Origin of the sequence: Paenibacillus sp. NPDC093718, assembly GCF_050279985.1 — a bacterium.
Lineage (GTDB): Bacteria > Bacillota > Bacilli > Paenibacillales > Paenibacillaceae > Paenibacillus_AQ.
On sequence record NZ_JBNNUS010000011.1, the window covers coordinates 55,555 to 111,693 of the forward strand.

A 56,139-nucleotide genomic window follows, 5' to 3' on the forward strand; every position below is an offset into this window, starting at 1 on the left:
GCATGCTCTCGATAAGTTTTACCGAAGCTTGGCGCATTCCGCCGTAAAAAGCAGCAAACATACCTGCAGGTCCGCCACCGATAATCAAAAGATCCGTCATATTGCTGTCTTGTGGCATCGTTGTCATGCGGTAAGCACCTCCATAAAATGAGTTTATATTCGAATCAGACAGACGTTCTTGTCCGGATAAAGCTGATTCACGAATTCCTTACCTATTATAATCGTCCCGAAGCGGCATGAAAAGACGAGAAATGAGTTAAAATACCTAACATTGGAATGGATGCGCTTACTTAGTAAGTGAGGGGATAAATGGCGGAATGATTTGCACATTATATGGCAAAAAATTTCTTGATATTTGCATAGTTTATGCATATGATTAACGTGATAACTTGTGTTCATTACAGGGTAGTCCTATATATTGTCAACTGTAGCCGCAGTAAGGAAACCTTAGTGTTACAGCTGTTTTTGAACCTTAATGAACCATCAGGTCAAATGATGAAACGGGCTCTGATTAGGGCTCTTCTCTTTTTTTGGATGCAATTTCACAGAATGTTAACATGTGTACCATACTGTATATATAAAGAGTAAGCTGGAAGGAGCAATAGAATGAGCAGCATACCGAAGATCGTAATCCTTGGCGCGGGTTACGGAGGCATATTGACAGCGCAGCGGCTGCAAAAAGAGCTGAATTATAATGAGGCCGATGTTACATTGGTAAATCGCCATGATTATCATTATATTACAACGCATTTGCATATGCCGGCAGCAGGAACAGACAGCATTGAGAACACCCGGGTATCCATTTCCAAGTTGATAGACGAATTCAAAATCGACCTGGTCAAATCCTCGGTTCAGGAAATCCGCCTTCACGATAAGAAGGTTATTCTTGAAGATGGAACATTATCCTATGACTATCTTGTCATTGGACTCGGCGGAGAGCCTGAAACCTTTGGCATTCCAGGACTCGCAGAGCATGCGATGACGATCCGAAGCATTAACTCGGTACGATTGATACGTGAACATATTGAGTATCAATTTGCTTTATATAAAAATGAGCGCAGACCGCAAGAGCGCATTAACTTTGTGGTTGGCGGAGCCGGATTCAGCGGCATCGAGTTTGTAGCCGAGCTGGCAGACCGCATTCCGAGACTGTGCAAGGAATATGACGTCGATCCGACGCTGGTGAACATCTATAATGTCGAAGCCGCGCCAGCCGCGTTACCGGGGTTTGCACCGGAACTGGTGGAGTACGCCATGAACGTTCTTGAGAAGAAAGGCGTTACCTTCAAGATGGGCATTGCAATCAAGGAATGCCTGCCAGGCGGAGTCGTTCTGAACAATGGCGAAGAAATCCGGGCGGCAACGGTCGTATGGACCGGCGGCATCCGCGGGAACCGTCTGGTGGAAGCAGCAGGTTTCGAAACGATGCGAGGCCGCGTCAAGGTGGATGAATATTTGCGTGCTCCCGGATACGAGAACATTTATATTATCGGCGATAACTCCCTGATTTTTAATGAGGAAGGCAGACCTTATCCGCCGACCGCCCAAATGGCGATGCAGCAGGGCGTGTGCTGTGCCCAAAATATCGTTGCGGCGATTCGGGACAAGTCGATGCGCAAATTCGAGTTCCATAACAAAGGCACGGTAGCTTCTCTTGGACGGGGCGAAGGCATTGCGGTTGTCGGGGATAAGAAATATCAGGGTTGGAAAGCGGCCCAACTGAAAAAGTTGGTTGATCTGCGCTACCTCTTCATTATTGGAGGGATTCCGCTCGTCCTGAAAAAAGGCAGGTTTCTATAATGAGACACTGCAGCGTTCAAGTACGTGGGCTGCTCACAAGAGATGAGCTGGATCGTTATAACGCCCTGATGGAGGTAGGCACCTATCTGGAGTCGCAGGAGCGGTACGATCTGGCTTACACCATTCAGCAGGAGGTCGACATTCTCATACTTCCTGCTATTGAGCGGCTCAAGGATAAGGGACGTGCCCGGGATCGGGCGACGGCTGAATATCTTGAAACCTTGCGCAAGCAAGAGCAAGATGAGGACGACGGTGAGGAATAGAAGAAGGGATGCTCTCGTGTAGAGAGCATCCCTTTTTTGACATTATAAGTTTTTGGGGTCCCCGCAAAGTATTTGGAATAAACATCGTAGCATAGGCTCCACTTTGTGGGGATATTTTGTACATGCTGTTTATGTGCAGAAGGAATTATACCTTCATTAATTCTGTAAATGAAGCCTGATCGAGCAGGTTGCCGACATAGAACGGACCAAACTCGCCGAAACGCGCACTTACTTCGTCAAATCTCATTTCGTACACGAGCTTCTTGAACTGAAGCGCGTCGTCGCTGAACAGGGTTACGCCCCATTCCCAATCGTCGAATCCAACGGAACCGGTAATGATCTGTTTGACCTTGCCGGCATAACCGCGGCCAATCATCCCGTGGCTCTTCATCATGGATTTGCGTTCGTCCATGCTGAGCATGTACCAGTTGTCCGACAAATCCCGCTTTTTGTTCATCGGATAGAAGCAGATATGCTTCGATTTTGGCAGGGCCGGCTTCAGACGGGCAATGACATGCGGATTCTGCATCGGATCCTCATCGGAGGAGCCTGCCAGGTAGTTGCTCAGCTCGACAATGCTTACATAAGAATAAGCCTTGGTGGTAAACTGCGCGAACGTTGTTTTGTTAAAGGCATTCTCGATCGCGTTCAGCTCTTCCAGCGTCTCGCGCAAAAGCATGAATACAAAATCGGCTTTCTGACCGACGATGGTATATACAGCGGTACTGCCTTTTTGGGCAGCTTCGACGGCATTCCATTCCTCGAGGAACGCATTCAGCTCGTCCAGCGCAAAAGCACGTACTTCTTCATCTGCAGCTTTCCAGGCCGGCCAATTGATGGTGCGGAAATCGTGCAGCGCATACCAGCCCTCAAGCGTCATTGCAGCTTCGTTCATGTGATCACTCCTAAACGTTATGTTCGTTATAATTGAAGCGGATGGCCGCTTGCATTAACTTCCTATATTGTACTGTAAGCGCAGTCGGAAGGGCAAACGCCGACACAATGTATTCACGATTGTTCGTTGATCTGTGACATTATTTTTAGTAAACTAGCTATTAGCTAAAGCTTGGTGTGCTGTTTCTTGCTGCAATAGAGTAGAATAGCTGCTACGCGTAGGTGATAAAGAAGAGGTGAAAACAGCGATCATGCTTCAATTTATTCCTGTGCTCGTGCTGATGATTTTGTTTTTTGTCATGATGTTCGGTATCGGTTTTATCCTAAATATGTTGATGAAGACGACCTGGTTTCCTTGCTTTCTGTTCGTGATTGTCATTTTGCCGGTCGTTGTATACAGCTTGTGGGATCGGGGCCAAATGTCGTTCTGGACTCACGTGGGATCCTTCCAACTGGTGGATTACTTAACGGGAGTTGCAGGTCTGATTGGTGCCTACATGAGCGGATGGACCATTAAGACATTGCGTATTAAAGGCTTTAGAATGTTTTAACGCGCTTGGCGCAAATTGAATGTAGTATTGATGGCGGCTCTGCAATATCTGGGGGCCGTCATTTATTATTTGTGGAAGCATGCAAATGGTGGGCGCAAGAATTCCAGAATTTTTGATGCGAAAGAACCGACTTCGAAACGACGGATTTATGATAGAATAGAGGAAGTCTATTTTTGGGCGACGGGGGGAGCATAAACGATGCGCATGACTAATTTTTTACATTTTACCGAGAACCACCGTTACTGCGTATACCGTGACTTCTGCTTAAGCGGCCTGGATGACAAAATGCTTGGTTCGATTTATCAACCGATGGTTGGCGCGTTTGCTGTCAGTTTGTACCGTCTTCTCGTATCGCATGTGCCGGTGGAGAAGGTGGGTTACTCGGCCATTGAACAGCAGCGAAGATTATTTTTGACATTAGGGCTTGAGCCTAGTGAAAAAGGACGCCGCTTTCTCATTGAGCAAACCTCAAAGCTGGAAGCGGTAGGTTTACTGCAGACAAGCCGGATGTTTGTCCCGGAGACGGATGACCATATCTATGAATATGAGCTGCAAGCACCGCTCAGTCCAGCGGAGTTCTTTAACACTCAGCATCTGACGCTGCTGCTTCGCGACAAGGTGGGGAAATTCGCCGTTCTGTCGTTAAGAGAAGAGCTTTGGAGCAAGGAACCCCTTGAATGGTCCGGTATTTCCTTCAACAAGGAGAACATTTCGGTTCCCTTTTATGATATTTTTGAGCTGAACACGCATGTCATTGATTATGAACTGGAGCAAGCGCTGGAAGAGGTCGCGGTGTCACGGAAGTCCATGGCGCCGCCAAATCCGGAAGGAGAAGGTCTGAACTATGCGGACATTATTCTCCGTTTTCCGCGTGAATCCCGTAATCGGGTCTTTGTGGAGCGTCTTCGCTACGACCACGAGCAGATGGGCATAGTGAATTACGTGGTGCGGAAATACGATCTCAGCACGCAGGATCTCTGCCGCCTGTTGGACGAGGACGGCATATTTACCGAGCATGGCGAGGTCGTGCTGGATGATCTTCAGCACAAGGCCAGTCTTCACTTTAGGCAGGGAATGAAGATGCAGGAGAAGCGGCAGATTACGGCAGGCAAGGTTGTTGCCTTGCGGCAGGAGATGACGGCCGATCCGGAAGAGCCGGCACAGGAGCATGCGGTAGAGATGGAATACTATGTGGAGGTTCCCGCTCAGTTCCAATCGAAGTGCGATATTCACCAATATAATATGATGCTTCGCAATGAGCCTTATACCCGGCTCCTGCAGACCTTCTTCCCGGGCTCGGTTCCAGCGCAGTTCCTGGACATCTTCGAAAAGATCGACCTGAGCTACAAGCTGCCGGGTGAAGTCATCAACGTGCTCATTCATTATTTAATGTCACTCATGGCCGCAGGCGGCGAGCAGCGCATCAACCGTAATTTCGTGGAGGCCATTGCTTCCAATATGCTGCTGAAGCAGGTGAACAGCTATGAGAAAGCTGTTCAGTATATACGTGATCAAGCCAAGATGAAAGGCAAGCAGAAGGCAACCACACAACGTACGCGTACATACGCTAAAGGCGGAAAGGTGAAGCCGGAAATTCCTGTAGCTCTGGAGACCGATCAGGCGGAGGCCGTATCGGATGAGGAATTCGAGGAAATGATGCGATTTGCGGCAGAAATGCAGGCTGGCAACAAGAAGGGCGGATAAAGTAATTCTGCTGAAGAGAGGAGGGAACAAGAGATGGAGTCCCTTGGTGAACTGCTGGATAGCATGAAAAGTCCTGCGCTCCGGCGCAGAACCGAGCAGATTATGGAGGATTTGCTCAGGAATTCTCTGATTCAAGCATTGCGGAGCGAATACCCTGAGATCGATGACCGGGTCATTCGTTTGAATTTAAGCAAACTGTATCAATATGCGGGAGATCAGGCCCACTGCAAGGCATGTCCGGGTCTGGACCGGTGTCCGAATGATTTCCAGGGACATTACAGCAAGCTGGATATCCAGCGAATGAACGGAACCGTGGAGATCTATGAGCGAAAGGCGCCGTGTTCCCTGCAGATTGCGAAGACCAATGAGGATCAGATCAAGAAGCGGATTCGCAGCTTTTATGTCGATGAGCATGCCTTGAACGAAGGTTATGACAATATGGAGATTATGGCGAAGGACCGTCTGCGGGCACCTGCGGTGCACCAGGTGTTTAAGTACATCCGGGATACGAAGGAGAATGGCTTGTCTCCGCGCGGCTTGTATCTCACCGGTTCGTTTGGTACCGGGAAAACATACCTGATGGGCTACCTGATGCATGAGCTCGCAAAAGCGGGTCATTCGGGCGTGATCGTCTATATGCCTGATTTCGTGGAAGATCTGAAGACCATGATGCAGGACGGCCAGAAGCTGAAGGACATGGTGGAGACGATGAAGCATTGCGATCTGCTGATCTTTGACGATATCGGAGCGGAGAATTTGAATCCGTGGGTTCGGGATCATGTCCTCGGTTCCATCCTGAATTTCCGGATGAACCGGCTGCCGACCTTCTATACGTCGAACTATCCGCTCGACGGGCTTGAACAGCATCTGAGCTTCACGAGCAAGGATGGCGAGGAGCTTCACAAAGGGCAGCGGTTGATGAACCGGATTGCGCCTTTTGTGGATGTCGTTCATTTATTCGGGGAGAACCAGAGAGGGAAGTTCTAGACGTTTGCAACGACGCACATGAGCACAGTGGACAAACGTCCCTTGAATCGTAAAAAGTCTGATCCCGTTAGCGTATGGAACGCGGCAGGGATCAGACTTTTTATTTAACGCACAAGGAGTCATCAAGTATTAGCCGACCAAGAACTTGATAATGACGAATCCGAAAAAGATGATGGTCATGAAACCAAACATCCCCACGAAGCCCATCATCAAATCGCCAAAGTCATTGCGTGGTTCTTCATTGATGTGCTCCCGTGGATCGTTAACGCGTACGTTTACATCCATGGTGCTTGCCTCCTCAAAAGGTGAACATGCCGTGCCAACACGAAAAACTTGACAGTCACCCGACTTGTTACTAGTAGTATACCCAATGCGCAAATCATTTGTAAAGATTGCATAAAAATCCCGTGAAATCCTCTTTCTTTAGGTGAGTATATTTCACTTTTTCCGGCCGATTGTGGTATACTAAATTCGTCGACCCATTCGACAATTAAGTTCGTACTATATGTAAAATTATCCGTGAGGAGGAGAATATAATGGCTATCGTAAACGTTACCGATCAATCCTTTGTAAGTGAAGTGGAAGGTCAAGGAACGGTTGTAGTTGATTTCTGGGCGCCATGGTGCGGTCCTTGTAAAATGCTTGCTCCGATTTTGGAAGAGCTGTCAACAGATCTTGGTGATGCTGTGAAAATTGCAAAGGTGAACGTGGATGAGAATCCGGAATCTGCTGCACGCTTTGGCGTAATGAGCATTCCGACCATGATTTTCTTTAAAGACGGCCAGCCTGTCGATAAAGTGGTAGGTCTGAACTCCAAAGAAGCCTTGAAGGGCATCATTGCAAAACATCAATAAGCAGGATTGGCCATAAACTGCAATCTGCTTTCATACAGCGCCTTCGGTGAAACCCGGAGGCGCTTTGTGTGGTTACTCATAGTGTTTTATATTTAGGGTTAATACTATATAATCTCCTTGGAGAGGAGGGACAGCATGGACGATTTTTCCAATCAGCTGCAGGAGCAGGAGAAGGCGCTGGAGAATATTCGCCACAAGTTAGCATTGCTGCCGGACCAACCCGGCTGTTACTTGATGAAGAATCATGAAGGCACGATTATTTATGTTGGCAAGGCCAAAGTGCTGAAGAACCGGGTACGCTCTTATTTTACCGGAAGCCATAACGGGAAGACCCAGATGCTGGTTTCGGAAATCCGCGATTTCGAGTACATTGTAACCGGCAGCAACATGGAAGCGTTGATTCTGGAGTGCAACCTGATCAAAACCCATCAGCCGAGATTTAACGTACTGCTGAAGGATGATAAAACCTATCCGTATCTTAAAATAACGAATGAAGAGCATCCCCGTCTGGAAGTGACCAGAAGGGTGCTTAAAGATAAAGCCAAATATTTTGGTCCCTACCCGAATGCTTATGCGGCACAGCAGACCAAGAAGCTCCTGGACCGGATGTATCCTTTGCGCAAATGCGGCGTCATGCCAAAAGAAGTATGCTTGTATTATCATATGGGGCAATGCTTGGCTCCATGTGTGAAGGAGATTCCAAAGTCTGCATATGAACAGATCACCGGGGAGATCACTTCATTTCTGAGCGGCGGGCATGAGGAGATCAAGAAGGAACTGCAGCGCAAGATGCAGGAGGCCGCGGAGGATTTGTATTTCGAGCGTGCCAAAGAGCTGCGGGATCAGATCATCCATATCGATACGCTAATGGAGAAGCAGAAGATTACGACGACGGATACGCGGGACCGCGACGTATTCGGTTACGCTGTCGATAAAGGCTGGATGTGCGTACAGATTCTGTACATGCGCCAAGGGAAAATGGTGCAGCGCAACAAATCCGTTTTTCCGTTCTACGGCGATGCGCACAGTGACTTTATGTCTTTTATAGCCCAGTATTACAGTGATAATCCTGCATTGCCGCAGGAAATTCTGCTGCCTGAGCCTCTGTTGATAGACGAGGCTGACCCGGAGTCGGTTACGGGAACGGGTGCGGACCAAGGTGTACGAAGCGCCGAGGCAGCCGTGGATTCGGCGAATCCGCTTTCCGCAGGGACATCCGATGAGCAGCAGGCAGCCCTTGCCGAGGCACAGGAAAAGCAGGCGGAAGCTGCGGGCATCGTGGATGCAGCCGGAGGGGCTGCCGCCCTGCAGGAATGGCTCGGCGTGAAGGTGCATGTCCCGCAGCGCGGCTTGAAGAAACAGATGGTGGGCATGGCGTCGGATAATGCAAAGGTGTCCTTAGACGAGAAATTCCGCTTGATTGAACGCGATGAAGAACGCACCTCGGTTGCAGCGGCGAATCTGGGCGAAGTGATCGGCCTCCAGTCGCTGAACCGGATCGAGGCATTTGATAACTCGAACATTCAGGGTACCAATCCGGTATCGGCCATGGTTGTATTCACCAACGGAAAACCGGACAAGAAGGAATACCGCAAATACAAGATCCGTACCGTGCTGGGACCGGACGATTATGATACAATGCGTGAAGTGATCCGGCGGCGGTACGAGCGTGTCTTGAAGGAGAACTTGCCGCTTCCTGATCTGATTGTGGTCGATGGAGGGAAGGGACAGATTTCTGCCGCCGTCGATGTATTGGAGAATGAGCTGGGGCTGTTTATCCCGGTCTGCGGGCTTGTGAAGGATGCCAAGCATAAAACAGCGCAGCTCATGGTCGGAGACCCGCCGGAGCCGGTTACGCTGCCCCGGGACAGCCAGGAGTTCTACTTGCTGCAGCGCATTCAGGATGAGGTTCACCGTTTTGCGATTTCCTTCCACCGCGAACAGCGCGGCAAATCGATGGTATCCTCCAAGCTGGATTCCATCCCGGGCATTGGAGAGAAGCGTCGCAAGCTGCTGTTGAAGCATTTTGGCTCAGTCAAAAAAATAAAAGAGGCTTCAGTCGAAGACTTCAAGCCCCTTTCAATCGGTGAGAAATTAGCAATGGAGATTCTTAAGGTACTTCGTGAGGAGGAGTCGTGAAATACGGCTTCTCTTTTTTTGTTGGATTGAAACGGTAAATCGCATACGCGACGATCGCCGGAAGCACCATGTAGAAAGCACCGATCAGCATGTTGCTGGTGTCCTTGAGCAGGATCAGGCTAATGCCCATCAAGATGCTGTTAAAGATGACATGGGAGAACATGGCCGCCAAATACCCGTATTTCAAAAAGATGTAGCTGAACAGCAAGCCGATGATAACCAGTTCAATGGGCCGGGAAATTACAGGGTATATCGGATAGAGTGTATGCCCGAGCGCCCAGATGATCGACGTGATCAAACTGGCCACGAACGTATTGCGGACGATCTTTTTTAACATTTTGATGCCGAACAGTCGATAGACGGCCTCCTCGGATATGCCGGCCAGCCAAGCCATCAGCGGAAAGAGCCAAGGATAGAGCATGTTGTAAGGCGACTGTGTGGCATCCGTGGTGGACCATGTATTCAAGGTCAGGCCCAGAACGACAAAGATAATGGATTGGACCCCAAGCAGGATGAAAGCCCACATATACCCCAGCTTCATGCTGTCCAGTACATAATGACCATATCCGGGTTCTTTGGCGCGCGGCCATGGATTGAGCCCGTCTTCTTTGAGCCATAGCCCGCTGCCTCCGACAAGGGAGAAATAGAGCAGCGCGGAGAAGATGAGCGAATAGACTGCATAGAAGATCATCATCCCGAGTATACCTGTTTGCGACATCCCCTCAGATTTGAAAACGGGAATCAGATTGTACGTATTCAGCATTTGAATGACAAACGGCAGCGCCGATAGGAACAGGCCGCGCTTAAACGACGTATAGGCTCTGGTCTTCACGCTGTACACAATCGCAAGAATGCCAAGGATGAGGGTGAACAGGCCATACCCTGCGAGCGTCAGCAGCGTGGCATCCTGAGTCTGCTTGTTGACATAGGCGGAATGGGCGGCCGGGACCGAAAAAGATGGCTCATAGGAGCGTAATTTCCCCTGCTCGAAGGTGAAACGGTGCTCCAATCTGGAATCGCCGATCTTGGATTCCGGGTCCACATACCGGAGCCGGGGTTCTCCTTCCCGGGTAACCAGCTCCAGTTGCGACGGATCATAGCCCGCTCGCTGGAGCCAAGGCTCCGCGAGAGCTTGCTTCTCGGCTAATGACATGCCGTCCTCAACAACAAGCAGCATCTGCCTTTGCACATCGCCCTTGTTCAGCTCAATCCGGTCATAGCTGGAGCGGGCGAAATCGTACGAGAAGCCGACGATGCCTGAATTTTGCATGTGCACGTCCACATTGAGGGCATTGCCACCCGGCTCGCTGAAGCGAACGCGGTATACGTCATAGGGATATTTGGCTTCATAGGTTTTGTTGTATTCCGAAAGTCTCTTTTCCTTCGCCAGATATCCGTAAAGTTCCGATTTGGATTGATATGTAACCAGCGTGTCATCCGTTTCCGCAGCCGTAAACTGCAAAAACTCCTGAGCAAAGCTTGCAGCCGCTTGCCGAGCCTGCTCCTTGGATATGATATTCGGAGATGCCATTTCGGTCGAATCCGGATTCGTCGACGGAAACACCTGAAATAATAGGAACAGAATCAGGCCGACTGCGGCAGGCGCGATGAGCTGCTGCAGATTGGGCTTCAGCTTCAAGGCCTCTCTTGCACGATTCATGAAATTCCTCCTCTAAGAAAGTTGATACTCCCACTGGTATTCGATATGCCTGATTAAGAACGCATAGAGTCAATATAACATAGTTATGAAAGTCATAAGCAGCTTATCCCAATATCCGGAATAATGAAACAAATCGATGAAAATGAATGAAAGGTTTCGAAAACGTTAGAGAACCCTATGCTTGTATTCTTGAATATGCCCAATTCGCGCTCTTTTAAAGATTTTTTGGGTGAAAAACGGCATTGGGTTACGTACCGGATTGCGATATAATCACATCATGCTTCAAGGAACCGAATATTCCAGCCGAATTTCGTACTGAAAATGGGGGAACCATGTAATTGGGGTGAATTTCATTATTCCTAGAATAATGAATAGGGCGACCTGTGAAAATGCCCGAATCCGTCAGCTAACCTCGTAGGCTGCAGCACAGGAACCAGACCGTAAAGGGCACTGCGTTTTCCAGTGTCTTTTTTTCTTGATTTTTTTTAAGAAGGTGACCGATTGAACTCTAAATTTAACTGGCTCAGGTTGTCTCCGCCGCAGATTCTCGTGCTTGGTTTCGCGGCCATTATTTTCATCGGGACGGCGCTGTTAATGCTGCCGATATCCACAAGTACAGGTGAACCGCTGGAATTTATCGATGCCTTGTTCACTTCGACATCGGCAACTTGCGTAACGGGTCTGGTTGTGGTGGATACAGGAACGACATTCAGCTCCTTCGGAGAGATCGTGATCATGCTGCTGATCCAGATCGGCGGGCTCGGATTCATGACGATGGCCACTTTGTTTGCCTTGGCTCTCAAAAGGCGCATATCGCTCAAGGATCGCCTCATTCTGCAGGAAGCGATGAATCAGTCCTCGATGGAAGGAATCGTAAGGCTGATTCGCAGAGTGCTCCTGTACTCCCTGATCATCGAGGCCTGCGGTGCCTTGATTCTATCGATCCGCTGGGCGTTTGATATGCCGATCGGCCAAGCGATTTATTATGGCGTTTTTCATGCGGTCACGATGTTTAACAACGCCGGTTTCGATTTGTTTGGCGATTTTCGGAGTTTGACCGGTTATGTCTATGATCCTGTAGTCAACGTTGTCGTGATGTTTTTGATTGTGTCAGGCGGCATCGGTTTTATCGTATTATCCGATCTGATTGATTTCCGGAAACAGCGGAGACTTTCCTTGCACTCCAAAGTAGTGCTCACCATGACGGCTACCTTGCTGCTGGTTGGATTTATCGTCATTCTTATTTTTGAATTCACCAATCCGAGGACGCTCGGTTCCCTGAATTGGGGCGGAAAATTCTTCGGCGCGTTATTCCAATCCGTAACGCCGCGTACAGCGGGCGCGAATACTATAGATATTACGGGGCTTAGACAGGCCACGCAATTTTTTATCGTTATTCTGATGTTTATCGGAGCATCCCCAGGGTCAACCGGGGGTGGTATCAAAACAACAACCTTCACCATTATGGTGGGGGCGGTCATCGCCATGATGCGCGGGCGCGAAGACATCGTCATGTTCCGTTATCGCCTGGCCCAGGAGCGGGTGCTGAAGGCACTGACCATTGCGTTACTGGCACTGCTGCTCGTTCTAACCGTATCGATGATTCTGTCGACGACAGAGGAGGGGGACTTCCTGGAGATCCTATTCGAAACGACGTCCGCCTTCGGTACGGTGGGTCTCTCCATGGGCTTAACGCCAGATCTGACGGTGTTCGGGAAGGTTTTGATCAGCATTACGATGTTTGCAGGGCGATTGGGGCCTTTGACGCTTGCTTATGCACTGGGGCCGAAAAAGGGTAAAGAATTATATCGTCATCCGGAAGGCAAAATGATTATTGGATAAGGAGTACTGGAGAGACATGAAACCAAAGCAATTTGCAATCATCGGTTTGGGACGATTTGGCGCCAGCCTGGCGCTTGAACTGATGGAACAGGGATATGAGGTGCTCGGCATCGACCGCAATGAAGAGGTTGTCGAGGATATGAGCGAGCTGCTGACGCACACGGTGGTGGCGGATGCTACCGATGAAGAGGTGCTTAAATCGCTCGGTATTCGTAACTTCGACTGCGGCATTGTTGCGATCGGAAACGATATTCAGATGAGCATCTTATCCGCCATCTTGTTGAAAGAGCTTGGTGTCGCCATGGTCGTTGCCAAGGCGATTTCGGTGCTGCACGGCCGGGCGCTGGAGAAGCTGGGCGTGGACCGGGTGATCTTTCCGGAACGGGATATGGGGATCCGGGTAGCTCACCAGCTGGTCACGCCCAATCTGCTTGACTATATCGAATTATCCAAGGACTATCTGATTGTGGAGATGACGGTCACGGACTGCATGGACGGAAAAACGCTTAGCGAGCTCAATACGAGGGTTCGCTACGGTGTCAGCGTGGTGGCCCTGAATAAACAATCCGGCATCATCGTAGCGCCGACAGCCATGGATGTGGTGAACTCCGGCGATATTATGGTCGTTATCGGCTCCAATGATAATGTGGATCGCTTTGAGTCTGAGGTCGTGAATATGCTCGAAAAATAAATATAGAAGAAAAAAACCTGACGGTCCTATATACCGTCAGGTTTTCTTCATTTTGTCCTCCTCCAGCTTACGGAACAGAATTTCCGTTTCATCAATCCAGCGGCTAGCCGCCTTGCTCAGCTCGGAGGCTTGGCCGTAGATCAGCGAAGTCGTTCGCCGGGTTTCAATGAGTGCCGGAATATGAATGTCGACAAGTCCGTTATCGGACAACAGCTGCGGCCTCAGATAGGATTTGGGCAGCAGCGCGGCCGCCTTGCAGGTCGGGATGAGCCTGACGATCGCTTCGAAGGAGTCGATCTCCATGCGGATATCCGGCATTATGCCCCAGCGGTGGAACAGGTCATCGGTCAGCTTGCGGTACCAGGTTCCAGTAGAGAAAATGATCATCGGCAAGCCTTGAAGCTGCTCGATGCCAACATCCTCGAGCTCAGCCAGCGGGTGTGAAGACGGGATGACAAGCTCCAGATGGTCATCAAACAACGGAATGCAGTTTAATCCAGGCTGGTTGATGGAGGAGGCAACAATGCCGACATCGACGCGCTTATCTCTTACATAAGAAACGATCTCATGGGTCTTGCCGGTAATCAGTTTGATTTCGGCCGCGGGATGACGCTCCATGAATGCGTTAACGAGCGGGGGCAAGGTGGTCTGAAGGGTGGTCAGGCTGGCCCCCAGATTGATCGAGATCTGATCCCCCTCCCGGTAATGGGCCAACGTCTGCAAGAATTTGATCTGCTGCTGCCGCTGTTCCAAGGCAAAGGTGTAGACAATCTGTCCGATGGAGGTAAGCTCCAGCCGTTTGCCCCGGCGGTTGAACAGCTGCAGCCCGAGCTGGTCCTCCAGCTTGGCTATTTTCCGGGACAGGGCTGGCTGGGACAAGTTAAGCAGCTTGGAGGCCTGGTTTATGCTGGATTGCTCTACAACGACGGCGAACATGTCCAGTTCTTCGAACATGGAATTCCTCCTATATAAAGTAGACATGCGTGCAAAACATTGCTTATGCGTATAGATTATAACGATTAATAATTATATTGCAATTCCATTATAAGAAAAAAAGGAGTAACATGAAACATGACACAAGTTGTTCACACGATTGCCGAAATCGGCAGCTTTTTGTCGTTGCAACGATTTAATGCTAGTTCATCAAGGCCGGTTTAGATGCCAAGTGGCTTCCTGATTCACTTCGTGATCAAAAGCGGGCTTTGTGAACAACCTCTTTAGGACAGGGTAAGTGTAATTGTTCTGAAAATAGGAAAGATTGAAAATGAAAACGCTGCACATTGGAAAGGGGAACGTCAACTGATGAAAGGGTATTATTCCAGAAAGCTGCATTCTTTACTCGGTGTCATACCGCTTGGAGCATTTTTGCTCAGCCATATGATTTCCAACTTTAAGGCTTTCGAGGGTGGAAAGGAAGGCTTCGCAAGCGCGGTCCATTTTTTGAACAGCATGCCGCTGGTATTTTTCCTCGAGCTGTTCCTGATTTGGCTTCCACTGCTATATCACGGCGTCTACGGGTTATACATTGCTTACCAGGCGAATAACAACGTGGGCAATTACAACTATGAACGGAACATCCGCTTCACCATCCAACGGATCACCGGCGTTATTACGTTCGTTTTTGTTATCTGGCATATGTACGATACGCGTTTCCAAATCATGATCGGCAAAATCACGCATGACGATTTGGGCGCCACGATGCACGGCATCATGAACAATCCGGTTCTGTTTGCTCTGTACGTCATCGGCGTTGTTTCCGCAACCTTCCACTTCGCTAACGGCCTGTGGGCGTTCCTCGTCAGCTGGGGCATTACCGTCGGTCCGCGGGCGCAGAAGGTATCCACTTACATCTGCATGGGCTTGTTCGTATTGATGAGCGTGCTGTTTGTTCTTGCTATGACAGCATTCCGCGGTTCCGAATTCCAGGCGGCGACGGCAGCGATCGATGTAGTTAAGACAGTCTTAAGTTAAGGGGAGTGAACGAAAAATGGCATCTAATATTATTGTAGTGGGCGGCGGCCTCGCCGGGCTGATGGCAACCATCAAAGCGGCAGAAGCAGGAGCTCACGTTCATCTATTCTCACTTGTACCTGTTAAACGCTCTCACTCCGTGTGTGCGCAAGGGGGCATCAATGGAGCCGTGAATACGAAAGGTGAGGGTGACTCTCCTTGGGAGCATTTTGACGATACGGTGTACGGCGGCGACTTCCTTGCGAATCAGCCTCCGGTCAAAGCGATGTGCGAAGCGGCTCCGGGCATTATCCACTTGATGGACCGCATGGGCGTTATGTTTAACCGTACGCCGGAAGGACTGCTCGATTTCCGCCGTTTCGGCGGAACGAAGCGTCACCGGACTGCGTTTGCCGGCGCAACGACCGGACAACAGCTGCTCTATGCGCTTGACGAGCAGGTTCGCCGCTGGGAAACCGCGGGTCTTGTGACCAAGTACGAGAACTGGGAGTTCCTGAATGCAATCATCGACGACGAAGGCGTATGCCGCGGTATCGCTGCTCAGGATCTGCGCTCGATGGAGATCAAGGCGTTCAAAGCTGAAGCTGTCATTCTCGCAAGCGGTGGTCCTGGTATTATTTTCGGGAAAACGACCAACTCGGTGATCAACACGGGAACAGCGGCCAGTGCCGTTTATCAGCAAGGCGTTCATTATGCCAACGGCGAGTTCATCCAGATTCACCCGACAGCCATTCCAGGTGATGACAAGCTCCGCTTGATGTCGGAATCGGCACGCGGTGAAGGCGGACGGATCTGGACCTATAAAGACGGCAAGCCGTGGTACTTCCTCGAAGAGAAATACCCTGCTTACGGAAACTTGGTGCCGCGCGACATCGCTACGCGTGAAATCTTCTCCGTCTGCGTCGATATGGGACTTGGCATCAATGGCGAGAACATGGTCTACCTCGACCTCTCCCATAAAGATCCGAAAGAGCTGGACGTTAAGCTTGGCGGCATTATTGAAATCTATGAGAAATTCATGGGCGATGATCCGCGTAAAATCCCGATGAAGATCTTCCCGGCAGTCCATTATTCTATGGGCGGCATGTGGGTCGATTACAACCAAATGACGAACATTCCGGGGCTGTTCGCAGCCGGAGAATGCGAGTATCAATACCACGGTGCGAACCGTCTGGGAGCGAACTCCCTGGTCTCCGCCATTTACGGCGGTATGGTGGCCGGACCGAAGGCGATTGAATATGTCAAAGGCCTGAAGAAGTCCGCTGAGGATGTTTCCTCCACGGTATTTGATCGCGTAGCGAAAGAGCAAACGACCAAATACGAAGGCCTGCTCAAGATGGAAGGAACCGAGAATGCTTATGTGATCCACAAAGAGCTCGGCGAATGGATGACCAACAACATGACGGTGGTTCGCTACAATGACAAGCTTGAAGCTACCATCGGCAAAATCAAGGAATTGAAGCAGCGTTACCGCAATATCAATATGACGGATACCTCCCGCTGGAACAACCAAGGCGTGGCGTTCACGCGCCAGCTGTGGAACATGCTGGAGCTGTCCGAGGCCATGACGCTGGGTGCGCTTCTCCGGAACGAAAGCCGTGGGGCTCACTATAAGCCGGATTTCCCTGATCGTAACGATGAAGAATTCCTCAAGACAACCAAAGCGACCTGGACGCCTGATGGACCGCAGATTTCATACGAAGAAGTGGATGTTTCCTTAATCCCGCCGCGTATTCGCGACTATTCGAAAGACAAGTAAGAAGGAAGGGGGATTTACGATGTCTCAAACGGCAGCCGCCTCAAAGAGCGTTAAGTTTATTATTACACGTCAGGACAATCCGGAGACGAAATCCTATACTGAGGAATTCGAAATTCCGTACCGTCCCGGCATGAACGTTATAAGTGCGCTGATGGAAATTCAGCGCAACCCCAAAAATGCGCAGGGCCAAACGACTGCACCTGTATGCTGGGACTCCAACTGCCTGGAAGAAGTGTGCGGAGCTTGCTCCATGGTCATTAACGGCAAACCGCGCCAAGCGTGTGCGGCCCTGATTGATAAGCTGGAACAGCCGATCCGGATTCAGCCGATGAAGACGTTCCCGGTTGTAAGAGACTTGGTTATCGACCGCAGCCGCATGTTCACGGCGCTCAAGCGCGTGAAGGCGTGGATTCCGATCGATGGCACCTACGACCTTGGCCCTGGACCTAAAATGGCGGAGAAGAAGCGCCAGTGGGCTTACGAGCTGTCCAAATGCATGACATGCGGTGTATGTCTTGAGGCTTGCCCGAACGTCAACGAAAAAACGGACTTTATCGGACCAGCTGCCATTTCCCAAGTTCGCTTGTTCAATGCTCACCCGACAGGCGAGATGAACAAGGAAGAGCGTCTGGAAGCACTGATGCAGGACGGAGGCATCGAGGGCTGCGGCAACTCGCAGAACTGCGTGCGTTCTTGTCCGAAGGGCATTCCGCTGACCACGTCGATTGCGGAAATGAACAAGGATACAACCAAACACCTGTTTAAGCGCTGGCTTGGCGTTTAATCGATTTAGCTTCAACACCAAGGCGTCTGACCGGGGCATGGCTTCGGTACAGGCGCTTTTTTTGTTATATGATATAAATGATGTGTTTTAGGATATGGAAATTGAGGTGAGTCACTTGATTATCGAAAGACCTATTACGATAAAGGATATTAGCGATGACCTGGTCGCTCTGGGCGTACGGAAGGGAATGACCCTGCTGGTCCATTCCTCGCTCAAGAGCGTCGGCGGATGGGTTGTTGGCGGTCCGGAAGCGGTTATACTGGCCCTGGAAGACGTACTGGGCGATGAAGGGACACTGGTGATGCCGACGCAGTCTGCGAACTTAACCGATCCGAAGACATGGGGGAATCCTCCGGCCGACCCGAAATGGTGGGATCTGATCCGCGAAGGCATGCCTCCCTATGATCCGGCTCTGACCGTCACATCAGGGATGGGGATCATTCCGGAAGTATTCCGCAAGCAAGAAGGGGTCATCCGAAGCCCTAATCCGCATGTTTCGTTTGCAGCACGCGGCAGGGACGCGATGGAACTTATGCATTCCCATCCGCTGGATGACAGCTTGGGAGAAGCTTCACCGCTGGCACGCTTATACGAAGCAGGGGCCTACGTGCTTATGCTGGGCAGCGGCTATGGCAATAATACGTCCTTCCACCTTAGCGAATATCGCGCGGATTGGGCAGGTAAGAAGGTGGTGACCGCGCACGCGCCAGTACGCAGGGTACAGGGAATTACAGAGTGGGAGGCATTCCAGGATATCAACTATCATTCCGACGATTTTGAAGCGATAGGAGCCTCCTTTGAAGCGCAATGCACCGGTGCATATAAGCATGGCCGTGTAGGAAAGGCAGACTGCGTATTGGCTGAACAGCGGGCCATGGTGGACCATGCCGCGCAGTGGTTGGAGAAGAACCGTTAGATGCTAAACCAAGCAGTTGGACGGCTTTCGTTCGTCTCGCATACGTGTTTTGGCGCTGTTTTTTAATAAGGGATCGGCCGGATATGAACGTTGTATAAAGTGAGCAGGAGCGAAACTACCAGCGACCTCCAGGTGCATAAATACCGTTACAAGGGTAATAAAGATGTAATGGTGCGGTCTGCAGTTTCAGACCTCAAGCCAAAGGAGGGACTTGAAAATGTCATGGTGGATGTGGCTGCTCAATTTGACGGGCTTCGTGCTGTTGATTTATTTGTTCTACAGTATGGACAAGAAGTGGTCCAGCAGGCCTTTGCTGCTTGCTCCACTGCTTATTTATGTCCTGGTATCGGTTGAAGATTTGCTTGGGTGGATCGATCTGATGAACGTGGTGCCCGGAGATGGCGGCATGCGCGCTCTGATCCTGTTGTTTGCATTATGCTCCGTTATTTTCTATGTGCTGTACATATTCGACAAGATTGCAGACTCCGTCCATCAGCATGTTGATATGAAAACAACCCTGGTTCGGATCAGCATGGCGGCGGGGATGTGCATTTTGTTTTTCACGATGGTGTATATGTCGATCTATAAGCTGTTTGGAGGCACTTCCTTCGAAGGCGAGAATATCGGCCAGGATTTGCTGAGCCAGTTCATTACCTTCCTGTATTTCAGCATGGCGACGTTTGTCACAGTCGGGTATGGCGATGTAGCCCCAATCGATAATACGTCCCGGCTTGTCGTGGTGCTGGAGATTGCCTTCAGTTTCATTACCGTTGCGTATGCGCTGTCCATGCTGGGAACGCTGCGCCGGATTTTCACACCGGGCGATGACGGCTTGGATGTGACTGGCAGTGAAGAGAAAGCGAAGGCCAATAAGCCGCATCGAAGAAAGCATTCATCCATGTAAAAAAAGCGCATCGTTGACGATGCGCCTTTTTTTATTTGTGCTAGTGGTCAAGTAAGCAAGGTCTTAATTAAAGCTACGGTTTCATCAGCTTTTTCAGAATACCGAGCCCGTTCTTGGAAGGGTAGCGGAATTTGAAATCGAACCGGTTGGTTTGCTTGAGCACGCTTTTCTTATGAGAGAAGGTATGGAAGCTGTGTTCCCCGTGGTAGGCGCCCATCCCGCTCTCGCCGACACCCCCGAATGGAAGGAAGGGAGTGGCCAGATGCATCAGCGTATCGTTGACACATCCCCCGCCAAAAGAAACCGAGGAGAGTACGTAATCCTGAACGTCTTCATTCTCCGTGAACAAGTAAAGGGCGAGCGGCTTGGGACGGTGACGAATCGCCTGGACAGCTTCGTGTACATCTTCATAAGTCAGGATGGGACACAGGGGGCCGAAAATCTCTTCTTCCATAACCGGCATATCCCAAGTGATATCGTCCAGCACGGTGGGCTCGATGCGCAAATTTTCCTTAGAACTCTTCCCGCCATGGCGAAGGGTTCCATTGCTCAGAAAGCCGGACAGCCGGTCAAAATGCTTCTCCGAAACCATGCGCCCATAGTCGGGATTCGTTAGAGGGTTCTCGCCGTAAAACGAAGAGATGGCGTCTTTCAGGTGCGCGATGAACTTCTCCTTAACCTTGCTGTGTACGAGAACATAATCCGGCGCGACGCAGGTTTGGCCGGCATTCGTATATTTGCCGAATGCGATACGTGATGCGGCCAGGGCCAGAGGGGCATCCTCGTGGACGATACAGGGGCTTTTGCCTCCAAGCTCCAGCGTCACCGGGATCAACTGCTTGGCGGCGGCTTGCATGACGATTTTGCCGACATGGGTACTTCCGGTAAAAAAGATATAATCCATTGGCTGCTCCAGCAAGCTTGTGCTTACCTCAGGTCCTCCCTCCACCGAAGCCACGTATTGCGGCTCAAACGTCTCCGTGATGATGGACGTAATGAGTCCGGATACGTTAGGCGTCAGCTCGGAGGGCTTTACAATCGCGGTGTTCCCGGCGGCCAAAGCCCCGATCAGCGGAGAGATGGCCAATTGCCAAGGATAATTCCAGGGCGCAATAATCAGTACCGTACCGTAGGGCTCAGGGTAGATCATTCCCTTGCTGCCTACATGCGTCAGTGCGGTTTTGACTCGCTGCGGCTTGGCCCAGCACTTCAGATTCTTTATGATAAAGGAAAGCTCCTTATAGACAATGCCGATTTCCGTCGTGAAGGCCTCCTGTTCACTTTTGTTCAAGTCTTTGCGAAGGGCCTTCATGATATCGTTTTCCCTGGCAATCAGAACTTGGCGCAGCTTGGTCAGCTGCTGCAGACGGAAATCCACTTCCTTGGTGATGTCTTTATGAAAAAAACGACGCTGAGCTGAAACTAATGCTGCGATCGAATCGTTAACAGTCATACGTAAACCCCTTTCTGTTGCTATTCTATGTATATGAATAACCGTAAGGACGATAAAACTTGTACTCTTTTATTATTATATAGGAGGATGTCCATCTATGAGAAATCCATCCTTGGCAGCTCCCCATGGCACAGCCCATAAAGGGGGAAAGCGAGAAGTCATGCAGACGAAGATGTCGCGCCGCCAGTTTCTGAAGATTGGTGTTTCCGCCGTGGTCGGCGTTGGCGTTGCAGGTGGGGCTTACGCATCTATCTGGGAGCCTCGTCAATTGGACATTACAAGACTGACACTGGCGCTTCCTTCACTGCCCAAGGCTTTTGACGGGATGAAGGTCGTTCAGTTTAGCGATTTGCATCTGGGCTTTCACACCGGGGCAAAAGATGTGGCACGCTTGGTACAAGCCATTCAACAAGAGAAACCGGACATGATCTGTTTCACGGGGGATATGGTGGACGGCAATACAGAGGATATGAGGGCAGCCATTCAACCGTTCACCGAGCTGAAAGCTCCTCTCGGCCTTTTTTCCATATTGGGTAACCATGATTACGAAGATGTGGAGACTCTGATCTCTTTGGAGGAAGAGGCCGGATTTCACGTGCTGCGGAACACGGCCGTGAAGCTGAGGCGGGAGGGTGCCGTCATCGCCGTGGCAGGTTTGGACGATGTATTCTGGGGGCAGCCGGATCCGGCGGCGGCCATTCAAGATTTACCCGACGGCATGTTCAAGCTGCTCTTAATGCACGAGCCGGATTATGCAGACACGACTGCGGCCTATTCATTCCATCTCCAGCTGTCGGGGCACAGCCATGGGGGCCAGATCCGTTTGCCCTGGATTGGCGAGGTAATCACGCCCCCCGGGGCAAAGCGTTATGTGCAAGGACTATATACCACCGGTTCGCAAGGAATGCTGCTCTATGTAAACAGGGGAATCGGCACGACGCAGCTTCCTTTTCGTTTCTTGTGCAAACCAGAGCTTACGGTGCTTACCTTGCGCTCCATGATATAAAGGGACTAAAATATGTGATCTGAACATTTCAAGATGAAAGGATCACTTGGAATTTGTTACACAAATGAAATATACCTGTTATCAAACTCTAACAGCCGCGGGTTAAACTTATCACATGACCCCCTTTTGAGAATATATATTATGTTTTGGACCCGGTAACGGGTCCACTTTTTTTTGCCTATTTTGCTGTACTTCCTATATAAATATAAATACAAAAAAACAGAAGGAGGTGTACCCCATTAAAGAGGTACGGTCACCTTCTGCTTTTGTTCGAAATATACCCATTCCGTGTATCCGATTTCCTTGAGCACTTTAGCGACTTCGTCAAATTCATCTCCGACCCGTGACGGCTTATGGGCGTCGGAGCCGAAGGTGACGTCAACGCCGTGATGGTGCGCGACCTCCAAGATGGCATTGGAAGGATACCAGCCGCCGCACAGCTTGGTTTTGCCGGAAGTGTTGATCTCGATGGCAAGGCCCGATTCCGCGATGACTTTCAACGTTTCCTCGATCGCTTCGTCGGCCTTGATTTCGGAGAACAGCGGATAATTCCCCTTCATGGCATCCATATGGGCGATGATCTGGAACATGCCGCTTCGCGCGGACTGGCGGATCAGATTGAAGTATTCCTCTTTATCCGCAACCTGCTGCTGCGGGGTCAGTTTCTTCCAGCGGTTTTTATTGAAGATGCTGACATCCCTGACGTGATGGATCGAGCCGATGATATAGTCAAAAGGGTAGGCCGTTAATGCCTGCTGATAAACCTGCGCATGATTCGGAAAATAATCGGATTCAATGCCCAGCAGGACCTTGATTTTACCTTCATATTCCCGCTTTAAATCCAGAACTTCTTGTACGTACCCCGCAAAGTCCGCTTTCGCCATGGAGATGGCCGGAAAGGGCTGCTCTTCCGGGCTCCCGAAGTATGGAGTGTGGTCCGAGATTCCAATCACCTGTAAATCTGCCGCAATCGCAGCCTCGATATAATCTCGGATGTTGCCGTCTGCGTGACCGCAGCGGAAATGATGGGTGTGCAGATCAAATTTCATGTTGACCTCCTTCAAAACGCTTGATTATTATTCTAGGTTTGATGCGGCGCTATTCGCTGCTGATGAACTGTGTTTCGGGCATGCCTTTCAGGTCACTGAGGAATTGACGCATAGCGGAGCTGACGTATCGTCCGCTCTTATAGATTACGCCGACAGGGTGGCTGACTTCAAGCTCGCTCAGGGGAACAATCTGCAGGGTGCCGTTGCGCAGCTCCGTCGCGACGGACTGCTTCGATATAATCGCTGCGCCCAAATTGATCTCAACCATCCGTTTAATTTCTTCGCTGCTTGACAGTTCCATGACAACCTGCGGCTCAATGCCGTGCTTCTTCATTACGTCGTCTGCGAAGCGGCGGCCAACGGTATCGCGCGTTAGCAGAATCAGGGGGGTTCCGGCGAGCACATCCATGCTTGCCGTGGAGAGTTTGGCTAGCGGATGCTGAGGGGATACGACAAGCTCAAAGGTATCGTAGTACAGAATGGATGTGCTTAAGTTGGGATTGCGCTCGATCAGATAGCCGATCCCGATGTCGATGAGCCCGTTCTCCACGCTGTGGTAGATTTGCGAAGAGGCCATGGATTGAATGGTTGTTTTAATATGAGGGAATTGATCCTGAAAGTAGGAAAGTACCCGTGGCAGGATCTGAATGGCTATGGAAGTGGTTGTACCCAGCTGAATATGACCCTGGGGAGTTTGATCAAGGTCGGATAGCCGCTGCTTCAGCTCATCAACGATCCCGAGGATCTGTTCGGCATGGTCCACGAAGACCTGTCCCCGGTCGGTTAACGTCACGGGCTGACTCCGGTCCACCAGCACCGTTTTAAATTCTTCTTCCAGGCTCTTGATCTGGGCGGATACCGCCGGTTGTGTCAGATTAAGAAGCTCTCCCGCTTTGCGAAAGCTCATCGTTTTGGAGATGGTAATAAGCGTTTCCAATTGGCTGATGTTCATAGCCTTCCTCCTTACTTGATATATTCTTCCGCTCATCTATCGCGTGCAATCTGTATTATTTAAATTATAGGTTATTCTTCCCGGTGGAGCAACGAAGGGAGCAAACCTGGTCGTTTTCGTCCGAAAAAATGAAAAACATTTTAATTTCCATTTAATTATTATTAAAAGATGGGGAAACCTTCCGATAATAGTAAAGTAGACATAGAAAAAAGGTGAGACCAAAGGCTCGTTTAAGCGAAAGGAATATCTTCGTACTAAAGCGTTTCAAGCGATAGCTGACACGGCATTACAGTTGTTGGAATGAGGGCTGTCGCTATTTTGTGATGATTTATTACAAGGTATCCATTATAATGTTTAAATATATAGGTGGGACTTTGGGACCCTGACCAACAACCCAGTGAAAGGGGCGTAATGAGGAATGAAAGCGGAAGTCATCAATCCTTTTTTAGAGTCCGCACGACACGTGATCGAACAAGTCATACAGGTTTCACCTTCCACGGGGAATCTTGGGGTCAAAGAGATCGGATATTTGGAGAATCATATCTGGATCCAAATTGGCATGACAGGCCAAATGAACGGTGACATTGTATTTGGAATTCAGGAGCAGGTAGCTCTGCAGATGGTATCGGTGATGATGGGCGGTTATGTCATTACCGAGATGGATGAGATGGGGCAAAGCGCGATTTCAGAGCTCGGAAACATGATTAGCGGCAATGCCAGCACCATTTTATCGAACCAGGGCGTCAGCGTGGATATTACGCCTCCCAAGGTAATGAAATCGGATAGCACGTCCAGTCTTATTCAGAAGAAAGCACTTTGTATTCCGCTGAGAATGGAAGGAATCGGGGAGCTGGATATTCAAGTCATGATTTCATAAAATAGGAGTAATGAACCCAATAGCCGTGTATGCAAGTCTCTGTAAATAATGAGGTATCAAGAGCTGTGCCGGCGAAGAAAGGGATAATGAAATCATGCTAAAAAATAAAGTTGTTGTCGTAACGGGAGCATCCAGCGGAATCGGCGCTTTGATCGCGGAGAAGCTTTCTGCGGAAGGAGCATATGTGGTTCTGTGCGCCCGTTCGGTAGAACGTCTGCAGGAGGTGGGTGCGCGAATGCCGGGCCCCCATGAGCTTGCAACCATGGATGTTCAGAGTCCCGAGCAGGTGCAGTCTGTCATGGAGGGCCTTCTTAGCCGCCATGGCAGAATCGACGTGCTGATTAACAATGCCGGCTACGGCAAATTCGAAGCTGTCATGGACATGCGCCAAGAAGAGTTTCAGGACATGATGGACGTCAATTATATGGGCATTGTACGCTGTACGCAAGCCGTGCTGCCGGGCATGCTGAAGCAAGGTGACGGTCAAATCGTCAACATTGCATCCATGGCGGGGAAGATCGGAACGGCCAAATCCACCTCCTATTCGGCTACCAAGCATGCCGTGCTAGGGTTCAGCAATTCACTCCGGCAGGAGCTGAGGAACACGGGCATAATCGTGTCTACTGTAAACCCCGGCCCCATCGATACCCCGTTTTTTTCCTTGGCCGATCCAACAGGCGGTTATGTCCAGAATGTGAGCTGGTTTATGATGAAGGCCGAATATGTTGCGGATCAGGTCGTGAAGCTGGTGAGAAAGCGCAAGGAAGAACTCAATCTTCCGAGGCTGGCCTCACTGGGCATAAGGCTGTACCAGCTGTTTCCGAGGTTTGCAGACCGCGTGTCTTACAAATGGATGAATAAGAAATAACGGCTGCGACGCTACAACGCTTCCGTTTCGGCAACAAGCTCCTGAAGCAGCGCAGTGGCTTGTTTTGTTTTTTCTGCATCTGATGAGAGCAGTGTGATTACTTGGTCCAAGCGCTGCTTGTAATTGGCTGGCTTGATGGGAAAGGTTTCGATCATAGCCACCGCACGCTTCTCATTGATGCAGTACAACTCGTTTTTGGCAAACAGCACTTGATTCAAGCTCGAAATGCAGCGGAAGCAGTGGCCGGTTACATAGCTGATATCATCGCTGGCAGCTGTTTTATCCGCTAGCATCAAGGAGAAGGATGCTTCGAAGGTAAAGAAGCCGACGATTGCATCCTTTAATGCTTTTGGATAAGGAGCCGTTTTGGCTTTCAGGGTCTGTATTCGGTTATCCGAATCTGAGAGTATGCGACAAATCGCCATTTCCCCCATATACATCACATTCAGATAAGCATGCGGATGTCCGGTTTGGTAATGGGCAGACACCAAGCCTGCGGAACAGTCGTCGATGATGCCGGACACGCGGTGTACATCACGGAATAAGAAATCCACATGATAGCCCTCGATCACTAACCATCCGCCCCCGTTAACCCAGGCACCCCATTCACCTAATGAAGTGATAATCCCATCCCGATGCTCGTCATCTAATTTCTGAGCCACCCTAGCGATGTTCTCCACTTTGAATCCTTGGGATTCATCGTAGTAAATGCCGATATCGATATCGGATTCCGGTTTGGCGGTTCCTTTGGCTCTGGATCCCCCGAGTACGACTCCTATAACGCCGGGCACCTCCCGAAGTTCTTCCGTTATCCGTTGGATCAAACGATCTACTTGTGAATTCATGCATGTTCTCCTCCTTTATATGTTTCATACGGAATCGATCTCCCTTTATGTATACCTTAGTCTCATGGATTCAATTTTCTCCCGGGTCCATTGAACCGCTTCGGCTGGTGAGATGATGGTTGCTTCCTCTCCGAGACGCCACACATAGTCCGAATAAAAATTGACGTCAGTTGCCGGTATTTCAAGCCGAACGACTCCGCTGCCATCCTTGTTCTTATGGATATGGGGGCCGAGGCGAGTATCCGTTTCAAGCAGCCAAACCCCTTTGGAAGTTAATTGTACCTCAAACGGCTTCATCTCCCCATCCCCGGTTTCCGGTATGTCACGCAGCGTTTGGCTGGCGATATCTTCACGGATCGTTATGGACTCATTGGGGCTGGCAGTAATGATCCGGTCGACTCTGAACTGTCTGATATCCTCTTGAGTAAAACAGTAGGCCGGACAATACCAGTAGCCCGAGCTTGCATACAAGCCGATAGGCTGAATATGCCGCTGACTGCTTCCTGTGGATGAACGATAGGAGATGGTGACCGCTTGCCGAACCATGATGGCTTCCATTAGCGTTTGTAAAATCTCGTTGGACATCGCACGGAATGGACTGTGAATCATAACGCGATCCTGAAGACGGTCGATCTGCTCCTTGGTATCTGCCGGCAAATAATGATAGAACTTGTGGAGGGCCGTGGCGGCTCCGTCACCGAACGGAAGCGTGCTGAAATAGCTTAAGGATTGGCACGCAAAAAAGATGGCGGTCGCCTCGCTTTCCGTGAAACTGATCGGCGGCAGCATCCGCTCCTGCAGCAATCTGTATCCGCCCCCTCGGCCTTGCACAGAGTAGATGGGAACGCCGAGCCCGCTCAGCTCATCCAAATCTCTTGAAAGGGTCCTGACGGAGAGCCCGAATTCATCGGCCAGCTCTTTTACCGTAAACGATTTTTTTGCATTGATCATCATCATTAATTGAATCAGGCGCTGGGATTTCTGCATAGGAATACCTCCGTCTCATATCATTTATTTTATCTTATTCTTTAAATAAGACAATATTTGTCTTATTTAAAAGATATGATGTTCTCAAGAAGCAAGGGTTCACGCTGAATCCTTGGAGCAGCGTCCATTAAGGGAGGAGAATATAGAATGAGTCAAGACATGACTAAAGAAGAGCTGGGATTTGTTTTTATACACGGAGCAGGATTGAACGGAGGAGTATGGGATTACGTTGTGGAAGGGCTGGGTCATCCGTATTTGAAAGTGGAATATCCATTGCGGGATCGGAATGTGATTTCCGGACATCATTTGGGGCTGGAGGATTACGTAAACCATATGGCGGAGCAGGTGAGAACGTGGGGGACGAACAAGTTTGTCATTGTGGCTCATTCCCTGGGCGGGGTATTGGCTATGGAGTTGGCCTCCCGGTTCACAGGCCGTGTTGCCGGTTTTGTAGCCATCGGTGCGGCTATTCCTAAGCGCGGAGGTTCATTTGTTTCGGTGCTTCCGTTTCCTCTGAGGGCCATCATGCCGATCATCCTGAAAACGGCTGGCACGAAGCCGCCTGAATCCGCAATCCGTAATGGTCTGTGCAGTGATCTGCCGGAGGAGCAGGCCTCCCGAATCGCAGCGGAGTTTGTTCCGGAATCCCGCAGAGTCTATACGGATCGCGTTCAAGCGTCTATTCCCGATGTGCCAAAGCTTTATGTGAAGCTCACCCAAGACAAAGAGTTCGGATTATCCACGCAGGAAAGCATGATAGCCAATCTGTCTGCAGATGGGGTGGAAAGCCTCAGCACCGGCCATTTGCCAATGCTGAGCGATCCCCGTGGAGTCCAGCGGATACTGGATGGCTTCGCAAATCAAGTGAACGAAGGCCGTCACCCGGTTATCTCATCATAATCTGATCCCGTCTCGGGCCGACGGATATCGTCTTGATAGGAACGCCAATGGACGATTCAATGAACTGCACATATTGCTGCGCGGCTTCCGGGAGCTCGTCAAAGGATCGGATATGCGACAGGTCGCATTTCCAGCCCTTCAGTGTTCTCAGAACAGGCTTTGCAGACTGGAGATCGGCCGTTACCGGAAAATGGTCAATGATGCTTCCGTCCTCTAATTCGTAGCCAACGCATACGGGGATGTCATCCAGGTACCCCAGGACGTCAAGGTTGGTGAGAACGGCTTCGGTAGCTCCCTGGGCCATGCAGCCGTAACGGGTGGCTACCGTATCAAACCATCCCATTCGTCTTGGCCGGCCGGTCGTTGCCCCGTATTCGCCTGCATCGCCGCCACGGCGGCGGAGCTCATCCGCTTCATCCCCATGCAGCTCGGTCACGAACGGGCCGGCGCCGACACAGCTTGAATAAGCCTTAACTACAGCAATGACTTGGCTGATGGCGTACGGCGGCAGTCCAGCTCCGACCGGTGCATAACCTGCCAGCGTGGAGGAGGAGGTGGAGAACGGGTAGATCCCGTGATCTGGGTCCCGCAGTGCCCCTAATTGGCCCTCCACGAGAATAGGGTCGCCTTTCATATAAGCTTGCTGCAGCATCGTGGTGGTATCCTCGATATATGGAGACAGGAGCTGGAAGGACTCCAGCAGTTGCTTGGTCATCTCATCAACGCTTAGCGGATCTTTCCCATACAGATGCTGCAGCTGCACGTTCTTGATGGCAAGCATCTGCTCGAGTCGTTCACGAAGTCGCTGGGGATGGAACAGATCAGCTACCTGAATGCCCAGCTTTGCATATTTATCAGCATAGAATGGCGCGATCCCTCGTTTCGTAGAACCGAATCCCCGGGCACCGAGCCGTTCTTCTTCCAGTTCATCCAGCAGCCGATGAATAGGAAGTACGACTTGGGCGCGCTCCGATATAAACAGTTTGGGGGCGGGGACGTTCCTTGCTTTCAGCTCCTGCAGCTCCTTGATCAATACCTCCATATCCAAAGCCGTTCCCGGACCGATGATATTCGTTACGTTTGGATAGAATACACCTGACGGCAGCATATGCAGCGAAAACTTCCCATAATCGTTAATAATGGTATGTCCTGCATTGCTCCCTCCCTGAAATCGGACGACATACGACGATTGCGCCGCAAGAACATCCGTCATTTTTCCTTTGCCTTCATCTCCCCAATTGGCTCCTACTATGGCTGTAACTGTCAAAGCATGTTCGCCTCCTATGGTCTTTTTCTTTTACAGGGCTCATTATATGAGTTACATCATCATAAATAAAATTGATAATAGTAATAGTAGACATTAGTTTCATTTATGTTATACGATTCTGTAGAGAAGAATACGGATAACGGGTGAATTCTAAGCTGATCTTTCGATAAGAGTTCCCGTTTATCAAAGGATAAAATTGAGGTAATCATAATGGAAATCAATATGGAGTGGTATCGTGTCTTTTATTGGACCGCCCGGCTTGGCAGTTTATCGCGGGCAGCGGAGCATCTGCATATCACCCAGCCGGCCGTCAGCCATACCATTAAGCATTTGGAGGGAACGATCGGAGGACCGCTGTTCTTTCGGACAACCAAGGGGGTTAAACTCACGTCGGAGGGTGATGTGCTGTTTCGCTATATCGAGCAGGCCTTCAGCTTTATCGAGATTGGCGAAAAGGCGATTGCGGACATGCATAACTTGCATAGCGGCGAAATCAATATAGGAGCAAGCGATACGCTGTGCAAGTATTATTTGCTCCCGCATTTGGAGTATTTCCACGCCACCTATCCGGATATACGCATCCGCATCTCCAACCGCACAACCCCGGAAACGCTGTCCCTTCTCAAGGAAGGGAAGATTGATTTTGGCATCGTTCATTTACCGGCCTCCGATAAACAAATCGATTTTCGCGCGAGTTCGCCGATCCATGATTGTTTAGTTGCCGGCAAGTCATTTGTAGAGCGTGCACAGTTACAGCACCCCTTCTCCCTTCGCGATATCGGGAACTACCCGCTGCTTATGCTGGAGAGGGGCGGGAGCACAAGAAACTACGTCGATCAATATGCCGAGGGGCAGGGGGTGACGCTGAAACCCGAGTTCGAGCTTGGCAGCATTGAGCTGCTGGTACAGTTTGCCCGGAGCGGCTTTGGACTGGCTTTTGTCATTCGCAACTATGCTAACGAGGAATTGCAAGGAGGACAGCTGGTCGAGGTGCCGCTCCATCCGCCGATTCCCGAGCGCAGCATAGGAATTGCAACGCTTCGAGGTATTCCGCTATCTGCTGCCGCCAAGTCATTTCTTTCTCTTTTGCCTTAAACAGGTCGGTGATCGAGCCATTCGAATTGGCCATGTTTGAAGTGCTGTTCACTGCTGTTTAGGATGTTTGATTTGGTGAGGACTCCTGTTTTAGCATATAATGAAAAAGAGTGATCAAATCTTGGTAGGAAACACGCCTGCTACCACCGTATTAAGTAAACAAACCACATGTATCGGAAGGTTTTTTCTAGCGATATCAGGCAGACGCGCTTTGGAATTATAGACTTCTGATATCTAAAAAAAGGATGGACTAACATATGACTGCAACTACATTTCATACATTAGGAATAGCCGAGGATTTGTCCTCCAGATTAACGGAGTTTGGCATTGTCACGCCTTCTCCCGTTCAGGCTGAGGCTATACCGCCCATACTCGAAGGCAAGGACGTGCTCGCGACTTCCCAGACAGGCACAGGCAAGACGCTTGCCTATTTGCTGCCTGTGCTTCAGGGCATCGATCCGGAGATTAAGGGAGCCCAGAAATTGATTCTTGCTCCGACACAAGAGCTTGCCGTACAGATTGTGAGAGAGAGCGAGCGTTACGGGGAAGCCCGCGGAATCGGTGTACTTGGTCTCATCGGGGGCGCCGCGGCCAAGCGTCAGATTGAGAAGCTGAAGCTGCATCCTCAGCTGATCGTAGGGACGCCGGGACGTGTGCGGGAGCTGATCGAAATCCGGAAATTGAAGATGCACCAAGTAAGCACGATCGTAGTGGACGAGGTGGATCAGGTGTTTAATCTGGGCGGCGCCGGCGATGTGGATCGCATTCTGCGCAGTGCATTACGCGACCGTCAATTGGTATTCTTATCCGCCACGGTGAGTCCGGAGACGGCAGAGCTCGTCAAGAAGGAGATGGATCAGCCGGTCGAAATCGGGATTGATCCCGAGCAGCGGACGCCGTCCGCGCTGGAGCATTATTATTTTGTGACCGAAGAGCGTGACAAGTTGGACATGCTGCGCCGCGTGGTCCGGCATTACAATCCCGATCGTGCGATTGTCTTCGTCAATGCCACCGAGGATTTGGCAGAGGTTGAAGCGAAGCTGAACTACCTCGGCTTAAATGCGGCTGCCATCTATGGTGATGCCGACAAGATGACTAGAAGCCGGGTTCTGAATTCGTTTAGAGAAGGGCGTACCAAGCTCTTGGTGGCTAGCGATGTCGCTGCCCGCGGACTTGATATCGAAGGACTTGGCATGGTGATCAATTACGATCCGCCTATTGACGCCGAGCATTATACACACCGCGCAGGACGTACTGGACGCATGGGACGGAGCGGCATGGCGATAACGCTCGTAACGGACCGTCAGACGTTCATCATGCGCAAGTTCAATCGCGAGCTGGGCATATCGATTGAAGAACGCGCTCTGTATGGCGGGAAGGTTAGATCTCCCCGTGCAACACCGGCCGATCGAGAACATGGTCCACGTGGGTCAGCCGGGGGTACTGCCCGAAAAGAGAAACCAACCCGAAAGCCTGCTTCCACCAGCGCCAATGGTAAGGCTGGAAGCGGTAAGGCATCGGGTGAGCGTCAGAGTGAAAGGGAGCGGGACCGCAAGAACAAGGGCGCTCCGAAATGGTTGAAGAATAAGCCTCCACGGAGCTAATGGCTGCAAGCTCCATCCATGCGGAGCTTGCAACCGGTATGTTGTTTTCGGGTCCGATTCAACGGATGTGGTCGACATCCACAGGGACCGGACTTTTCAGAATAAGAGGTGATCGATAATGAGTGAACAGCCGGTATTGTCTGTTCAAGGATTAAGCGGCGGCTATAGCATGAATCGACCGGTTCTGCATGATGTAACCTTTCAGGTTGAACCGGGTGAGATGGTAGGTTTGATTGGCCTGAACGGCGCGGGCAAGAGTACCACGATGAAGCATATTCTCGGACTGATGAACCCGCAAAAAGGGAGCATTCAGGTTCAAGGGAAGAGCCGGGCAGAGCATTCGGAAGCTTATCACGGCGCGTTGGCGTTTGTTCCCGAATCCCCGCTGCTGTATGAGGAGATGACGGTACGCGAGCACCTGGAATTTACGGCGCGCTCCTATGGCGTATCCCGTGAAGATTATGAGTCGCGTTCAGAGCAGCTGTCCAAGATGTTCCGTATGGAAGAGAAGATGGACAGCCTGTCCACGCATTTATCCAAGGGCATGCGCCAAAAAGTGATGATCATGTGCGCGTTTGTCGCCAGACCGTCCCTGTACATTATTGACGAGCCCTTCCTTGGGCTTGATCCGCTTGGGATACGTTCGCTGCTTGACTTCATGCTGGAGCTGAAGGCGTCCGGCGCTTCTGTATTGCTCAGCTCCCATATTCTCTCCACGATTGAGAATTATTGCGACCGGTTCATCGTGCTGCACCGCGGCAGCATCATTGCTCAGGGAACGCTGAAGGAAATTCAGGATCAAGCCGGAAGACCGGGGATGTCGCTGGAGGAGCTGTTTAATGTGCTGATTCAGGACGGTAAAGGCGAATGAACTTGCGTGAGCTGTATGTCAAACGACGCGGGCAGTTCTGGGGTGAAATTCTCCCCTATCTGGGTTATGTCATACAGAGCGGGGTAGCCGTCGTATTTCTGTTTCTGTTGATTGCATTCGCTGCCTGGTACACCGCACTACTGCAGCAGATTCCGCCAGATCTGCCGATTCGCTGGATCATGATGATTTTCCTTGTGCCTCTCATGATCAACAGCAGCATTCGGACGTATCTTCGTCCGGCGGATACGGTGTTCCTCATTCCGCAGGAATCCCGGATGAAGGAATACTTCAGTAAAGCATGGTTCAGTGGCGTCATTTATAAAATCATCGGTTTGGGACTGGTGATGTTAATCCTATGGCCCTTATACATACGCAGCGATGTTTCGCCAAAACCGCTGCTGGCAACGTTTGTTGTTCTGACCCTGTTTAAACTGCTGTCCAGCTTCGGCAGTTGGAAGGAGCAGCTTATGGTGTCAAGGAATGCGGCGGCAGCCTACCGGGTACTCCGCTGGATCGTTCCGGCACTGAGTTTAGCCGCCTGGTTATGGCATCCAACGGGCCGCGCCCTCCTATTCATGGCGCTGCTTGGCCTCACTTATGTTGCGGCTTTGTCAGTACCCGTCAGGCACCTGGTCGCTTGGGAGCGATTAATCGCCGTCGAGCAGCGACAGGCGAGCCGGGTAATGATGGTGCTGAGCTGGTTCGTGAATGTGCCTCAGCGCGGGCAGCGTGTCCATGCGCGAAAATGGCTGTCCGGATGGGGCAAGGGATTGGCGTGGAAGAAGGAAAGCGCCTATCGCTTTCTTCTCATTAAGAGCCTGACGCGCAGTGATATTCTGGGCATTCTGATTCGGGTCGGACTGTTGGGTGCCTTTCTTGTGTGGGCAACCCGGGAGAGTCTGGTATCGGCGATTGTGTATCTGGTCAGTCTGATGATTATCGGACTCCAACTGTCTGCACTGCGAAAGCTTCACCCGGAATCGTTCTGGCTGCATGTCTACCCGCTTCCGGAAGGTACGCGCCGCGACAATGAAGGGAAACTGATCTTCCAGGTGCAGCTGTTCTGGGCTGTCCTCCTTTGGCTCCCACTCATTCCGGGCATCCTTAGTGCCCCCGGACGTATATTGGGTACACTGGCTGCGGGGATCGTGCTTGTATTTCTGTTCCGAAGCGCTGCTGCCCGGAAGAGCCGCCGTGAAGTCGATGACGACGAATAAATGGGAAGAGGCCGGGACGTTAGCGTCCCGGCCTTCTAATGTAATTATAGTATGGGTTATTCCGGCTGCAGAAATCGCAGTGCGTGGTGTGGCGACCTGCGATTTCTGTAGGCTGTTATCTAGTTGTCGTTACACCCAGAAAGAACGAGTGATGATAACGAGCAGGATAAAGAGAACCAGGATTGCTCCAACTCCGTATCCACCGCCGTATCCGCCGCCGTATCTTACTTCTTCAACTGCACCCATGTTCATTCCCCTTTCAGTTCGTTGATTTGTAGTACACGGTATTGTATGTAGCTAATGGTCTATGTGTATGGGCGAGCGTTTATTTGTGGCAGAAGAAAAAATAAAGACCGGGGATGATTTTCCCCGGTCTTTATTTTGTTTGGAACGTTCATATCTGATGCAGCGGATCATTAAACCTTCTGCAGGTCTTGAATCCCTTTATAGACCAGGTCGAACAGATCCTCCAAATACTCCTCGTCAATACAAGAGAAGGCGATCCGGAGATCATGCTCGCCAAGGGCGATGGTTCCCACGCCATACTCATGGATGAGATGGGAACGGAGCTCCTCGGCGTTTACCGTGTTCAGCTTCAGGCACATGAAGTAGCCGGAGTTGAACGGATAGTATTCCCATACATCGCCGTATTTGCCGCTGTCGAGAATGGACTTCACTTTGTTGGCGCGGCCTTTCATGACAACGAACTTCTCTTCCTTCTGTTCATGGAATTCCGGCGCCTTCAGCGCCTCCAGCACAAAGGTTTGCGAAGGATGGGAGGCGCTGGATATCGTAGCGCGAATAATGCCGAGCGTCTTCTGCTCCAATGCGTCCAGAACGTCTTTATCTTCTGCCGCATACGTGATAAAGCCAACACGGAATCCCCATACGAATTCTTCCTTGGTCGCTCCGTCAACCTTCACAGGAAGCACGCGAGGGTGAAGGCCTGCCAGACGTCCAAAGAGCGATTCCTTCAACGAATCTTCAAAGAACAATCCAAAATAAGCATCATCCGTAACAACCACAATATTCATGCCGGCTTCGGCCGCTTCCTGGATCGCGGACACGATGGCGGCCCCTTCCTGAGCGCCAGGCGTATAACCCGTCGGGTTGTTCGGGAAGTTCAGCAGAACGACCGCTTTGCCTTTATCCTTCTGGCTCAGCAGAGCCTGACGAAGTCCTTCGGCGTTAAATTTCATATCGTCTGTGAAGAGAGGATAGGTTACATGAATGCCATGGCGGCGAATGCCGAATGTCAGCTCATAATTCTCCCAATTCTTATCGGGATAAATAACGGCGTCCCCTTCATCCACGAACAAATCAGCTACGATGCTTAGACCATGCGTCAGCGCATTCGTGACGATCGGATTGCTGAAGCTCTTGCCTTCAAGCGAAGGGTTCTCCTGAATCATCTTGTCTCGCCATACGGAGCGCAGCTCCGGCTTGCCTGCCGGAGGGGCATACGGGTACAGATCCTTCGGCTGGTAAGCCGAAAGTTTGTCCTGGATGACACCCAGATGCATCGGGACTCCGCCTTCGGTTGCAATACCGATCGTAGCGTTATATTTTTTCGCATGGCTCGTCGCTTCCGCAGATTGGCTCAGTATGCCTTCTTTCGGGAAGTAGATTTCTTTGCCGAGTGTGGAGAGCATGTCGTACACATGCGGATTGCCGGCTTGCATTTTTCCATTCAATTGACCAACCAATGGGTTCATGAACTGATTCCTTCCTTCCGAATACTTTTGGTTAAGGTAAGTGCAGGTGACAAGTTGCCTTTACGTTTTCATTGCCTAACATTATACCACCTACCCCAGGAACCGTCACGGATAATTGTAATGCTTTAACGCGGTCCAGGGTGATACTTGCATATCAGTCCGGCGGTTTCTTCATCCCGCTCCTTGCCGCGGCATTCAAGCCCTTCGACTACGGCCAGGAGCCGATCCGGCTTCAGGTTCTGGCCGAACTTGAATTTGGCGCTCATTCGCTGCGGAGCGAGCTTGATGACGGCTACCCCTTTCAGTCTGGGGATATAAGCCCGGTCATGCGCGTCGATGGCGCGGTATCCGCCTTCAGGCTGCAGTTTAGTCATCAGGGCCTCCATCGCAAGCGCTTTTTCCTCCAGATCGTCCACGATTGTCACCTCGCCGACAGCCGTTACGCTTTTAAAGTAAGCCGTGGCCGGGCAGGCCATCTCTGGATCGGAGAAATAGGAAGGGATCAGGGCATACTCATCGGCGATGGTAAAGCACACGGCGGGCGTCCGGCGCAGATGGTCCATTTTTTCCCCCATCCGGCTGCCGTGAAAATAGAACGCGCCGTTAACATAGGCGTAGTTCAATGGCGTTACACGCGGAATTCCCTCTGCATCGGCTGTTCCAAGGAAACCAAAACTCATGCCGCTAAGGAAGTCCTCGATCTCTTGTTGATCCTCCATCGTAAATTCGTCTCTTCTCATGGTTAAACGCTCCCCCTATCATTTTGATTAACAGCATACGATGAACATTGACAAGGAAAAAGCGCCAATTTAGAGTAATTTATATAGTCCAATTTCAAAGAAATAACAATAGAGGAGTCGTCATTATGGAGCTGGGATTGCCATTCGAGACCTATGTGGAACAATATCGATATAAATATTTGGCTCTAAACCACGCAATTCGCGCTGCTATTCATAGCGGCAAGCTGCCGGAAGGAACCCGACTTCCCGCCACACGGGAGCTTGCAAAGCTGTATGGCGTGTCCAGGGGATCGGCCGCGCAGTGTTATGACATGCTGATGGCCGAGGGTTATGTCGTATCCCGGCAGGGCAGTGGAACATACGTGGCGGAGGGGATTGCCATGGTGGACCAGCCGCCGCTGGCCGAGGGAGCGCCGAGGCTCTCCGCATGGGGGCAGCGACTGGTGAGCGAGAGCAGGGAATATGTCTCGGCACAGCAGCTGCTGGAGGAGCCACCCCCGGGTACGATCTCTTTCGCGAATGCGAGGATGCCCATGGAGGATTTCCCCTATTCGGAGTGGCGGAGCGCGTTATCCTACGCAGGCGGAAGCGGGGGAGCCGAACTGCAGAACGGCGCCCCGCCCGAAGGGGATATCGAACTGCGTCAGGCGATAGCCGGACACCTGCGCTTTACGCGGGGCATCCAGGCCGATCCCGAGCATATCGTGATCTTCAGCGGGTCCATGCAGGGGCTTGTCCTGATGTTTCAGCTGCTGGTTGATCCCGGCGATCACGTGGTGATGGAGGATCCGGGGTATCAGGGAATTCACCGGGGCATAAGCCTGAGCGGCGGGATTCCGCTGCCGTCCCCTGTCGACGATGCCGGATTGATACCGCGTGACTGGGACGCCGGCTTGCTTGTCGTAAGCCCCAGCCGTCAATACCCGACGGGGGCGGTCCTGCCGCTGGAGCGAAGAAGGGCGCTGCTGAATTGGGCCCGAAGCCGCCAGGCTTTTATTATCGAGGATGATTACGACAGCGAGTTCCGCTGGGGCGGCAAGCCGATTGAGCCCTTGCGGATGCTGGATAACGAGGGACGTGTCATCTTCATCGGTTCGTTCTCCAAAACGATGTTCACCGGGCTTCGCATCGGGTATGCCGTGCTCCCCTCAAGCCTGGTTGAGGCGATCGTTCAGGCCAAGGCTCTGTATGAGCCGATTTCACCAGCCGTATTGGAGCAGCGCGCGCTGGCGCGCTTTATTGCGCGGGGAGGTTACGGTCGGCATCTTAGAAGAATGACCCGGCTGTATGGTGCGCGGTATGAGGCGCTTCGCCAGGCGATGGATACCCATGCCTCCGAACTGTTTCGGCTTCACCCCGGCGATGCCGGCCTGCACGTCTACGCCAATTGGCTGCGCTCCGCGGAAGAGTATGCCCGGTTCCAGGAGGCTGCCCGCAAGTGCGGTGTCATGTTTCGGGATGCAGCGGCCTATCATCGTACACCTGGGCCGCCTGCCGCCTGCTTCGGCTTCTCGCATCTCGGCACATCCAGCATCGAAGAAGGAGTTGCCCGGATGGCGCAGGCATGGCGGGACATGCAAAAAACATAAAAAACGGGTATGATGGGAAAGAGGTCAATTTTTGAATGAGATGAGGGGGTTATGACGAGATGCTGAATGCATCGCCGTCTTCGTTTATAATCATGCCTGCGCTTGCCAAAATCGTGTGCGAGCCGGGCTGGAAATGGCAAAAACGCGAAAGGCCCATGCAGAACTACGATTTGTTCTATGTATGGAGCGGCGAAGGCACGGTCGAGCTTAATGACGAGCCCTTTGCCGTGGGAAAAGGAAGCTGCTTCCTGTTCCGTCCAGGAGATCATACGAGTGCAACGCACAATCCGCAGAAGCCGCTCGTATTGACATATATCCATTTTGACGTGACCGACCCGGTCCAAGAGATTCCGGCATCTTATCGCAAGCTGACGGAAACGATGGATTTCGAATATTTGCTTGCACGCTATGTGCGTTTGTATCTGGACAAGCCCTATGGATCATTGGAGGAGGGGCAGCTTATTCTGAAACAGCTGATGATTCATCTGCTGCGTTCGGATCTCGCTGAGCCGGTGGTCAAAAAAGCAAGCAATCAGCTGTCCGAGGCGATCCATGAAATCGCGAATTACGTCCGCCAGCACCCGGGTGTTCCCCATCGGGTCGAGGATTTGGCGGCCAGAGCGGGGTTGTCCCCCCGTTACTTCTCGATCAAGTTCAAGGAACTGATCGGCACGCCGGTACAATCCTACATCATTCAGATGCGGATCGAGCGGGCGCAGCATCTGCTGCTGCATCAAGGGATGAACGTAACGGAAGTGGCCGACGCGCTGGGTTACCGGGATATTTTCTTTTTCAGCCGACAATTCAAGCAGTATACGGGCAAGAGCCCATCCGAAATTCGGTGATTCTCCACCCTTCCATAACTTACCTGCTGGTGGAAGGGGCCTATGGGTTTCATAGCAAGCGATTTAGGGTAAAAACGACATACAGTTTCATTTTATGAAGGGGGGAGAGAGGAATGAGCCCAAGAAGACGGGTGCGTGGACGTTTCTTCAGTCGCGGTGGCTGCGCTATATTCAGAAATCGCTTGCGCCGCATGAAGACAACGACTCAGGATCATCAGAATGTGTGGTTTTAACGAGACTTAGGCCTACATACGGGGACGTTGAATCCCGTTATCATATACGCTTTTCTCTGGATGAACGCAAAAGGGAGCTAAATGGCTCCCTTTTTTTGATATGTATTGGGGTCCCCGGAAAGTATTTGGAATAAGCATCGAAGCATAGGCTCCACTTTGTGGGGCTATTTAATGAATGCACATGGGAATAGGGAGTCTGTATGATAACGTTGTAGAGGGATCAGCTACGGATAGACTCTGTTGACATTGCGAAAATTTGTTATATTAGGGATATACATAAAGCGCAATCGTAGGGTTTTAATGGGCCGGATTGGCATTTCGGATAATGGAAGGGTGACGGGTGTGACGGAGAGAGTGGTATTGGCGGAGCAAGCGGTGATCCGGTGGTAACGGCGGGAGCACGAAAGGTTGCGCTGATCACGGGCGCGTCGAGCGGGCTCGGACTGCTTATCAGCGTGGAGCTGGCAAAAGCGGGTTATGACGTGGCAGCGGGTCTGCGCAGGCCGGAGGCGGCTGCAGAGCTGTTGACCCGAGCCGAACAAGCAGACGTTGCCGAACGCATTCACGTATTCCAGCTGGATATATGCATAGAGGAACAAGTCAAGGCTGCTGCTTGGGAGATAGAGCAGAAGTTCGGCCGCTTGGACGTGCTGGTGAACAACGCTGGCGAAGCGGTAGGCGGCATGGTGGAGGAATTGCCGCTCAGCGGCTGGCGAAAGCAGATGGAGACGAATTTTTTCGGGACCGTATCGGTGACGCAGCATATGCTCCCGCTGCTGCGCAAGACCGGACGATCCAAAATCATTCTCATGAGCAGCATTAGCGGTGTGGTCGGCTTTCCGGGTTATGGTCCCTATGCGGCATCCAAATTTGCGCTGGAGGGGTTCGGCGAGAGCCTGTCCATGGAGTTGATGCCCTTTGGCATCGATGTCGTACTGATCCAGCCCGGTGCCTATGGCACGCCGATCTGGAATAAAAGTTTTGGGGAGCTTACGGTAAAGGAAGGATCACCCTACAGCGGTCTGCTGAAGGGCGTGCTGGACTATTCCGAGCGGACAGCCGGGAGAAGCGGGGATCCGCAGGAGGTAGCCAGGCTGGTGGCAAACATTGCGTCCATGTCCAAACCGAGGTTCCGCTATACGCTGCCCCGAGGCACGCGGCTGACCGCATGGATCAAGGGCGTACTGCCGGATCGGCTGTTTCAGCGGATCGTTTATCGGATGCTGGACCGGCGTTAATCATTCATGCAGCGAATGATTCATGGCCTTAACTTGTCATGCGATGCTTGGTGCAGCTTGGTAAGGTGAATGGAGTTACCCTTTTCTGGCTGGGGACGGGTGAAGCAAACCGAGCAGCTCTCCCATCTTCACCTTGGAGCCGGGTTCCAGGTCACCGCGCGGAGTAAACGTGCCGTTCTCTGTCAAAAGCACGACGGTAGAGCCGAATTCAAAGTACGCGAGTTCATCGCCGATCTCGTATTTCTTCACGTTCTCGTCAGCATAACGGATGCTGCTTACGTTCATGGCTCCGACCTTCACGACGGCAACTTCGCCGAACTCATGCGCTATATAGGTAATGAGGCGCTCATTACGGCTGAGCACATGCCGGATATGGGTCATTGCAAAATCGTTCACGGGGTAAACGCGTCCCTTTAAATGCTCGCTTTCCGCTTGAACACCGGTTACCGGGGAATGAATGCGATGATAATCGGTTGGGCTTAAATACAATACAAATACATAGCCGTTGATGTAGTTTTCCATTCTCGGTGATTTGGCGAGCAGCTCGCTCAGGGTATAATCCTGTCCCTTGACGCTCAGAATGGTGCCGGTGTTGACGGCGCACATCGCCGAAATCGTGGCGTCGACGGGGCTAACCATGGCATCGGCGGTGTCGTCTATGGCGCGCAGGCCTATTTTTAACCGGCGAGAAAAGAATTCGTTCAGTGAGCGGTATTCGTGAATTTCTTTCTCCGCTTCATGCGCCGGAATTTGATAAATTCGTATGAATGCAGGTATTAGATGACGGCTCAGCCGGCTGTGGGAACAATGCCCCATAATTCGGGACAGCCACTTGCGGGAGGACAGCTCGGTCATCAGACGCAGCAATTGTTTAGCCATGTCATTCTCCTTTGTGCATAGGTGTCAGCAATAAACGTTGGTGGAAAAGCCAATCACTTTGATATTGACATAGAATGAGCTGGAAATCAATAAATGGCCATTTTTGAAAAAAGGTTCTTGCTAATTGGGGAACGAATGTGTATTTTAAGATTAACATGAAACCGAATAGGGAATACGGGGGCTTGAGTGAATCAGGCTGAGATTGCAGCTATTATCCGCTGTTGACCGTTAATCTGAACTGGGTAATGCCAGCGTAGAGAATATCCGACCCTGCCTACATAGGGCCTATTTTTCCGTCTGCGCGTTTTTCCAGACGGTTTTTTGTTGTGTTTACACAAAAATAGAGGTGGAGAGGGGAATGTGTGGTTATGGGAACGTCAGTGCAGGAGAAGTTGGGGGTTCAGCCCCGAAAAGGGCTGCGGTTAAGCGATATTTTGGTGACGGTGTTGGTATCGCTGGTGCTGGGCGTCATTTATCACTTTTGGGGTTCGGTTTACAATCTGTTAAAACCGCTGTTCTTTGAAGCGGATGAGTTGTTATACGGCATGTGGTTCGCTGCAGCCACACTTGCTTACTTGTTGATCCGCAAGCCGGGAGTGGCCATCATCGCGGAACTGGCGGCAGCCCACGTGGAAGTGCTGTTTGGCAGCGGCTGGGGTTTGACCCTGCTGCTGTATGGTCTCATTCAAGGACTGGGCGCAGAATTGGTATTCGCGGCGCTCCGTTATCGGAGCGCTTCGGCGTGGACGCTGGCGATTGCCGGAGCCGGCGCAGCCATCGGATCGATGATCATGGACTTTTATTACAGCTATACCGATGACCTGCAGACATGGATGTTCCTGGCCAAATACGGCATGCGGGTACTCAGCGGCGCCGTCATTGCAGGCCTCCTGATGCTCCTGCTGGCCAAAGCGCTTGACCGTACGGGTGTGACATCCCTGCTGCGTCCTGCGTCGAAGAAGGATTACGAAGCACTGGATGATCCGCGCCATGTGTAATGCCACGGTTAGCCTGGTTCCGGCTCAGTCCGCTGAAATGCTTCCGGAACCGGCCGTGTATGTGGAGGGATTGCGTCTGAAGTATCCGGGCGAGGAGCGGCTGATGTTCAAAGACCTCTCCTTCTCGGCTGTCCGGGGGGAGAAGGTGCTGCTGCTCGGTCCGAGCGGCTGCGGCAAATCCACGCTGCTGCAGGTGCTGAGCGGGATGATTCCCCGCGCAACGGAGGTGCCGATGAAATGCGAGTCGCAGCTGGTTCCTCGCTCTTGGGGTTATGTATTCCAAGATCCGGATACCCAGTTCTGCATGCCATACGTGGATGAAGAGCTGGCATTCGTACTGGAAAACCTAAGTGTCCCCCGCGACGAGATGAAGGAGCGGATGCAAGCGGCCCTCCGCGAGGTGGGGCTTGATCTTGAGGAGCTTCATATGCCGATCGGGCATCTGTCCCAAGGCATGAAGCAACGACTGGCGCTGGCTTCGGCTCTGCTGCTGGAGCCGGAGGTGCTGTTCCTTGACGAGCCATCTGCCTTGCTCGACCCGGAAGGAAGGGAGCAAATCTGGTCCGCGGTGAAGGCCGTATCGGAAGGGCGGACGCTGATCATCGTAGAGCACCGGATAGAAGAAATGGCCAAATACGTGGATCGTGTCGTGCTGTTCAGCCCGGATGGCGAGATTCTGGGCGAAGGTCCTCCAGCAGCGATATTCGCAGAATACGAGCGGGAACTCCAAGCCTATGGAATCTGGTATCCCGGCGTATGGGAAGATTATGCGCAGACCCGGTCGGGCAGAGAACTGTTTGCTCCGGTCGACGCGCTTGGCGGTGAGCGGGGTAATCTCCTGCATGAGGCTGCTCCGCCGTACGTTCAATGTGGGGAACCTGTCATTCAACTGGTGAATTTCAGGGGAATGAGATGGGATAAACCGGCCATCACTCTCCCTTCGGCCGAGGTGTTTCCGGGACAATTCATTGCGGTGGTAGGGCCTAACGGAGCAGGCAAGAGCTCGCTGCTGCTCAGTTTGATGGGGCTGCTGCGCGCCGAAGGGACCTATGTGCTCTGCGGGGAAGAGGTCATTCAGGGCAAGCGCAGAAAGGTGCGGAAGAAGAGAGAGCAGCAGCTGCGACAAATCGGATTCGTGTTTCAGAATCCGGAGCTTCAATTCCTGACGGAGCGCATCGGCGATGAGGTGGTTTATTCGCTGCTGGTGGATCATGTGCCGCCGGAGGAAGCGAAGGCACAGGCCGACCGCTGTCTTGAACGCTTTGGATTGAGAGGCTTGGAGGCCAGGCATCCGTACCAGCTGTCGACAGGTCAAAAGCGCCGCTTGAGCGTGGCTACGGCCATGGCAAGACAGCCGTCCGTCCTGCTTCTGGATGAGCCGACCTTCGGACAGGATGCGCGGAATACGTTTGCGATTCTGGAGATGTGCGAGCAGCTCCGCCGCGCGGGAACCGCCATTCTTATGGTGACGCATGAAATGGAGGTCGCGCAGCGGGTCGCCACGCATATATGGGAAATCCGCGAGGGACAGCTGACCTCGAGCATGCCTTCCCCGCGCTGGTGTACCGGGACGGAATCCGGACAGGAGGCGGGCGGAGTGAATGGCGCTGATGCTCGCGAAAATCTAACCACGACCGATCATCGCTTCACGGAGGTGAACGCATGAACATATGGAACCCCGTGCGGATCACTTGGCTGCACCGGGCGAATCCGGTGGTGAAGCTGGGTCTGATCTGTGCGCTGTTTTTCATGACGGTGTTAACCCATGATCTTGATTTTGTTTTGTACCAGGCGTTGATCTTTATGGTCTGTCTGATCGTGCTCAGCGGGGTGAAACCTTGGAAAATGCTGTTGTTCTTCATTCCATTTCTGCTTGCCTTCATATCGTCCGCCTCTTCCATGATGCTGTTCGGTAAGGGGGAGACGATCTGGTGGGAGTGGGGGTTGTTCCGGGTATCGGAAGAAAGCTTCTACCGGGGGCTGCATTTGGGCTTTAAAGGAATAGCCTTTGCCTCGGAGGGGCTGCTGCTCGTGACCACAACGTCCTCGGTGGATTTATTCTACAGCCTGATGCAGAAGCTGAGGCTTGCGCCCAAGTATGCTTACAGCTTCATGGCTTCGATCCGGCTGCTGCCTATGGTATGGGAGGAATACGTGATCCGCCGTCAAGCCTTGAAGGTACGAGGAGTCCGCCCGATTCGCGGAATTCGCGGTATGGTGAACCGCGCTGGACTGTATGTGGTGCCGCTGCTGGCACAGAGCATCCGCAGGGCCCATCGGGTGGCCGCCGCGATGGAGGCCAAGCAATTCGACGGCGATCAGGCGAAGTCCCGAACGTATTATTACCCGTCGCGATATTCGCGCTATGATCTTCTGGTTATCGGATTACTTGCTGTTGCCGCCTGCTGCGCTTATGCGGCTGCCGGATATTTTCCATGGTTCGGCATTGGCGACGTGCGGTTTGATTAAAGGGTTTGGTGAAATCGAAAAGAGTCTGTTTACATTACGTAAGCGGGCTCTTTTTGTTATGGGATTTAAACTTCAAATGCTAACCAATCGCAAGAAAAGCATCTGTTATAAGCAGTCTGCCTTCTGAGAAAGTGCGGTCTATGAACGTTTTTTTTCATATGTATCCGGCGCTCCTAGTTCGTTAAGGTATTTTCTGCCACGTTTAATATAAAAAATCATGTCTGGATTTCATGCTGATCGAGGCGTTATAATACTAATGGTACCGGAATAGTATTTACGGTATCAGGAGAGGAGTTAGTTTACTTGCGCGAGCGAATATTGAATGAAACGATCCGCTTAATTCAGCGGCAAGGATTTACGTTTACGGTCAGTGATCTGGCCCGCAGCCTTGCGATTAGTAAACGGACGATCTATGAGCACTTCTCATCCAAGGAAGAGATTGTTGAACATATCATTGACGGGATGATCCGGCACATCCAGCAGCGCGAACGTGAAATTGCGGCGGATGAGGGACTCACCGTTCTGGAGAAGGTTCACCAGATTCTAATCTGTCTGCCCCAGGAGATGGAGCAGATGGATTTGGGGATGCTGCCGGATCTGAAGCGCACGCATTATGCGCAGTGGGAGAAGCTGGACACCTTTTTCCGAGAGGAATGGGGCATTGTCACCGAGCTGATGGAGCAGGGCATGGCCGAGGGATTCATCAAACGAATCCATCTGCCGCTGTTCATCGATCTGTATCTCGGGTCGCTCCATCAGATTTACGATTCGAGGGCGACGGTAAAGCATCAATTGCCGCTGGGGGAGCTGCTGCAGTCCGTCATGGACATCTTGTTGTTCGGAATTGCCACAGAGAAACGGGAGGAGTCTTGAGATTATGCATTGGTTTTATCTGGGTTTGGCTATTCTGTTTGAAGTGGCGGGAACGCTGAACATGAAGCTGTCGGAGGGGTTCAGCAAACCGCTGCCCAGCGTGCTGCTGGTGGTATTCTATATTTGCAGCTTGAGCTTCCTGACGCTGAGCTTGAAGCAGATTGAAATATCCGTGGCTTACGCGATCTGGTCGGGACTTGGCATCATGATCATTACCGTAATCGGTTATATGTTCTTTGCGGAGCAGATTAATGGCCTGAAAATATTCTCGATCCTGCTGATCATCGCAGGGGTCGTTCTGCTGAATCTATCCGGCAGCGCGCATGCGCAGGAACAACCGAAGACGCACCAGTCCGGTCACTAGGGGCGATAGAAGGAACCGGTATCTGAGGAAGAGCCGTATTCGTGCGGCTCTAGTTCTGCTGCAATAATGTACTATGCCCCGCTTCGCCTCCAGCTCTATAATGACAAAGGAAATTCCTTTGTTAGGAGCTATTATCATGAACCTGTCTTCGTTTTTTATTTACTGTTTTATCGTGGCTTTCTCGCCGGGACCATCCAACATCGTCATTTTGTCTTCGGTTCAGAATTCCGGCATGAAGAAGACCTTGCGCTACATTGCCGGAGCCTCCATCGCTTTTTTCCTATTAATCGCTGCTTCCGTGGTATTGGGCCAGCTGCTGTCTACAGGCATGCCAATCGTAATGCCAATCTTGCGGATCGTAGGCTGCCTGTTCATGCTGTATCTCACGTATCAGGTGTATACCATGGACGTATCCAAGTCCGGCACGAATCAAACGGCGTCCTTCACGTCCGGCTTTCTGATGCAGTTTCTCAATCCGAAGGTGGTATTGTTTACGCTGACGGTCATTCCGAGCTACGTCATGCCGTATTATACGGCAGGTCCAGTCATCTCGGCGTTTGTTGTCGCGGTATCGTTAATCGGGCTGTCCGCGTATATGACATGGGCCGTGTGCGGTAGCCTTTTTCAAGGAATTATGCAAAAATATCGGAGAACGACCAACACGATCCTGGCTTTGTTTCTGCTGTACTCGGCAATCGTCGTATCCGGCATACCGGAGCTCATAAAGGGGTGATGGAAGATGGAGCAGTTTATCTATAAAAAAGCGGTGGGCATTACGGCGCTGTCCGCGAGCCTGACGGATTTCAAATATAAAAAGCACTATCACGAGGAATATGCCCTCGGCGTCACGCTGCGCGGCATTCAGAAGTACTCGCTGGACGGCAGTCAGCAGGCTTCTTACCAAAGCGGGGTTATGCTGTTCCATCCGGAGCAGAATCATGATGGCTGGTCCCAGGAACGAACGGGCATCGATTATGTGATGATCTATATTCATCCGGAGCTATTTCTGGAATTGATTCAGAAAAAGGATATCGTCCGGTTCCAATCCCCGATTGTATATCACGCCGGGCTGCGGAAGAGCATTCTGGATGTGACGAGGTCGATCTTCACGGGTCAGCCGGAGGCAAGAAGCAGCGAGCTGCTGCTGGGTCTGGCGGGGCATTTTAACGAGAATATTCTGAACCCGGATAGCCGGAAGGACAGTATGTTTACACGGAAGGCCAAAGAAATGATGCAGGACCATCTGGATCATGTTCTCCGACTAGACGAAGTAAGCGAGGAGTTCGGGATGTCGAAGTATCAATTCATCCGTTACTTTAAAGCCAATACGGGGCTGTCGCCTTATCAGTATTATCTGAACTGTAAAGTGGAGCGCGCCAAACATCTGATCGAGGACAGCCGGGATGTATACCAGGCGGTTACCCAGTGCGGCTTCACGGATCTTGCCCATTTGAATCGGCATTTCAAGAATGTGTACGGCACGACAGCGTTTGATTATATGTCCCATCTGGATAAGTAAAAGCGGGCTGCAGGATAGAGTTTATCTATATCAAGCTGGGCTTGGCATTTGTGAATGAGTTTTGTTAAAATCTGTATAGAATGTAAGAGGGGCCGTGCGCGAACACGATCCCGGCGTACAACGTACCGCTTTAAGAGCGGCCTTGCTATAGGAATCCAATCAGAAATAGACCGTGATCCTGACCAAGGGCGGTCTATTTCTTTTTAAGATTATAAAATTTATAAGTTTTCAGCGAAGCTGGAGCTTTTCTATGTGACTTCAATCCACATCAGCGGCTGTTACGTATAGCATGCGGATTTTGATATATGGCTCAGGGATGTTAATCTGTATTTGGATTATTTGAAATTACTCAGGCTTTAGCCGGATGGAAGGAATCATTCGAATGGAATATATCTATGAATCCCAGCGCAGCTACGAGGATTTCGCCAGCGGCCGGGTTCTGTATAATGCGCAGGGAACGACATCGTTTCCTGTCAGACTAGCCAGCGAGATTGCGCAGCGGTGCTTTCAACTATTGGACAAAAAAGGGGTACAGGGGCCGTATTCCTTGTTTGATCCCTGCTGTGGCGGGGCGTATCTGTTAACGGTGGCTGGGCTGCTTCACGGGCAGCGCCTTCATCGCGTCATCGGCTCTGACATTAACGCAGAGGTGATCGGCATAGCCGCGAAGAACCTGTCGCTGCTCCGCGAAGAGGGGCTGGAACAACGCACCGAACAGCTGAAAGAACTGTTGGCGTTGTATCATAAGCCGTCGCACCAGGATGCGCTGAAAAGCGCTGGCCGATTGAGGGAGCTGTTAAGGTCGTCGCGTTTGGAAGAGACGATTTGTTTTCAAGCCGATATAACCCAACCGGAGGAAAGCTTGGCCTCTTGCAAGGGAACCCATATCGTCATGACCGATCTCCCTTATGGTGACCTGGTTAGCTGGGGTGGCGGAAGCGATGAGCCGGTGAAGGATTTCTTTAACGGCATTCATTCCATCCTGGTTCCAGGCCGCTCCGTGGTTGCCGTCATATCCGACAAAGGGCAAAAATTAAAGCATGACCGGTTTCAAAGGATTCAGCACATGAAGGTGGGTAAACGACAGGTAGCGATCTTTGAACCGCTTTGAACGGAGGATAGGGGACCGAACAATTAGAACATCTGTCTACACCTGTTGATAATCTCTTGTATGAACTCTTCTCTAAAAGAGGCTTCCATAACAACCCGCTTCTGACATCATGTCAAGAGCGAGTTGTTTTTTGCTAGTAGGAGGGAGTTAGCCATCTGGAATCCTTCACTACAAATAAGGAACGTACGTTCGTTTAAAATCTAAAAAAATATAGCATTTCTTGTGGAATGCCAGCTCGTAGATAGAACTCGTGTAAGGACTCACCCGGTCCGGGAGCCAAACCTGCCGTCAATAGGGCAATGGCAAAGCGGTTCGCTTGCCGCTCCAGTTTGCCCGGACTGAAATAGGAATGCTCCTCCAGAAAAAAGCGGCTGATTCCCTTATGGAGCCGGTCATGCCCGAGCTCATGCGCGCATACGAAGCGCTGCCATGGCGGCGGCAGCTGATTGTGGATGACAATGAATCTCCGCCTCAGCTTACGGAAATACAGCCCTTTGGTCGTTTGGCCTAAATCTGCGAATCGAATATGTATGCCCAAGGAAGTCGCGATTTCAAAAGGGCAGTTGGTATGATGTTTTTTGATCAGCTGACGGATTAAGGGTTGTAAATGATCATCCATGCCGGTTCACCTGCAATATTGGGATTGGTTGAATCGTTGTAATCGGTATGTATCTCCTTATCCATGTAGATTTATTTCTTGCGTTTGTTCATTTGCTTGGCTTCCCAGAACAGTCCGGTCAGGACGTCCTTGATGCGCTGCTTGTCCTCCTCGTTCAGAGGGACGCCGTCAAACATAAGCTCACCGTCATCCTCAAGCATTTTCTTGAAATCCCGTTTATCCCTGGAGGTTGCCCAAGCGGGGGCCGAGATGTTCTCGTGCTTGGCAGCATCCTGCTGCAGATAACCTGCTCTATTCATCAGCTCTTCATAGGGAACTTCGAGTGCATCTGCCATTTTGCGAAGCGTTTGCGGCTTGGGGATGCCCCGCAGCCCATTCTCGATCCGGGAGATTTGCGATCCGCTGATATCGGCGGCTTGGGCCAGCTGATTGATGCTCCAGCCTTTGTTCTCCCTCATCTCTTTCAAGTATGATCCAAATATGTGATCCACGTTCCGGCCACTCCTCACCATAGTCCATCTGAAACATCTACTTATAGTATAAACACATCCCCCGCCTTTGCCAACAGGTAAAATAAAAGAGAGTATAATTGCCAAAAGGCAAGAATATGAAAGGTACGCTCCAAATTCCCGTGAATAGTTCACCCTTTTGAAGGTTTACGGCGTCCTCCAAATAGTGGTATATTAATGAAAAAATACGAACAAAATACGAACACGTGAGATGAGACAACCTTCTGCCAAATGGCAAAGCAAACCTCGAAATTGACAATCCAAAGGGGAGTGTTTCCTAATGAATCCATTTTTACCGGAATTGGATCGCAGAAAGACCCAAAGTGCTGTTGAAGCGATATTCGAGAAATATCGTATCTATAAAACCATTACATTCGAAGTCAGGGAGACGAGCGTCACTGCATCCTACACGGAACGATTTCATGGACCGACCAACGTCACCTCGGACCAAACGGCATCGGTTGCCATATATAATGTAGATATGCCTGCAGCCAGGAAGCAGTATTGCGAGATCATCGAGTCAATCGTGGAACGGCTTGGCGAGCGGGAGCAGACGCTGATTCGCGAACGGTACATGAAACAGGACGACGTATTCGATTACAAAGTGTACAACCATATCCTCGAACCGCCGGTCAGCAAGGATACGTATACCAAGATCCGCACCCGGGCCTTCTATAAACTGGCGCTGGCTTTAGCAGACAGGGGGCTGCTGAAGCTGCAAGAGTTGGACAAGGCTGCAAAGAGCAAAATGAACTGATACTCGCCTAGATGGATATTCAAACCGAGCCTAAACCGGAGGACCTCAATGAGGACCTCCGGTTTTTCTATTTCAAGATAAGATGCCGCACCATGAGGCAGAATCTAAGATGAAACGGGAAAACAGCACTGAACACGAACATAAGTTCGTACTATTTTCCGCCAACATTCCACTTTAAGTTCCGCATTATCCGTCCCATTAGACGTCAGCGCATCCGATTTAGGGGTGTAAGATTGTATTATCGGAAATGAAGTTAAACAAAGCAAACCGAACACACACAGTGTAGATGTGAGCCGGCCTTGAGGGGACCGGTTTTTTGCTGCGGCCTTAGGCTTCGATTGCTTCATTTTCGATTCTCTATATATGAAGGAAAGGAGGGGGCCGTGTTGCGCAAGCATGTGAGCGTCGCAAGAAGCTGGCTATCGCATAACCGACCGGAAGCCACCCGGCCATCTGCGGAATGAGAGGGGCGATCAAGCAGGCCGCTCTAGATATCGTTCCCGAGCTCGAAGGCCGAATATATGACGTACATCCGCCGGACGGGGTTAGTGAGCCTTTCTATGGCGTCATGACGCTGGGAGAGGACGTTTGGAAATCCTCATGGGCAGGATATCGGCAGGTGGTGCGATTGAAGCTGTATGCAGATCGTTCCGAATTGCTTCAGTTGGATCGCTGGGTGGAACTTCTAGTCCCGGGATTACATCGCAAGCGGGTTATCGGAGCCGATGGGAAAGCATTCAAGCTTCATTATTTGGGTGTGCCGGAAGCCGACAAGTTCGATTCTGTTTCAGGCAAAATGATCCGGATCATGCGATTCGGCGTCTATGTGCCCCAGGCATCCGGGGCCGGTTCCACCGGTCAACCTGATGAGTGGCTGCATACGCTGACAGCCTGGACAGGAGAAGTACTGGGCGATCCTTGGCGCACCTATCATACGGCATGGCCGGCGGGGCGGGAAGATCACGCCGTATTATGGCGGATGACGAGCTGCGAGACCAAGATGGCGGGAGCTTCGATGTTCGAGGTTCGCAAAACCTTTACCGGGCATATTGCCTCTCTCGATTCCGCGGACGAGCAGCTCACCGCTGCAAGGCTGGTGGAGGAGCTTGGTACCCAGGTCCAGCTGATGCTGGATTCACAGGAACGCCGCTATTTATCCGTTGCGGAGATTGCCTCCGATATGCAGGCCGATCCCATGCTGGACGGGCAGCTGAAGCTGACCCTGGCGCAGCGGAAGATGCGTTCACCGGAGGAAGCCGCTTTGATCAGGCGCGTTAACGTACATCCAATATTAAAGTGAGGTGGTGACAATGGCTGTGAAAAAAACACTCAAGACTGAAGCTCGCAGTATCAGCGCTCCGCGATATGCGCTAGATGAACTCGAAACACACGCCAAGGAACTGTTCGAGGTTCGGGCGGAGGTGCTTGCAGGTGCTATGTATGGGGCAGACGGAGAGCTGTTCACGGTAACCGAAGTCAAAGAAAGAATCCAACAATTTATGAAAGCGAAGGTGGACTAATCATGGCAGGTGGAACATGGGAAAGCACAAATAAACCGGTACTTCCGGGTTTGTATATGAATTTCAAGGCGGCCGCCGCGTCGGCTGTTCAGGGCGGATCCCGCGGTACGGTCGTCGTGCCGGTTAAAGCCAATTGGGGACCGGTGCGCGAGTTCGTGGAAATCGGAAGCGAGTTCGCGATTTCCGAAATGTATTCTGCGGATAGCCAGGATGGGGCTACGGCTTACGAAACGCTTTACCTGGCCTTGTTTGGCGGGCCGAAGAAGCTGCTGGCTTATCGCCTAGCAGATAACACGGCGGCAGCGTCTAGCGTAACGCTGCAAAATGCGGAAGCTACGCCTTCCGATGTACTGAAGCTGCAGGCCAAATATCCGGGCAGTCGGGGCAATGGCTTCTCCGTAACCGTGCAGCCGTCGCTGATCGACCCGGCCGCACGCGAGCTTCGCCTCTATGAAGGCGCCAAACTGCTTGGTACTTATACAAGCCTGGACGGGACAGCCGCGTCGATTGCGGCGCAGATCAATGAAGACGATGAGAACCTCTGGGTTACGGCTACCGCACTGGAAGCGGCCGGCGTTCCTGCTGATGTGAACGGAGCTGTGCTGTCCGGTGGCAAGAGTGGCAACGGGGGCCTGACGAATGCAGATTATATCGAGATGCAGGATGCGGTCGAAGGCCAGGAATTCAACGTACTTGCCTTGGATTATGCTGCGGATATGGCTCTGCTGCAGAGCTTTGCGGCCTGGGTGAAGCGTCTCCGTCAAGAAGGACGCGGCGTGATGGCCGTATTCGGCGGAAGCGCGGCGGACGATACCTCCAAGGATGCAGCCAAACTGGCGGCGACCCGCTCGCTTGCATTGAACCATGAAGGGATTATCAATGTAGGTACGGGTGTGCGTCTGTCCGGCGTGAACTATAGTTCCGCGCAGACGGCTGCTTACGTGGCCGGGCTTATTGCCGGTCAGCGGTTGAACCAATCCGCTACATACGCGGTAACGCCATTCGAGGATGTGACCCGCCGCTGGACGCGCTCCGAGCAGGAGCAGGCTGTACGCAATGGCGTTTTCGTGCTTTTCTATGACGGACGTCAGGTGAAGGCGCTGCGCGGCATTAACACGTTGGTGAATCCGGCTGAAGGCCAAAACAATGCCTGGAAAAAAATCCGTTCCATCCGCGTGATGGATGCGATCCATGCGGATTTGCAACTGGCCGCGGAACAGACCTACATCGGCAAGGTGAACAACACCGAGGAAGGCCGTCTGGCGCTGATCGGTGCCGTGAAGGAATATCTCGCTTCGTTGTCGCTCAGCAATGTCATCGAGCCGGACGGCTACGATGTCATTCTTGATCCGGCGTACTATGGCGATTCCGCTGTAAACACGCCGGAGCCGGATCAGGTCTTCCTGCAGTGGAACGTGAAGCTGACCGATGTGATGGAGCAACTGTTCGGCACATTTTACGTGCAATAACGAGTACGTCAATCAGCGTATTTAAGATGAGACGGACTGCCCGAAGAGGGCTTTTTTTAAGAAAAAACTTAAAGAAATCGAGGAGGAATTTAACATGTTGGATGCTTCAAGAGTCATTATGGGGACATACGGCCAGGCGTATATTGACGGGGTTTGGCAGACGCACATCAACAAGCTGGAAGCCAGCGTGGAATTGGAGAAGCGCGAGCTGAAGCTGGTCGGCAACGACTGGACGGTACACAAAAACGGCAGCAAAAAGGGAACCGGCACGATGACTGGTTACAAGGTTACTTCCGATATGATCTCCCGCGGCTTCACGAAATTCGATATCATCTCCAAGCTGGATGATCCCGAATCCTACGGCCATGAGCGTGTTCGCCTAATCCGCTGCATGCCGGACAAAATCCAGCTGGCTAACTGGACAGCCGGTGAAGAAGTGCAGGAGGAAACTTCATTTACCTTCGAGGGGTACGAGCTGTTGGATCCGATTCAGGGGGATTAAGAGGTTTCTTATTATCAAGGTCAAGTGCGGCGCAAAGCGGGAGTTCGCCCGGTAAGGAATGCCTGATTCGGGCGAACGTCGCCCGCTGCAATAGGAAGATGAAATCTATTATTTTATGAGTAAAGGAGATATACGCATGAGCTTGCATGAGAACATGAGCGAAGAGCAAATATTGGACAGTCTGTTTGAGGCAGCCGAGAAGCTGCCGGAGGAAACGGTACGCATTAAGCGCTTGGATATGCAGATGGTGCTGCAGGGCTTGACTTCAAGCAAGGTGGACAGCATCCGCGAGCGCTGTACCGTTCGCCGTACGATAAAGGGCGCGGTGGATGAGAAGGTGGATACGGAGACGTTTAATGCATTGCTAATTTCCGAGGCCACGAGCAGTCTGTCGGTGAAGGGTTTGACGCTTAGCGGCTGGGGTGACCCGCGGATTACAAGCCGCCTGAAGCTGTCGGGCGGAGAGCAGGCGGTCCGCCGCATGCTGCTGGCCGGGGAGCTGGATGCCGTTGGCGATAAAGTGCTGGAGCTGTCGGGCTTCGGGGTCGAGATTGCTGACCTAAAAAACTGATCGGCTCCGGGGGAATGACGACGATGCTGTATCATCTGTGGGTCCGGCATCACCTTCGTCCCGGAGATTTTTGGCGGCTCCCGCGAGGGGAGCGCCTGCTGCTGCTGGCTTTCTCCCAAGAGGAGATTGAGGGCATGGCCGGTCAGAGTTTGAAGTGAACAGGAGGTGAAACGAAATGGCTGAAGCCATGAACTATCGCATGAATCTGGTCATCGATCCGAAAAACGTGATCAAGGCCAACCGCGAGCTGCGGGCGATGGAGCGTTATTTTGAGCGGATCCAGGGACGCGTCATGCGAATCGGACGTACCCGCATGGCACCTGAAATCGTGCTGAAGGACAGCGCTTCGAAAGGGCTGGACAACCTGCTGGCCAAAATGCAGCGGGTGAAGTCGCAAGTCATCCAAGCTTCAGCGAATGTGAAGCTGAATGTGCAGAAGCAGATTGATACGAATCTAAACCTGAGCGTGCAGAAGCAGATTGAGGCGAGCGTTCAGGTGGATTTGCGGGCGGCAGGGCTTGATTTTTCTCCATTGACCGATGCGTTGACGGCGAATACGACGGCGGTGGATAAGCTTACGGCTGAGCTTGGATCGCTTCAGCTTGGAGGCGGTGGGAGCGGTAAAAAATCGGGTTTGGATACGGCTCTAGGCATTTTAGGATTTGTAACCACCGCTGGCGCAACTATGCGAGCCGGGGGGCAACTGAAAGGTAAATTCAAAGGCGCTAAAGAGGCTGTCTCTGGGAATAAACCTGTCGAGAATAAGCCCGCCGAGGTCAACAAGGGTCGAATCGTTCGACCTGGACAAAGAGGCAAAAAAGCCAATCAAAATACGGCTGCTGCGGCCAAGACTGAACAAGTGGAGAAGCCTGTAACGAAGTGGGGCAAATTTCTTAACAGATCTGATAA

At 51.5% G+C, this 56,139-nt stretch carries 58 protein-coding genes and 2 riboswitches (2 of these 60 cut by a window edge); of the genes, 41 read left to right on the forward strand and 17 right to left on the reverse strand.

The window, feature by feature from the left end:
• Nucleotides 1-127, reverse strand: the 5' portion of a protein-coding gene (locus tag ACQKPA_RS26825; RefSeq protein WP_071222403.1) for an NAD(P)/FAD-dependent oxidoreductase. It extends 875 nt beyond the left edge of the window; only the first 127 of its 1,002 coding nucleotides appear in the window; it begins with the start codon at nt 125-127; the stop codon falls past the left edge of the window.
• A gap of 479 nt (nt 128-606) precedes the next feature.
• Here ACQKPA_RS26825 and ACQKPA_RS26830 point away from each other — a divergent pair, with 479 nt between their 5' ends.
• On the forward strand, nt 607-1,800 hold the full coding sequence (locus tag ACQKPA_RS26830) for an NAD(P)/FAD-dependent oxidoreductase (RefSeq protein WP_076324836.1): 1,194 nt from the start codon (nt 607-609) through the stop codon (nt 1,798-1,800).
• Nucleotides 1,800-2,063 carry a hypothetical protein gene (locus ACQKPA_RS26835; RefSeq protein ID WP_427495508.1) on the forward strand — a complete coding sequence of 88 codons (264 nt, stop codon included), beginning with the start codon at nt 1,800-1,802 and terminating at the stop codon, nt 2,061-2,063. The genes ACQKPA_RS26830 and ACQKPA_RS26835 overlap by 1 nt, the downstream gene beginning before the upstream one ends.
• Before the next feature lie 145 nt (nt 2,064-2,208).
• Here the strand turns inward: ACQKPA_RS26835 and hemQ are convergent, their stop codons facing one another.
• The gene (hemQ, locus tag ACQKPA_RS26840; protein WP_427495509.1) at nt 2,209-2,958 is read right to left on the reverse strand and encodes a hydrogen peroxide-dependent heme synthase; all 750 of its coding nucleotides are present in this window, start codon (nt 2,956-2,958) and stop codon (nt 2,209-2,211) included.
• A gap of 250 nt (nt 2,959-3,208) precedes the next feature.
• Here hemQ and ACQKPA_RS26845 point away from each other — a divergent pair, with 250 nt between their 5' ends.
• The 3 genes from ACQKPA_RS26845 to dnaI all read left to right on the forward strand — a co-directional run bounded on the left by ACQKPA_RS26845 (nt 3,209) and on the right by dnaI (nt 6,199).
• Entirely contained in the window at nt 3,209-3,508 is a 300-nt protein-coding gene (locus tag ACQKPA_RS26845) for a YuiB family protein (protein ID WP_015737411.1), read from the forward strand.
• A gap of 198 nt (nt 3,509-3,706) precedes the next feature.
• Nucleotides 3,707-5,212: a helicase DnaB gene (locus tag ACQKPA_RS26850; RefSeq protein ID WP_427495510.1), complete on the forward strand. Its 1,506-nt coding sequence runs from the start codon at nt 3,707-3,709 to the stop codon at nt 5,210-5,212.
• Between the two features lie 33 nt (nt 5,213-5,245).
• The gene (gene dnaI / locus ACQKPA_RS26855; RefSeq protein WP_427495511.1) at nt 5,246-6,199 is read left to right on the forward strand and encodes a primosomal protein DnaI; all 954 of its coding nucleotides are present in this window, start codon (nt 5,246-5,248) and stop codon (nt 6,197-6,199) included.
• Between the two features lie 129 nt (nt 6,200-6,328).
• On the opposite strand, the gene ACQKPA_RS26860 is transcribed toward dnaI, so the two are convergent.
• Nucleotides 6,329-6,484 (reverse strand): hypothetical protein, encoded by a 156-nt coding sequence (locus ACQKPA_RS26860; RefSeq protein WP_006212594.1) that lies wholly within the window; start codon nt 6,482-6,484, stop codon nt 6,329-6,331.
• A gap of 251 nt (nt 6,485-6,735) precedes the next feature.
• On the opposite strand from ACQKPA_RS26860, the gene trxA reads away from it, so the two are divergent.
• Together trxA and uvrC are read left to right on the forward strand one after the other, a co-directional pair.
• On the forward strand, nt 6,736-7,053 hold the full coding sequence (gene trxA, locus ACQKPA_RS26865) for a thioredoxin (RefSeq protein ID WP_076324831.1): 318 nt from the start codon (nt 6,736-6,738) through the stop codon (nt 7,051-7,053).
• Nucleotides 7,054-7,188: 135 nt separating this feature from the next.
• Nucleotides 7,189-9,192 carry an excinuclease ABC subunit UvrC gene (gene uvrC / locus ACQKPA_RS26870; protein ID WP_427495513.1) on the forward strand — a complete coding sequence of 668 codons (2,004 nt, stop codon included), beginning with the start codon at nt 7,189-7,191 and terminating at the stop codon, nt 9,190-9,192.
• Here the strand turns inward: uvrC and ACQKPA_RS26875 are convergent.
• Entirely contained in the window at nt 9,164-10,852 is a 1,689-nt protein-coding gene (locus ACQKPA_RS26875) for a CPBP family intramembrane glutamic endopeptidase (protein WP_427495514.1), read from the reverse strand. The genes uvrC and ACQKPA_RS26875 overlap by 29 nt on opposite strands.
• Before the next feature lie 291 nt (nt 10,853-11,143).
• Nucleotides 11,144-11,288: riboswitch (cyclic di-AMP (ydaO/yuaA leader) on the forward strand.
• A gap of 65 nt (nt 11,289-11,353) precedes the next feature.
• Here ACQKPA_RS26875 and ACQKPA_RS26880 point away from each other — a divergent pair.
• Together ACQKPA_RS26880 and ACQKPA_RS26885 are read left to right on the forward strand one after the other, a co-directional pair.
• The gene (locus tag ACQKPA_RS26880; protein WP_427495515.1) at nt 11,354-12,694 is read left to right on the forward strand and encodes a TrkH family potassium uptake protein; all 1,341 of its coding nucleotides are present in this window, start codon (nt 11,354-11,356) and stop codon (nt 12,692-12,694) included.
• Nucleotides 12,695-12,710: 16 nt separating this feature from the next.
• The gene (locus ACQKPA_RS26885) at nt 12,711-13,385 is read left to right on the forward strand and encodes a potassium channel family protein (RefSeq protein WP_009592874.1); all 675 of its coding nucleotides are present in this window, start codon (nt 12,711-12,713) and stop codon (nt 13,383-13,385) included.
• A gap of 36 nt (nt 13,386-13,421) precedes the next feature.
• Here the strand turns inward: ACQKPA_RS26885 and ACQKPA_RS26890 are convergent, their stop codons facing one another.
• Complete coding sequence (locus tag ACQKPA_RS26890; RefSeq protein ID WP_427495516.1) at nt 13,422-14,339, reverse strand: LysR family transcriptional regulator; 918 nt, start codon at nt 14,337-14,339, stop codon at nt 13,422-13,424.
• 348 nt (nt 14,340-14,687) lie between these two features.
• Here ACQKPA_RS26890 and ACQKPA_RS26895 point away from each other — a divergent pair, with 348 nt between their 5' ends.
• From ACQKPA_RS26895 to ACQKPA_RS26915, 5 genes are all read left to right on the forward strand, one after another.
• Entirely contained in the window at nt 14,688-15,356 is a 669-nt protein-coding gene (locus ACQKPA_RS26895) for a succinate dehydrogenase cytochrome b558 subunit (protein WP_071222413.1), read from the forward strand.
• A gap of 16 nt (nt 15,357-15,372) precedes the next feature.
• Complete coding sequence (gene sdhA / locus ACQKPA_RS26900) at nt 15,373-17,115, forward strand: succinate dehydrogenase flavoprotein subunit (protein ID WP_076324824.1); 1,743 nt, start codon at nt 15,373-15,375, stop codon at nt 17,113-17,115.
• A gap of 19 nt (nt 17,116-17,134) precedes the next feature.
• On the forward strand, nt 17,135-17,899 hold the full coding sequence (gene sdhB, locus ACQKPA_RS26905; protein ID WP_076324823.1) for a succinate dehydrogenase iron-sulfur subunit: 765 nt from the start codon (nt 17,135-17,137) through the stop codon (nt 17,897-17,899).
• A 115-nt stretch (nt 17,900-18,014) separates the two neighbouring features.
• On the forward strand, nt 18,015-18,815 hold the full coding sequence (locus ACQKPA_RS26910; RefSeq protein WP_427495517.1) for an aminoglycoside N(3)-acetyltransferase: 801 nt from the start codon (nt 18,015-18,017) through the stop codon (nt 18,813-18,815).
• 217 nt (nt 18,816-19,032) lie between these two features.
• Nucleotides 19,033-19,719 (forward strand): potassium channel family protein, encoded by a 687-nt coding sequence (locus tag ACQKPA_RS26915; protein WP_427495519.1) that lies wholly within the window; start codon nt 19,033-19,035, stop codon nt 19,717-19,719.
• 73 nt (nt 19,720-19,792) lie between these two features.
• On the opposite strand, the gene ACQKPA_RS26920 is transcribed toward ACQKPA_RS26915, so the two are convergent.
• Nucleotides 19,793-21,172 carry an aldehyde dehydrogenase gene (locus ACQKPA_RS26920; protein WP_427495520.1) on the reverse strand — a complete coding sequence of 460 codons (1,380 nt, stop codon included), beginning with the start codon at nt 21,170-21,172 and terminating at the stop codon, nt 19,793-19,795.
• A 97-nt stretch (nt 21,173-21,269) separates the two neighbouring features.
• Here ACQKPA_RS26920 and ACQKPA_RS26925 point away from each other — a divergent pair, with 97 nt between their 5' ends.
• Nucleotides 21,270-22,178: a metallophosphoesterase gene (locus tag ACQKPA_RS26925; RefSeq protein ID WP_427495521.1), complete on the forward strand. Its 909-nt coding sequence runs from the start codon at nt 21,270-21,272 to the stop codon at nt 22,176-22,178.
• A 239-nt stretch (nt 22,179-22,417) separates the two neighbouring features.
• Here the strand turns inward: ACQKPA_RS26925 and ACQKPA_RS26930 are convergent, their stop codons facing one another.
• A complete protein-coding gene (locus tag ACQKPA_RS26930; RefSeq protein ID WP_071222420.1) occupies nt 22,418-23,227 on the reverse strand; it encodes a histidinol-phosphatase in 810 nt (269 codons plus the stop codon).
• 49 nt (nt 23,228-23,276) lie between these two features.
• A complete protein-coding gene (locus ACQKPA_RS26935) occupies nt 23,277-24,179 on the reverse strand; it encodes a LysR family transcriptional regulator (RefSeq protein WP_427495522.1) in 903 nt (300 codons plus the stop codon).
• A 418-nt stretch (nt 24,180-24,597) separates the two neighbouring features.
• Here ACQKPA_RS26935 and ACQKPA_RS26940 point away from each other — a divergent pair, with 418 nt between their 5' ends.
• Together ACQKPA_RS26940 and ACQKPA_RS26945 are read left to right on the forward strand one after the other, a co-directional pair.
• A complete protein-coding gene (locus ACQKPA_RS26940; RefSeq protein WP_071222422.1) occupies nt 24,598-25,056 on the forward strand; it encodes a chemotaxis protein CheX in 459 nt (152 codons plus the stop codon).
• 94 nt (nt 25,057-25,150) lie between these two features.
• Nucleotides 25,151-25,924 (forward strand): SDR family NAD(P)-dependent oxidoreductase, encoded by a 774-nt coding sequence (locus ACQKPA_RS26945; RefSeq protein WP_427495523.1) that lies wholly within the window; start codon nt 25,151-25,153, stop codon nt 25,922-25,924.
• Nucleotides 25,925-25,935: 11 nt separating this feature from the next.
• Here ACQKPA_RS26945 and ACQKPA_RS26950 read toward each other — a convergent pair whose 3' ends face one another.
• Both ACQKPA_RS26950 and ACQKPA_RS26955 read right to left on the reverse strand, forming a co-directional pair.
• On the reverse strand, nt 25,936-26,769 hold the full coding sequence (locus ACQKPA_RS26950) for a nucleotidyltransferase domain-containing protein (protein ID WP_427495524.1): 834 nt from the start codon (nt 26,767-26,769) through the stop codon (nt 25,936-25,938).
• Nucleotides 26,770-26,814: 45 nt separating this feature from the next.
• The gene (locus tag ACQKPA_RS26955; RefSeq protein ID WP_427495525.1) at nt 26,815-27,756 is read right to left on the reverse strand and encodes a helix-turn-helix transcriptional regulator; all 942 of its coding nucleotides are present in this window, start codon (nt 27,754-27,756) and stop codon (nt 26,815-26,817) included.
• 147 nt (nt 27,757-27,903) lie between these two features.
• Between ACQKPA_RS26955 and ACQKPA_RS26960 the strand changes: the two genes are divergently transcribed.
• Nucleotides 27,904-28,656 carry an alpha/beta fold hydrolase gene (locus tag ACQKPA_RS26960; RefSeq protein WP_427495526.1) on the forward strand — a complete coding sequence of 251 codons (753 nt, stop codon included), beginning with the start codon at nt 27,904-27,906 and terminating at the stop codon, nt 28,654-28,656.
• Here the strand turns inward: ACQKPA_RS26960 and ACQKPA_RS26965 are convergent.
• Nucleotides 28,643-29,923 carry an adenylosuccinate synthase gene (locus ACQKPA_RS26965; protein ID WP_427495527.1) on the reverse strand — a complete coding sequence of 427 codons (1,281 nt, stop codon included), beginning with the start codon at nt 29,921-29,923 and terminating at the stop codon, nt 28,643-28,645. The genes ACQKPA_RS26960 and ACQKPA_RS26965 overlap by 14 nt on opposite strands.
• Before the next feature lie 210 nt (nt 29,924-30,133).
• Between ACQKPA_RS26965 and ACQKPA_RS26970 the strand changes: the two genes are divergently transcribed.
• From ACQKPA_RS26970 to ACQKPA_RS26985, 4 genes are all read left to right on the forward strand, one after another.
• Complete coding sequence (locus ACQKPA_RS26970; protein ID WP_427495528.1) at nt 30,134-31,018, forward strand: LysR family transcriptional regulator; 885 nt, start codon at nt 30,134-30,136, stop codon at nt 31,016-31,018.
• A gap of 257 nt (nt 31,019-31,275) precedes the next feature.
• Nucleotides 31,276-32,622, forward strand: coding sequence for a DEAD/DEAH box helicase (locus ACQKPA_RS26975; protein ID WP_427495529.1), 1,347 nt, complete (start codon nt 31,276-31,278; stop codon nt 32,620-32,622).
• A gap of 118 nt (nt 32,623-32,740) precedes the next feature.
• Nucleotides 32,741-33,493 carry an ABC transporter ATP-binding protein gene (locus tag ACQKPA_RS26980; RefSeq protein WP_071222429.1) on the forward strand — a complete coding sequence of 251 codons (753 nt, stop codon included), beginning with the start codon at nt 32,741-32,743 and terminating at the stop codon, nt 33,491-33,493.
• On the forward strand, nt 33,490-34,710 hold the full coding sequence (locus ACQKPA_RS26985; RefSeq protein WP_427495530.1) for an ABC transporter permease: 1,221 nt from the start codon (nt 33,490-33,492) through the stop codon (nt 34,708-34,710). Before ACQKPA_RS26980 ends, ACQKPA_RS26985 begins: the two co-directional genes overlap by 4 nt.
• A gap of 129 nt (nt 34,711-34,839) precedes the next feature.
• Here ACQKPA_RS26985 and ACQKPA_RS26990 read toward each other — a convergent pair whose 3' ends face one another.
• From ACQKPA_RS26990 to ACQKPA_RS27000, 3 genes are all read right to left on the reverse strand, one after another.
• The gene (locus ACQKPA_RS26990) at nt 34,840-34,956 is read right to left on the reverse strand and encodes a sporulation protein YjcZ (protein ID WP_083397722.1); all 117 of its coding nucleotides are present in this window, start codon (nt 34,954-34,956) and stop codon (nt 34,840-34,842) included.
• A gap of 170 nt (nt 34,957-35,126) precedes the next feature.
• Nucleotides 35,127-36,425, reverse strand: a complete 1,299-nt coding sequence (locus ACQKPA_RS26995) for an aminotransferase class I/II-fold pyridoxal phosphate-dependent enzyme (RefSeq protein WP_427495531.1) — start codon at nt 36,423-36,425, stop codon at nt 35,127-35,129.
• Between the two features lie 125 nt (nt 36,426-36,550).
• Nucleotides 36,551-37,165 (reverse strand): pyridoxamine 5'-phosphate oxidase family protein, encoded by a 615-nt coding sequence (locus ACQKPA_RS27000; RefSeq protein WP_427495532.1) that lies wholly within the window; start codon nt 37,163-37,165, stop codon nt 36,551-36,553.
• 125 nt (nt 37,166-37,290) lie between these two features.
• On the opposite strand from ACQKPA_RS27000, the gene ACQKPA_RS27005 reads away from it, so the two are divergent.
• The 3 genes from ACQKPA_RS27005 to ACQKPA_RS27015 all read left to right on the forward strand — a co-directional run bounded on the left by ACQKPA_RS27005 (nt 37,291) and on the right by ACQKPA_RS27015 (nt 41,070).
• Entirely contained in the window at nt 37,291-38,754 is a 1,464-nt protein-coding gene (locus ACQKPA_RS27005) for a PLP-dependent aminotransferase family protein (RefSeq protein WP_427495533.1), read from the forward strand.
• A 59-nt stretch (nt 38,755-38,813) separates the two neighbouring features.
• Nucleotides 38,814-39,599, forward strand: a complete 786-nt coding sequence (locus tag ACQKPA_RS27010; RefSeq protein ID WP_427495534.1) for a helix-turn-helix domain-containing protein — start codon at nt 38,814-38,816, stop codon at nt 39,597-39,599.
• A gap of 616 nt (nt 39,600-40,215) precedes the next feature.
• Nucleotides 40,216-41,070 (forward strand): oxidoreductase, encoded by an 855-nt coding sequence (locus ACQKPA_RS27015; RefSeq protein WP_427495535.1) that lies wholly within the window; start codon nt 40,216-40,218, stop codon nt 41,068-41,070.
• Between the two features lie 75 nt (nt 41,071-41,145).
• On the opposite strand, the gene asd is transcribed toward ACQKPA_RS27015, so the two are convergent.
• The gene (gene asd, locus ACQKPA_RS27020) at nt 41,146-41,949 is read right to left on the reverse strand and encodes an archaetidylserine decarboxylase (protein WP_427495536.1); all 804 of its coding nucleotides are present in this window, start codon (nt 41,947-41,949) and stop codon (nt 41,146-41,148) included.
• A gap of 164 nt (nt 41,950-42,113) precedes the next feature.
• A riboswitch (TPP riboswitch) is annotated at nt 42,114-42,226 on the forward strand.
• 91 nt (nt 42,227-42,317) lie between these two features.
• Here asd and ACQKPA_RS27025 point away from each other — a divergent pair.
• From ACQKPA_RS27025 to ACQKPA_RS27060, 8 genes are all read left to right on the forward strand, one after another.
• Nucleotides 42,318-42,947 (forward strand): ECF transporter S component, encoded by a 630-nt coding sequence (locus ACQKPA_RS27025; protein WP_427495537.1) that lies wholly within the window; start codon nt 42,318-42,320, stop codon nt 42,945-42,947.
• The gene (locus ACQKPA_RS27030; RefSeq protein ID WP_427495538.1) at nt 42,940-44,613 is read left to right on the forward strand and encodes an ABC transporter ATP-binding protein; all 1,674 of its coding nucleotides are present in this window, start codon (nt 42,940-42,942) and stop codon (nt 44,611-44,613) included. Before ACQKPA_RS27025 ends, ACQKPA_RS27030 begins: the two co-directional genes overlap by 8 nt.
• Nucleotides 44,610-45,416, forward strand: coding sequence for an energy-coupling factor transporter transmembrane component T family protein (locus tag ACQKPA_RS27035; RefSeq protein ID WP_427495539.1), 807 nt, complete (start codon nt 44,610-44,612; stop codon nt 45,414-45,416). The genes ACQKPA_RS27030 and ACQKPA_RS27035 overlap by 4 nt, the downstream gene beginning before the upstream one ends.
• Nucleotides 45,417-45,719: 303 nt before the next feature.
• Nucleotides 45,720-46,289: a TetR/AcrR family transcriptional regulator gene (locus tag ACQKPA_RS27040; RefSeq protein WP_427495540.1), complete on the forward strand. Its 570-nt coding sequence runs from the start codon at nt 45,720-45,722 to the stop codon at nt 46,287-46,289.
• A 4-nt stretch (nt 46,290-46,293) separates the two neighbouring features.
• Nucleotides 46,294-46,653 carry a DMT family transporter gene (locus ACQKPA_RS27045; protein ID WP_427495541.1) on the forward strand — a complete coding sequence of 120 codons (360 nt, stop codon included), beginning with the start codon at nt 46,294-46,296 and terminating at the stop codon, nt 46,651-46,653.
• Between the two features lie 136 nt (nt 46,654-46,789).
• Nucleotides 46,790-47,386, forward strand: a complete 597-nt coding sequence (locus tag ACQKPA_RS27050; RefSeq protein ID WP_427495542.1) for a LysE family translocator — start codon at nt 46,790-46,792, stop codon at nt 47,384-47,386.
• 6 nt (nt 47,387-47,392) lie between these two features.
• Nucleotides 47,393-48,172 (forward strand): helix-turn-helix domain-containing protein, encoded by a 780-nt coding sequence (locus ACQKPA_RS27055; protein WP_427495543.1) that lies wholly within the window; start codon nt 47,393-47,395, stop codon nt 48,170-48,172.
• Between the two features lie 382 nt (nt 48,173-48,554).
• Nucleotides 48,555-49,283 carry a hypothetical protein gene (locus tag ACQKPA_RS27060; RefSeq protein ID WP_427495544.1) on the forward strand — a complete coding sequence of 243 codons (729 nt, stop codon included), beginning with the start codon at nt 48,555-48,557 and terminating at the stop codon, nt 49,281-49,283.
• 193 nt (nt 49,284-49,476) lie between these two features.
• On the opposite strand, the gene ACQKPA_RS27065 is transcribed toward ACQKPA_RS27060, so the two are convergent.
• Complete coding sequence (locus ACQKPA_RS27065) at nt 49,477-49,902, reverse strand: ImmA/IrrE family metallo-endopeptidase (RefSeq protein WP_076324780.1); 426 nt, start codon at nt 49,900-49,902, stop codon at nt 49,477-49,479.
• A gap of 71 nt (nt 49,903-49,973) precedes the next feature.
• Entirely contained in the window at nt 49,974-50,393 is a 420-nt protein-coding gene (locus tag ACQKPA_RS27070; RefSeq protein WP_427495545.1) for a helix-turn-helix domain-containing protein, read from the reverse strand.
• A gap of 298 nt (nt 50,394-50,691) precedes the next feature.
• Here ACQKPA_RS27070 and ACQKPA_RS27075 point away from each other — a divergent pair, with 298 nt between their 5' ends.
• The 8 genes from ACQKPA_RS27075 to ACQKPA_RS27110 all read left to right on the forward strand — a co-directional run.
• A complete protein-coding gene (locus tag ACQKPA_RS27075; protein WP_427495546.1) occupies nt 50,692-51,168 on the forward strand; it encodes an ArpU family phage packaging/lysis transcriptional regulator in 477 nt (158 codons plus the stop codon).
• A gap of 460 nt (nt 51,169-51,628) precedes the next feature.
• Nucleotides 51,629-52,468: a hypothetical protein gene (locus tag ACQKPA_RS27080; protein ID WP_427495548.1), complete on the forward strand. Its 840-nt coding sequence runs from the start codon at nt 51,629-51,631 to the stop codon at nt 52,466-52,468.
• A gap of 10 nt (nt 52,469-52,478) precedes the next feature.
• The gene (locus ACQKPA_RS27085; RefSeq protein WP_100539180.1) at nt 52,479-52,688 is read left to right on the forward strand and encodes a hypothetical protein; all 210 of its coding nucleotides are present in this window, start codon (nt 52,479-52,481) and stop codon (nt 52,686-52,688) included.
• 2 nt (nt 52,689-52,690) lie between these two features.
• The gene (locus ACQKPA_RS27090; protein ID WP_427495550.1) at nt 52,691-54,157 is read left to right on the forward strand and encodes a phage tail sheath family protein; all 1,467 of its coding nucleotides are present in this window, start codon (nt 52,691-52,693) and stop codon (nt 54,155-54,157) included.
• A gap of 94 nt (nt 54,158-54,251) precedes the next feature.
• Complete coding sequence (locus ACQKPA_RS27095; RefSeq protein WP_006212545.1) at nt 54,252-54,659, forward strand: phage tail tube protein; 408 nt, start codon at nt 54,252-54,254, stop codon at nt 54,657-54,659.
• A 136-nt stretch (nt 54,660-54,795) separates the two neighbouring features.
• A complete protein-coding gene (locus tag ACQKPA_RS27100) occupies nt 54,796-55,230 on the forward strand; it encodes a phage tail assembly chaperone (protein WP_113060041.1) in 435 nt (144 codons plus the stop codon).
• 23 nt (nt 55,231-55,253) lie between these two features.
• A complete protein-coding gene (locus tag ACQKPA_RS27105; RefSeq protein ID WP_015737373.1) occupies nt 55,254-55,388 on the forward strand; it encodes a hypothetical protein in 135 nt (44 codons plus the stop codon).
• A 17-nt stretch (nt 55,389-55,405) separates the two neighbouring features.
• Nucleotides 55,406-56,139, forward strand: partial view of a hypothetical protein gene (locus ACQKPA_RS27110; RefSeq protein ID WP_427495551.1) — the 5' portion only. It continues 1,042 nt past the right edge of the window; the window shows 734 of its 1,776 coding nt (coding positions 1-734); its start codon is at nt 55,406-55,408; the stop codon falls past the right edge of the window.

Bases quoted from the DNA above. Each gene is read 5' to 3' on its own strand.
- ACQKPA_RS27050 (WP_427495542.1), top strand. From the start codon at position 46,790: ATGAACCTGTCTTCGTTTTTTATTTACTGTTTTATCGTGGCTTTCTCG.
- ACQKPA_RS27080 (WP_427495548.1), top strand. From the start codon at position 51,629: ATGAGAGGGGCGATCAAGCAGGCCGCTCTAGATATCGTTCCCGAGCTC.
- ACQKPA_RS26950 (WP_427495524.1), bottom strand. From the start codon at position 26,769: ATGAATTCACAAGTAGATCGTTTGATCCAACGGATAACGGAAGAACTT.
- ACQKPA_RS26850 (WP_427495510.1), top strand. From the start codon at position 3,707: ATGCGCATGACTAATTTTTTACATTTTACCGAGAACCACCGTTACTGC.
- ACQKPA_RS27065 (WP_076324780.1), bottom strand. From the start codon at position 49,902: ATGGATGATCATTTACAACCCTTAATCCGTCAGCTGATCAAAAAACAT.
- ACQKPA_RS26930 (WP_071222420.1), bottom strand. From the start codon at position 23,227: ATGAAATTTGATCTGCACACCCATCATTTCCGCTGCGGTCACGCAGAC.
- ACQKPA_RS26980 (WP_071222429.1), top strand. From the start codon at position 32,741: ATGAGTGAACAGCCGGTATTGTCTGTTCAAGGATTAAGCGGCGGCTAT.
- ACQKPA_RS26945 (WP_427495523.1), top strand. From the start codon at position 25,151: ATGCTAAAAAATAAAGTTGTTGTCGTAACGGGAGCATCCAGCGGAATC.
- sdhB (WP_076324823.1), top strand. From the start codon at position 17,135: ATGTCTCAAACGGCAGCCGCCTCAAAGAGCGTTAAGTTTATTATTACA.
- ACQKPA_RS26955 (WP_427495525.1), bottom strand. From the start codon at position 27,756: ATGCAGAAATCCCAGCGCCTGATTCAATTAATGATGATGATCAATGCA.
- hemQ (WP_427495509.1), bottom strand. From the start codon at position 2,958: ATGAACGAAGCTGCAATGACGCTTGAGGGCTGGTATGCGCTGCACGAT.
- ACQKPA_RS26990 (WP_083397722.1), bottom strand. From the start codon at position 34,956: ATGGGTGCAGTTGAAGAAGTAAGATACGGCGGCGGATACGGCGGTGGA.
- ACQKPA_RS27045 (WP_427495541.1), top strand. From the start codon at position 46,294: ATGCATTGGTTTTATCTGGGTTTGGCTATTCTGTTTGAAGTGGCGGGA.
- ACQKPA_RS27095 (WP_006212545.1), top strand. From the start codon at position 54,252: ATGTTGGATGCTTCAAGAGTCATTATGGGGACATACGGCCAGGCGTAT.
- ACQKPA_RS26895 (WP_071222413.1), top strand. From the start codon at position 14,688: ATGAAAGGGTATTATTCCAGAAAGCTGCATTCTTTACTCGGTGTCATA.
- ACQKPA_RS27030 (WP_427495538.1), top strand. From the start codon at position 42,940: ATGTGTAATGCCACGGTTAGCCTGGTTCCGGCTCAGTCCGCTGAAATG.
- ACQKPA_RS26985 (WP_427495530.1), top strand. From the start codon at position 33,490: ATGAACTTGCGTGAGCTGTATGTCAAACGACGCGGGCAGTTCTGGGGT.
- dnaI (WP_427495511.1), top strand. From the start codon at position 5,246: ATGGAGTCCCTTGGTGAACTGCTGGATAGCATGAAAAGTCCTGCGCTC.
- ACQKPA_RS27105 (WP_015737373.1), top strand. From the start codon at position 55,254: ATGCTGTATCATCTGTGGGTCCGGCATCACCTTCGTCCCGGAGATTTT.
- ACQKPA_RS27085 (WP_100539180.1), top strand. From the start codon at position 52,479: ATGGCTGTGAAAAAAACACTCAAGACTGAAGCTCGCAGTATCAGCGCT.
- ACQKPA_RS26845 (WP_015737411.1), top strand. From the start codon at position 3,209: ATGCTTCAATTTATTCCTGTGCTCGTGCTGATGATTTTGTTTTTTGTC.
- ACQKPA_RS26835 (WP_427495508.1), top strand. From the start codon at position 1,800: ATGAGACACTGCAGCGTTCAAGTACGTGGGCTGCTCACAAGAGATGAG.
- ACQKPA_RS26925 (WP_427495521.1), top strand. From the start codon at position 21,270: ATGAGAAATCCATCCTTGGCAGCTCCCCATGGCACAGCCCATAAAGGG.
- ACQKPA_RS26885 (WP_009592874.1), top strand. From the start codon at position 12,711: ATGAAACCAAAGCAATTTGCAATCATCGGTTTGGGACGATTTGGCGCC.
- ACQKPA_RS26915 (WP_427495519.1), top strand. From the start codon at position 19,033: ATGTCATGGTGGATGTGGCTGCTCAATTTGACGGGCTTCGTGCTGTTG.
- ACQKPA_RS27090 (WP_427495550.1), top strand. From the start codon at position 52,691: ATGGCAGGTGGAACATGGGAAAGCACAAATAAACCGGTACTTCCGGGT.
- sdhA (WP_076324824.1), top strand. From the start codon at position 15,373: ATGGCATCTAATATTATTGTAGTGGGCGGCGGCCTCGCCGGGCTGATG.
- ACQKPA_RS26940 (WP_071222422.1), top strand. From the start codon at position 24,598: ATGAAAGCGGAAGTCATCAATCCTTTTTTAGAGTCCGCACGACACGTG.
- ACQKPA_RS26975 (WP_427495529.1), top strand. From the start codon at position 31,276: ATGACTGCAACTACATTTCATACATTAGGAATAGCCGAGGATTTGTCC.
- ACQKPA_RS26920 (WP_427495520.1), bottom strand. From the start codon at position 21,172: ATGACTGTTAACGATTCGATCGCAGCATTAGTTTCAGCTCAGCGTCGT.
- ACQKPA_RS27035 (WP_427495539.1), top strand. From the start codon at position 44,610: ATGAACATATGGAACCCCGTGCGGATCACTTGGCTGCACCGGGCGAAT.
- ACQKPA_RS27005 (WP_427495533.1), top strand. From the start codon at position 37,291: ATGGAGCTGGGATTGCCATTCGAGACCTATGTGGAACAATATCGATAT.
- ACQKPA_RS27055 (WP_427495543.1), top strand. From the start codon at position 47,393: ATGGAGCAGTTTATCTATAAAAAAGCGGTGGGCATTACGGCGCTGTCC.
- ACQKPA_RS27000 (WP_427495532.1), bottom strand. From the start codon at position 37,165: ATGAGAAGAGACGAATTTACGATGGAGGATCAACAAGAGATCGAGGAC.
- ACQKPA_RS27060 (WP_427495544.1), top strand. From the start codon at position 48,555: ATGGAATATATCTATGAATCCCAGCGCAGCTACGAGGATTTCGCCAGC.
- ACQKPA_RS26860 (WP_006212594.1), bottom strand. From the start codon at position 6,484: ATGGATGTAAACGTACGCGTTAACGATCCACGGGAGCACATCAATGAA.
- ACQKPA_RS26935 (WP_427495522.1), bottom strand. From the start codon at position 24,179: ATGAACATCAGCCAATTGGAAACGCTTATTACCATCTCCAAAACGATG.
- ACQKPA_RS26960 (WP_427495526.1), top strand. From the start codon at position 27,904: ATGAGTCAAGACATGACTAAAGAAGAGCTGGGATTTGTTTTTATACAC.
- ACQKPA_RS26970 (WP_427495528.1), top strand. From the start codon at position 30,134: ATGGAAATCAATATGGAGTGGTATCGTGTCTTTTATTGGACCGCCCGG.
- ACQKPA_RS26890 (WP_427495516.1), bottom strand. From the start codon at position 14,339: ATGTTCGAAGAACTGGACATGTTCGCCGTCGTTGTAGAGCAATCCAGC.
- ACQKPA_RS26995 (WP_427495531.1), bottom strand. From the start codon at position 36,425: ATGAACCCATTGGTTGGTCAATTGAATGGAAAAATGCAAGCCGGCAAT.
- trxA (WP_076324831.1), top strand. From the start codon at position 6,736: ATGGCTATCGTAAACGTTACCGATCAATCCTTTGTAAGTGAAGTGGAA.
- asd (WP_427495536.1), bottom strand. From the start codon at position 41,949: ATGGCTAAACAATTGCTGCGTCTGATGACCGAGCTGTCCTCCCGCAAG.
- ACQKPA_RS26875 (WP_427495514.1), bottom strand. From the start codon at position 10,852: ATGAATCGTGCAAGAGAGGCCTTGAAGCTGAAGCCCAATCTGCAGCAG.
- ACQKPA_RS27075 (WP_427495546.1), top strand. From the start codon at position 50,692: ATGAATCCATTTTTACCGGAATTGGATCGCAGAAAGACCCAAAGTGCT.
- ACQKPA_RS27100 (WP_113060041.1), top strand. From the start codon at position 54,796: ATGAGCTTGCATGAGAACATGAGCGAAGAGCAAATATTGGACAGTCTG.
- ACQKPA_RS26830 (WP_076324836.1), top strand. From the start codon at position 607: ATGAGCAGCATACCGAAGATCGTAATCCTTGGCGCGGGTTACGGAGGC.
- uvrC (WP_427495513.1), top strand. From the start codon at position 7,189: ATGGACGATTTTTCCAATCAGCTGCAGGAGCAGGAGAAGGCGCTGGAG.
- ACQKPA_RS27025 (WP_427495537.1), top strand. From the start codon at position 42,318: ATGGGAACGTCAGTGCAGGAGAAGTTGGGGGTTCAGCCCCGAAAAGGG.
- ACQKPA_RS27010 (WP_427495534.1), top strand. From the start codon at position 38,814: ATGCTGAATGCATCGCCGTCTTCGTTTATAATCATGCCTGCGCTTGCC.